Source organism: Halorubrum sp. Ea1, assembly GCF_002252965.1.
Lineage (GTDB): Archaea > Halobacteriota > Halobacteria > Halobacteriales > Haloferacaceae > Halorubrum.
Genome location: NZ_NHPG01000077.1, coordinates 1 through 49,346, shown reverse-complemented (window position 1 = coordinate 49,346; position 49,346 = coordinate 1). Strand labels below are relative to the sequence as shown.

General features: G+C 69.5%; 35 protein-coding genes and 3 pseudogenes. 17 read left to right on the top strand and 21 right to left on the bottom strand.

All coding sequences use genetic code 11. From position 1 onward, the window contains the following. The first annotated feature begins 127 nt into the window (after positions 1-127). The gene (locus DJ73_RS10095; protein WP_094557884.1) at positions 128-577 is read left to right on the top strand and encodes an acyl-CoA thioesterase; all 450 of its coding nucleotides are present in this window, start codon (positions 128-130) and stop codon (positions 575-577) included. Positions 578-620: 43 nt separating this feature from the next. On the opposite strand, the gene DJ73_RS10090 is transcribed toward DJ73_RS10095, so the two are convergent. Both DJ73_RS10090 and DJ73_RS10085 read right to left on the bottom strand, forming a co-directional pair. After that, positions 621-1,454 carry an ABC transporter permease gene (locus DJ73_RS10090; protein ID WP_094557883.1) on the bottom strand — a complete coding sequence of 278 codons (834 nt, stop codon included), beginning with the start codon at positions 1,452-1,454 and terminating at the stop codon, positions 621-623. After that, positions 1,451-2,560 (bottom strand): ABC transporter ATP-binding protein, encoded by a 1,110-nt coding sequence (locus tag DJ73_RS10085; protein ID WP_094557882.1) that lies wholly within the window; start codon positions 2,558-2,560, stop codon positions 1,451-1,453. The genes DJ73_RS10090 and DJ73_RS10085 overlap by 4 nt, the downstream gene beginning before the upstream one ends. Before the next feature lie 58 nt (positions 2,561-2,618). Between DJ73_RS10085 and DJ73_RS10080 the strand changes: the two genes are divergently transcribed. Continuing rightward, positions 2,619-3,077: a hypothetical protein gene (locus DJ73_RS10080; RefSeq protein WP_094557881.1), complete on the top strand. Its 459-nt coding sequence runs from the start codon at positions 2,619-2,621 to the stop codon at positions 3,075-3,077. Positions 3,078-3,256: 179 nt separating this feature from the next. Here the strand turns inward: DJ73_RS10080 and DJ73_RS10075 are convergent, their stop codons facing one another. The 6 genes from DJ73_RS10075 to DJ73_RS10050 form a co-directional block, all read right to left on the bottom strand. Beyond that, a complete protein-coding gene (locus DJ73_RS10075; protein ID WP_094557880.1) occupies positions 3,257-4,633 on the bottom strand; it encodes a cytochrome P450 in 1,377 nt (458 codons plus the stop codon). 727 nt (positions 4,634-5,360) lie between these two features. Further along, positions 5,361-6,302, bottom strand: coding sequence for an ABC transporter substrate-binding protein (locus DJ73_RS10070; protein ID WP_094557879.1), 942 nt, complete (start codon positions 6,300-6,302; stop codon positions 5,361-5,363). A 42-nt stretch (positions 6,303-6,344) separates the two neighbouring features. Further along, entirely contained in the window at positions 6,345-6,644 is a 300-nt protein-coding gene (locus DJ73_RS10065) for a hypothetical protein (RefSeq protein WP_094557878.1), read from the bottom strand. Positions 6,645-6,648: 4 nt separating this feature from the next. Next, on the bottom strand, positions 6,649-7,251 hold the full coding sequence (locus DJ73_RS10060; RefSeq protein ID WP_094557877.1) for a class I SAM-dependent methyltransferase: 603 nt from the start codon (positions 7,249-7,251) through the stop codon (positions 6,649-6,651). Positions 7,252-7,342: 91 nt separating this feature from the next. Continuing rightward, positions 7,343-9,127: an L-lactate permease gene (locus DJ73_RS10055; RefSeq protein ID WP_094557886.1), complete on the bottom strand. Its 1,785-nt coding sequence runs from the start codon at positions 9,125-9,127 to the stop codon at positions 7,343-7,345. Between the two features lie 403 nt (positions 9,128-9,530). Next, on the bottom strand, positions 9,531-12,632 hold the full coding sequence (locus tag DJ73_RS10050; protein ID WP_094557876.1) for an FAD-binding and (Fe-S)-binding domain-containing protein: 3,102 nt from the start codon (positions 12,630-12,632) through the stop codon (positions 9,531-9,533). A 191-nt stretch (positions 12,633-12,823) separates the two neighbouring features. Between DJ73_RS10050 and DJ73_RS10045 the strand changes: the two genes are divergently transcribed. After that, positions 12,824-13,192: a VOC family protein gene (locus tag DJ73_RS10045; RefSeq protein ID WP_094523225.1), complete on the top strand. Its 369-nt coding sequence runs from the start codon at positions 12,824-12,826 to the stop codon at positions 13,190-13,192. Positions 13,193-13,359: 167 nt separating this feature from the next. On the opposite strand, the gene DJ73_RS10040 is transcribed toward DJ73_RS10045, so the two are convergent. From DJ73_RS10040 to DJ73_RS10005, 9 genes and pseudogenes are all read right to left on the bottom strand, one after another. After that, a complete protein-coding gene (locus DJ73_RS10040; protein WP_094557875.1) occupies positions 13,360-14,271 on the bottom strand; it encodes a CoA ester lyase in 912 nt (303 codons plus the stop codon). A gap of 158 nt (positions 14,272-14,429) precedes the next feature. Beyond that, positions 14,430-15,869: a PKD domain-containing protein gene (locus tag DJ73_RS10035; protein WP_094523221.1), complete on the bottom strand. Its 1,440-nt coding sequence runs from the start codon at positions 15,867-15,869 to the stop codon at positions 14,430-14,432. Positions 15,870-15,873: 4 nt separating this feature from the next. Further along, positions 15,874-19,134, bottom strand: a complete 3,261-nt coding sequence (locus DJ73_RS10030) for a right-handed parallel beta-helix repeat-containing protein (RefSeq protein WP_094557874.1) — start codon at positions 19,132-19,134, stop codon at positions 15,874-15,876. Between the two features lie 272 nt (positions 19,135-19,406). Continuing rightward, a complete protein-coding gene (locus DJ73_RS20310; RefSeq protein WP_170938305.1) occupies positions 19,407-19,574 on the bottom strand; it encodes a hypothetical protein in 168 nt (55 codons plus the stop codon). Between the two features lie 75 nt (positions 19,575-19,649). Continuing rightward, a pseudogene (locus DJ73_RS10025) lies at positions 19,650-20,186 on the bottom strand (zinc-binding dehydrogenase); the annotation flags it as partial. Beyond that, positions 20,182-20,547: pseudogene (locus DJ73_RS20980) on the bottom strand (sulfite exporter TauE/SafE family protein); the annotation flags it as partial. The pseudogenes DJ73_RS10025 and DJ73_RS20980, both read right to left, overlap by 5 nt. A gap of 242 nt (positions 20,548-20,789) precedes the next feature. Next, positions 20,790-21,620 carry a hypothetical protein gene (locus tag DJ73_RS10015; protein ID WP_094557873.1) on the bottom strand — a complete coding sequence of 277 codons (831 nt, stop codon included), beginning with the start codon at positions 21,618-21,620 and terminating at the stop codon, positions 20,790-20,792. A 9-nt stretch (positions 21,621-21,629) separates the two neighbouring features. Further along, positions 21,630-23,657, bottom strand: a complete 2,028-nt coding sequence (locus DJ73_RS10010) for a PKD domain-containing protein (protein ID WP_094557872.1) — start codon at positions 23,655-23,657, stop codon at positions 21,630-21,632. Between the two features lie 128 nt (positions 23,658-23,785). Next, a complete protein-coding gene (locus tag DJ73_RS10005) occupies positions 23,786-29,956 on the bottom strand; it encodes a malectin domain-containing carbohydrate-binding protein (protein WP_094557871.1) in 6,171 nt (2,056 codons plus the stop codon). A 633-nt stretch (positions 29,957-30,589) separates the two neighbouring features. Here DJ73_RS10005 and DJ73_RS10000 point away from each other — a divergent pair. Further along, positions 30,590-32,971 carry a type II/IV secretion system ATPase subunit gene (locus tag DJ73_RS10000; protein ID WP_094557870.1) on the top strand — a complete coding sequence of 794 codons (2,382 nt, stop codon included), beginning with the start codon at positions 30,590-30,592 and terminating at the stop codon, positions 32,969-32,971. Further along, complete coding sequence (locus DJ73_RS09995) at positions 32,968-34,950, top strand: type II secretion system F family protein (RefSeq protein WP_094557869.1); 1,983 nt, start codon at positions 32,968-32,970, stop codon at positions 34,948-34,950. The genes DJ73_RS10000 and DJ73_RS09995 overlap by 4 nt, the downstream gene beginning before the upstream one ends. Before the next feature lie 7 nt (positions 34,951-34,957). On the opposite strand, the gene DJ73_RS09990 is transcribed toward DJ73_RS09995, so the two are convergent. Together DJ73_RS09990 and DJ73_RS09985 are read right to left on the bottom strand one after the other, a co-directional pair. Continuing rightward, a complete protein-coding gene (locus DJ73_RS09990) occupies positions 34,958-35,605 on the bottom strand; it encodes a TrkA family potassium uptake protein (RefSeq protein WP_094527043.1) in 648 nt (215 codons plus the stop codon). Position 35,606: 1 nt separating this feature from the next. Beyond that, positions 35,607-37,037, bottom strand: coding sequence for an APC family permease (locus DJ73_RS09985; protein WP_394338270.1), 1,431 nt, complete (start codon positions 37,035-37,037; stop codon positions 35,607-35,609). A 343-nt stretch (positions 37,038-37,380) separates the two neighbouring features. Between DJ73_RS09985 and DJ73_RS09980 the strand changes: the two genes are divergently transcribed. Continuing rightward, positions 37,381-38,046 (top strand): TrkA family potassium uptake protein, encoded by a 666-nt coding sequence (locus DJ73_RS09980; RefSeq protein WP_094523298.1) that lies wholly within the window; start codon positions 37,381-37,383, stop codon positions 38,044-38,046. 38 nt (positions 38,047-38,084) lie between these two features. Here DJ73_RS09980 and DJ73_RS09975 read toward each other — a convergent pair whose 3' ends face one another. Then, positions 38,085-38,534 (bottom strand): pyridoxamine 5'-phosphate oxidase family protein, encoded by a 450-nt coding sequence (locus DJ73_RS09975; RefSeq protein WP_094523296.1) that lies wholly within the window; start codon positions 38,532-38,534, stop codon positions 38,085-38,087. Positions 38,535-38,655: 121 nt separating this feature from the next. Between DJ73_RS09975 and DJ73_RS09970 the strand changes: the two genes are divergently transcribed. The 11 genes and pseudogenes from DJ73_RS09970 to DJ73_RS09920 all read left to right on the top strand — a co-directional run. Further along, on the top strand, positions 38,656-39,042 hold the full coding sequence (locus DJ73_RS09970) for a nuclear transport factor 2 family protein (protein ID WP_094523294.1): 387 nt from the start codon (positions 38,656-38,658) through the stop codon (positions 39,040-39,042). A 118-nt stretch (positions 39,043-39,160) separates the two neighbouring features. After that, positions 39,161-40,294: an ATP-binding protein gene (locus DJ73_RS09965; protein ID WP_094523292.1), complete on the top strand. Its 1,134-nt coding sequence runs from the start codon at positions 39,161-39,163 to the stop codon at positions 40,292-40,294. A gap of 137 nt (positions 40,295-40,431) precedes the next feature. Then, positions 40,432-41,535, top strand: a complete 1,104-nt coding sequence (locus DJ73_RS09960; protein ID WP_094523290.1) for a nicotinate-nucleotide--dimethylbenzimidazole phosphoribosyltransferase — start codon at positions 40,432-40,434, stop codon at positions 41,533-41,535. After that, on the top strand, positions 41,532-42,839 hold the full coding sequence (locus tag DJ73_RS09955) for a cobyrinic acid a,c-diamide synthase (protein ID WP_094557868.1): 1,308 nt from the start codon (positions 41,532-41,534) through the stop codon (positions 42,837-42,839). The genes DJ73_RS09960 and DJ73_RS09955 overlap by 4 nt, the downstream gene beginning before the upstream one ends. 5 nt (positions 42,840-42,844) lie before the next feature. Then, a complete protein-coding gene (locus DJ73_RS09950) occupies positions 42,845-43,858 on the top strand; it encodes a CobD/CbiB family cobalamin biosynthesis protein (protein WP_094523286.1) in 1,014 nt (337 codons plus the stop codon). Next, a complete protein-coding gene (gene cobS, locus DJ73_RS09945; RefSeq protein ID WP_094557867.1) occupies positions 43,855-44,625 on the top strand; it encodes an adenosylcobinamide-GDP ribazoletransferase in 771 nt (256 codons plus the stop codon). Before DJ73_RS09950 ends, cobS begins: the two co-directional genes overlap by 4 nt. Next, on the top strand, positions 44,625-45,254 hold the full coding sequence (locus DJ73_RS09940; protein WP_094557885.1) for an NTP transferase domain-containing protein: 630 nt from the start codon (positions 44,625-44,627) through the stop codon (positions 45,252-45,254). Before cobS ends, DJ73_RS09940 begins: the two co-directional genes overlap by 1 nt. Positions 45,255-45,276: 22 nt before the next feature. Further along, a complete protein-coding gene (locus DJ73_RS09935; RefSeq protein WP_094557866.1) occupies positions 45,277-46,413 on the top strand; it encodes an aminotransferase class I/II-fold pyridoxal phosphate-dependent enzyme in 1,137 nt (378 codons plus the stop codon). Continuing rightward, a complete protein-coding gene (locus tag DJ73_RS09930) occupies positions 46,406-47,179 on the top strand; it encodes an adenosylcobinamide amidohydrolase (protein ID WP_094557865.1) in 774 nt (257 codons plus the stop codon). The genes DJ73_RS09935 and DJ73_RS09930 overlap by 8 nt, the downstream gene beginning before the upstream one ends. Beyond that, a complete protein-coding gene (locus DJ73_RS09925) occupies positions 47,176-47,928 on the top strand; it encodes a cob(I)yrinic acid a,c-diamide adenosyltransferase (protein ID WP_094523278.1) in 753 nt (250 codons plus the stop codon). Before DJ73_RS09930 ends, DJ73_RS09925 begins: the two co-directional genes overlap by 4 nt. 24 nt (positions 47,929-47,952) lie before the next feature. Continuing rightward, positions 47,953-49,275, top strand: a pseudogene (locus DJ73_RS09920) (cobyric acid synthase); the annotation flags it as partial. Here the strand turns inward: DJ73_RS09920 and DJ73_RS20975 are convergent. Next, positions 49,221-49,340 carry a hypothetical protein gene (locus tag DJ73_RS20975; protein ID WP_394338324.1) on the bottom strand — a complete coding sequence of 40 codons (120 nt, stop codon included), beginning with the start codon at positions 49,338-49,340 and terminating at the stop codon, positions 49,221-49,223. The pseudogene DJ73_RS09920 and the gene DJ73_RS20975 overlap by 55 nt on opposite strands. Between the last annotated feature and the right edge of the window lie 6 nt (positions 49,341-49,346).

Sequence of the window (49,346 nt, the reverse complement as noted above, 5' to 3'; positions counted from 1 at the left end):
AGGTGGGCGAGGCTGACGAGGGGTACTAGGCGGACGAGGCGGGCGGGACGGGATTCCGGGCCGCAAGTCGCGGGAGCCCGCCGGACCGAGGACCGGTGTTTTTCCCGCGACCGCTCTACCCACGACCATGCCCAGCGTCAGCGACACGTACATCGAGAACCGCCAGCGGGTCCAGCCGACCCACACGAACAACTACGAGTCGGCCCACGGGGGCAACGTCGTCAAGTGGATGGACGAGATCGGCGCGATGTCGGCGATGCGCGCCGCCGGCGAGACGTGCGTCACGGCCAAGATCAACGGGCTCGACTTCAAGCGACCGGTGCCGCAGGGCGACACCTGCATCGTCGAGTCGTACGTGTACGCGGCCGGGCGGACGAGCCTCCGCACGCGGATCCGCGCGTTCCGCGAGTCGCCGCGCACGGGCGAGCGGGAGCTGACGACGGAGTCGTACTTCGTGTTCGTCGCCGTCGACGCCGACGGGAACCCGACGCCGGTCCCCGAACTGGAAGTCGCCGGCGAACGGTGCCGGGAGCTCCGCGACGAAGCGCTCGCGGCCGAGCCGGAGGAGGACCGGTGAGCGCGGGACGAACGATCCCGCGACCCGCTCCGGCGCTACCGAGTCAGTAGTCCCCGAGCACGCCGAGCCGTCGCGCCCGCCGCGTCGCGTAGTGGAAGACCACGTAGCCGCCGAGGAGGTAGCCGACCGCGACGGCGACGAGGAGCCCGAGGTCGCCGAGGCCGAACTCCCACAGCCGGACGCCGTCGACCATCGCGCGCTGGAGCATCGCGCTCCCGTGCGCCAGCGGGAGGAAGCGGGTCCACGGCGCGTCGAGGACCGGCGCCGAGATGAGCGCGACGAAGCCGAACTGCAGCAGGTTCAGCCAGTTGCCGATCCGCTTGTACAGCACCGTCACGCCGCCGGCCGCGAAGCCGAGCCCGAGCACCGAGGTGATCGCGAGCCCCGCGACGGGGACGACGGTGAGCGGATCGAGGCTGAGTCGGGTCCCGGTGAGCAGCAGCATGACGGCGAGGATCACCGCGCTCGTGAGGAACGTGCGGATCACCTTCGCGACCCCCTTTAAGAGTGCGACCGGAGCGAAGCCGAACGGCGTGGTGATGTGCCGCTCTAAGGTCCCCCACTGGACCTCGCTACCGATGTCGCTCGACACCGACGAGTAGGCGCCGACCGACAGCGTCCACAGGAAGTAGCCGACGATGATCCCCGACAGCGAGTCCGTCAGCGCCTGCCCGGCCAGCAGCCGTCCGCCGTAGAAGAGGACGCCGAAGAAGAACAGCGCGACGACGATCCCGCCGATCGCGTTCGCCGGGTACCGGACGAAGATCAGGTACTCGCGGTAGAGGACGGCCCGCGCGAGGTGGTAGTAGGTGGCCGGACGCGGCTCCTCGACGGGTCCGGAGTCGGGCGACGCGGGAGCGACCTCGTCCCCGCTCACGGCGACCGCCCCCGCGAGTCGGCGGTCGCGGAAACGACCTCGTCGGCGTCGCCCCCGCCGGCGTCCATTCCGGTGAGGTCGACGAACACGTCCTCCAGCTCGGGACGGACGGTCCCGATGTCCTCCACCGTGACCCCCGCCTCGCGGAGCGCGTCCATGAGGTCGTAGAGGGCGTCGCCAGCGACGGTGACCTCGACGGCCGTCGACCCCGGTCCGTCGCGGGCGACCGCGCCGAGCCCCGTCTCGACTCCCCGCACGTCGAACCGCTCTCGGAGGGTCGCGACGACCGCGTCGTCGATGTCGGCGCTGACGACGCGGACGGCGTCGCGGTCGGTCCCGGAGAGGAGCGCCCCGACGGCGTCGTCGGCGACGATCCGCCCGTTCGCCATCATCACGACGCGGTCGCAGACGTCCTCGATGACGCCCATGTCGTGGCTGCTGAGGACGATGGTGAGCCCCTCCTCGCGCGCGAGCCGACGGAGCTCCCGGCGGAGCGTCCGGGAGCTCTCGACGTCGAGCCCGAGCGTCGGCTCGTCGAGGAAGACGAGCTCCGCGCCGCCCGCGAGCACGCTCGCCAGCGACACCTTCTGTTTCATCCCCCGGGAGAGGTCCCGGACCGGGGTGTCGGCCTTCTCCGTGAGTTCGAGCCGGTCGAGCAGCCTGTCGTGCCGGGCCCGCACCGAGTCCGGGTCGACGCCGGCGATCGTCGCGAAGTACCGCAGGTTCTCCCGGACGGTGAGCCGCCAGTAGTCGTTGCGCGCGCCCTCCAGCATCGCGTCGACGTCGGCGTACGCCGCCCGACGGCCGTCGCCCACGTCCGTGCCGAACACCCGGACCGAGCCGGCGTCGGGGAGGACGATCCCGAGCGCGCACTTGATCAGGGTCGTCTTGCCGGCCCCGTTCGGACCGAGGAGGCCGACGATCGAGCCGCGTTCGACGGTCAGGCTGACGTCGTCGACCGCGAGCACCGACTCCGCGCCGCCGCCGAACCGCTTCGAGACGCCCTCGATCGCGAGCGCCGGCGGAGAGGGATCCGCCGAGTCGTCGGGGCGGGAACCGTCGCGCTCGCGGGGGGTATCGCGTTCGCTCGCCGCGCTGCGTGCCATGAGATCGGTACGTGCCGAGCGCGGATATATCCGCGTCCGGCGGCTACCGCGGAACGCGATGGACCTCGACCGATTCGCCGCCGACGCGCCGGCCGACGACGCCCCCGGCGACGCGCGGGTCTGCGTCGTCGCGACGCGACCCGACACGTTCGAGCGCTGCCGCGAGGGCTTTTACCCCGCGCCGCGGTCGTACGACCGCACCCGCGCCGACTTCGATTACATGGCCTTTTACCGGACCGCGCCGGTGTCGGCGGTCACCCACTACGCCCGCGTCGTCGACCGGGCAGAGCAGACCCGCGGCGAGCCCGGCCCGATGGACGACGAGGACTGGGCGGCGCTGATCGATCCCTTCTCCGAGGAGCGGGTCGTCGTCGTCTTCGCGTTCGACGAACTCGTCCCGCTCGATTCGCCGGTCGAGAACGACGGGAACGGGGTCCGGGGCGCGTGGTACTGCACGGTCGACGACCTCCGCGAGGCGGCGACGCTGTCCGGGCTCCGCGACCGGGCCGAGAGCTGAAGCGGGCGGTCGAGATCGCGGGTGCTGTTCGATTCTCTATGACTGAGCGGTCCGAGAGGCGACGCTGAATACAGAGCGCGTATCTTGCATACTCTGTTTCTCGTGGACGTATACGGCGACTCTCCGTTGATACTACAGACCCCGATTTTCGTTGCAAACTTAGTACGGCGAGTCACTGTTTATTCTTTATGAACACGCATCCGAACGTCCTCGGAAGGCTGTAACGTCAACTCCATGTTTATCTCGGGCCGAGGTGAACTCAACAGCTCGAATTCCACATTTCGGGCAAGCATCGGGATGATATGTTTCAACTCCATCATCGCGAAGTGCATCCCGATACACTGGTGGGGACCTCCGCCAAACGGGAAGTACGCAAAGTCCGGCCGTTTGTCACTCCGAGCATCGGTGAACCGCTCGGGCCGGAACTGCTCGGGCGCGTCAAACCATCGATCGTCCTTGTGGACAGTGAACTGTGGCAGTAGCAGTTTCGTTCCCTCGGGGATGTGATAGCCTCCAAGCGTTGTCTCCTCAACAGCCTCGCGGAACAGCATCCCCGCTGGCGGATAGAGCCGCATCGCCTCCTTGGCGACGTGCTCGGTAACGGTGAGGTCGGGGAGGTCTGCCGCTGTCGGCGGGCCGTCAAGCACAGTCGTGGCTTCCTGCGATAATCGGTCCCGTTCGTCGGGATGGGTCGCCAGCAACAACCACGTAAACGTCAGCGCCATCGCCGTCGTCTCGTGACCAGCGATGAGGAACGTGATCAAGTGGTCGTGAATTTCCGCATCGGTCATCGTATACTCGTGGTCGTCCTCTTTTTCCAGCATCATCGTCAGGAAATCGTCGTACTGGCCGGGGTTCGCTCTCCGCTCTTTAATGAGCGTATCGACCGTTTCATCGAACGCATCCATGGCTTGCTCGTACCGTCGGTTCCTGTGGGTCGGTACCCACGACGGCAAGAGCAGTTCGACGGCACTGAGGCCACTCATATCGGCCATGGCCTGTAGCTCGTCGGCGGCCTCGGTGATCACTTGCCGGTGCTCGCCGAGGTCGAACTCGAACAGCGAATTCGTGAGTATCGACAGCGTCAGCTCTGAGAATTCCTCGTTGACGACGATTTCTTCGCCGTCGTCCCACTCTTCGATCAGCTGTTCCGTGGCGGCAACCATGGACGAACTGAACCCTCGCAACCGATTCAACCCGAACATCGGCTGGAGGAAATGGCGCTGTCGTTTCCATTCCTCACCACGCGTGAATGTGAGACCTCGCGGTGCGATTTCGTAGTCAAGGAGTTCTTTCAGCTCGTCGAAATTCCACCGTTCGTATGTGCCTTGTCCCAGTAATACCTCGCCGATGTACTCGGGATGGAAGACGGCGACGGCGTCGATACGCGGAAATTCACAGTGGACGACGTCACCGTACTTAGCAAGCTCGTCGAAAAAATCCATTGGCTGCTGGACGTACTGATGGGTGTTTCCCAGCACCGGGATCCCGTCCGGGCCCGGCGGAAGCCTGTCGATGTCACCGTCCGAACCTGAGCCGGTGTCTCCACCCGTCATATGTGAGCGTATATGAATGATTGCTAATAGCCGTTTTCCCGGTAGGGCGTGTCATAGAAATATCCACACATCGTCTGTGTTACTGATTTACGGGCGAATCTGGTGATCAGTAAGTACTCTCTTTCGACAGGCTATTCGGGAAGCAGCGGCAGAGGATAGACCGGCTGTTTGTATTGATTTCCTCTCCGCCCTGAAGGGCGAAGATTCCCACGGCACCGTACCGCTGGGTTGGGGTGTTTACGGTTTGTAGCTGTCCCGGTGACGGCTACTGGCTGTGTCAATCAGCCGTTACTCCTATCCCGACTTGGGATTCAGAGGTACTTCTTACTGCATCCCGATATTGTCCGATTAGGTGGGCGGTAGACCGCCTCGGCTACCTAGTAGTATGACAATCACTCAGTTAAAACACCCGACCAGAAGTTCCTGGTTACTGTAGAGAACTGTCGGATTCATCCCCGCGCTGAAACGCGAGGCTTTCTCCTTGATTCTACGTAAATACACCCTCTGAGCCTTGTTTAGACGCGGTGGAGATCGTCCGCTACGGCCGATGTCTACACAGCGAGAGCTGGTCGAGAGGCGCTCAGGGACTGGTTCTGTTCGCCCTGCGTAGCCACTAACCGAGGCGTTCAGGAGCGTCTAAACAAGGCCCACCCTCTGTATTCGGTAACCGGTATCGATCAGTCGCTGAGGACGTCAACGGATCCAGGTCGCCGGGCCGCGGTCGGCGTCACCCTCCGTCGGCGCGCACCGAAGGCGTCGTCGCGTCGACGCGGGCGACACGGTCCCGCTCGCCGGACGGCGCCGACGCGTGCTCGGGATGCAGACACGCGAACAGCGCCTCCAGCGAGTCGACGAGCCGGTGGCTCGGGCGGTTGAACAGCGCGTTGCCGTCGGCCGCGTAGGCTCGGTCGGCGTCGACGGCGGCGAGGTCGCGCCACCCCGGTCGGTCGGCGAGGTCCGCGATCGCGTCGACGGCGCGGTCGCGCTCGAAGCCGCAGGGGGCGACGACGAGCGCCTCGGGGTCGTACGCGCGGACGTCGTCCCACGCCGCCGGCTCGGAGGCGCCGTCTGGCTGGAACGACGGGTCGCCGCCGGCGATTTCGACCATGTCGCGGACCCAGTGACCGGCCCGGATCGGCGGGTCGGTCCAGTCGAGCACCGCGGTCCGGGGACGGCCCGACTCGGCGACGGCGTCGGCCGCCCGCTCCCGGACGCGGTCGACGCGGTCGGTCAGTCCGTCGACGAGCGCCGCGGCCGCGTCGGAGCGGTCGACCGCCGCGCCGAGGCGCGTCACGTCGTCGAGGACGTCGCCGAACGAGTGGGGGTCGAGCGTCAGCACCTCGGGCGCGGGGTCGAGCGAGGCCACGGCCGCGTGAACCGCCCCCGCGTCGACGGCGCAGACGTCGCAGGTCGCCTGGGTGACGACGAGGTCCGGCTCCAGCGCGGCGAGGCGGTCGACGTCGAGGTCGTAGACGGCGCCGTCGACCGACCGCATCTGGGCGTCGATGTCGGCGGCCGAGCGGTCGTCGTGGTCGACGACGGTGCTCGTGAGCGTCGGCAGGTCACGGGCCGCGGGCGGGTGGTCGCAGCTGTGCGAGACGCCGATCGGCTCGACGCCGAGCGCGAACAGCGTCTCGGTGGCGGAGGGGAGTAGCGTGGCGACGCGCATGTCAACCGATGGGCGGGCGGAGCGAAAAGCGCTCCGGCGGACTCACCCGTCCGGGAGCCGCGCCGCGGCCGCATCGGCGTAGGCGGCCGCGAGGTCGCCGTCCGGGAGCGCCGCGCGCGCCGCCCGGCAGCCGTGCCGGAGCCGGTCGCGGCGGTCGCCTAGCGGGAGCTTGTTCGCGGCGACGGTCTCAGCCGTATCGAGGAGCGCGACCGCAGTCTCGGTGTCGCCGGTCTTGGCGGCCCACCCGGCGCGGTCGAGGAGCTGCGTGAGAGCCGCGCGGACGTCGTGAGGCATCCCGTCGGCCACGTCCGCCGCGTCGTCCGCGTCGGTGTCATCGGTCATGCGGTCACCCCCCGCCGAGCGTCGCGAGCGCGAACTCGGTGCTGCTCCCGAGCGGGTCGGTCGCGGTCTTCGTCTCCACGTCGATGAACCCGGCCTCGCGGAGCTGCGCGAGGGTGCGGTCGCGTCCGGGCGCAGAGAAGAACATGCGGCCGCCCATCCAGCCGCGGCGCACCGTTTCGAACCGCCCGCCCGGGAGGGTCATGAGGAGCCGTCCGCCCGGGCGGAGGGCGCGGGCGAACTCCGCGTACACGTCTGGGTGGCGGTCGCGCTCGACGTGAAACACCGCGTGGTACGCCGTGATCGCGTCGAAGCTATCGGCCGCGAAGGGAAGCGCGGACATCTCGCCGTGAACGAGTCGGGCCTCGGGAACGGTCTCGGCCGCGAGGTCGAGCCCGCGCCGCGAGACGTCGAGCCCCACGCTGCCGGGCGGGAGGTTCGCGAGCGTCCGAGCGCCGTCGCCGCAGCCGACGTCGAGGACGTCGGGGGCGGCCGAAAGCCCGGCGAGCAGGTCGTCGATCAGCGCCGCGTCGGAGCCGTCCGGGTCGCGTCGGTCGGCGTACGTCGCCGCCACCTCGTCCCACGCTCGCCGCACGTCGTTGCGGTCCATGGGAGACGTTGGGTTGCGACCGGCATGACTCCTCGGACGAGTCGACGACCGCGGACGGTACCGGCGGCGGGAAAATAGGGTCGCCGCTCTCTCAGAACGTCCCCGGAACCACCACGTAGGCGAGGATGAGCGTCAGGAGACCGGTCGCGACCCCGTAGTACAGTACCGGTATCAGTTCCAGCCGGATGACGCGCCCCTCCTCACCGATGAGGCCGACGACGGTGAGCGCGGCGACGACGTTGTGGATCGCGATGAGGTTCCCGATCGCCCCGCCGACCGCCTGCGCGGCGACCACGATCTGGGTCGGGGCACCGATCTGCTGGGCGGCCTCGAACTGGAAGAGGCCGAACAGGATGTCACTGACCGTGTTCGAACCGGCGATGAACGCGCCGAACGCGCCGATGAAGCCCGAGAAGAACGGGAACATCTGGCCGGTGAGGTCAGCCGTGGCGGCGGACAGCAACTGGAGCATTCCCAAGTCGACGGTTTCGACGCCGTTGATCACGATATCGGCGCCGGTCTTCTGCATGATCATCACCGTCGCGACGGCGAACCACAGCGCGATGACCGCCGGGATGATGTTGCTGATCGCTTCCGCCCACGAGTCTTTGATCCCCTCGGCGTCCATGTCGTGGATCCCGTACGTCACGACCGCGACCAGCACGAACAGCGACCCCGGGAGGTAGAGCATCTCGATGCCCTCAGAGAACGGCGTTCCGAGGATGTTGTTCCACGTGATGACGCCGGTCGACGAGAGGAACCCCTGCACGGGTCCGACGACCCGAGTCACGATCAGCAGGGCCGCGACGAGGATGTACGGAGCCCACGCCATCCCGAGGGACATGTCCTGACTGTGTGCGTCCTCGAAGCTGCTCGCGCCGCCGTCGGTCACGACTTTCTGGCCGGCGCCGGACGTGCCCATGCCCGTTCCGGGCTCGATCTTGCCGATCCAGTGGTCCGGCCACTGCTCCTGCGGCCCGAAGTCCCACTCCTCTTCGGGCAGGAAGTAGCCCGCCCGCAGCGTCGAACCGACGACGAGCAGGCCGACCATCGCGCCCAGCAGTCCCGGGAACGTCGGCCCGAGGAAGTACGCCGTCAACAGGTACGGAACCACGAAGGAGGCCCACGCGAACAGCGTGAGCGGGATCACTTCGATGGCGGGCTTGAGCGAGCGCTCCTCACCGAAGAAGCGGGTCATCATCGCCACGCCGATGAACGGGATCGCGATGCCCACGATGGCGTGGATGACGGCCGCCCAGAACCCGATCTGTGCGACGTAGGCACCGACGCTCTCGAAGCCGCCGTTCTGGACGACGGCGTACGCCGCCGTGCCCGTCTCCGTCGGGTCCTGTCCGAAGACGACGTCTTCGAACCCGATGATGAGCGGCGTCCCGACCGCGCCGAAGGTGATCGCGAGGATGTTCCCGGTCAGGGCGACCACCACCGCGGCCAGCGGCGGGAAGCCGAGTCCGACCAGCAGCGGGCCGACGATCGCGGCCGGCGTCCCGAACCCGGCCGCTCCCTCGATGAACGACCCCATGAGGAACACGAGCAGGATGACCTGCACGCGCCTGTCGTCGCTGATCGAGGAGAACCCAGCGTTGATGACTTCGAACGCGCCCGACTGCTTGAGCGTGTACAACAGTAGTATTGCGCCGAAGACGATGACGAGGATCCGTGTCGCCGTCATCGCCCCGCGTATGGAGGCCGCCGCGATCAGCGTCGGAGACATCTCCCAGCCGACGTACGCGGCCACGGCCGCGATGGCCCACGCGATGGGCATCGTGATCGTCGCCGGCTGGTAGAGGAGGACCATGATGACCGCGATCGCTGCGAGCGGTAGCAGCGCCAGCAGTATGAGCACCGGGTCAGCCACGGACACCACCACCTCCCTTCAGAGCGAGGCAGTCATTTCCGCTCGCGATACCCCGAGGGTCCACCCACCTGCGGACCCGAGTCATGAGTCTGCCACGGAGTGGCATGTCAGAGGTGTTGCGATATCATCAATTAAATCTACTGAAAACAATGATTATGGTCACTTCGCGATCATTCTCAAAAACGGGGAAACCACCGGGTTCGAATCCGGCCTTGACAGACACTGAACAGTAGAGGCAGGGGGAAGCGAGCGGTATCGTTACCGTGCTACTCGATCGGCGTCGGCCAGCCGTGTCTGCTGTTCGACCGCGCGCTGTTCCCCGAGACCGTTCTGACCCCGAGAGTCGGCGCGGCGAAGCGGTCCCTGTTCCCGGCCGGGTGAAGACCCGAGCGGTGCCCCCGGCTCAGTCGTCGGCCGGCGACGGGGCCGCGGCCTCGCCGGTAGTCGCGTCGGCGACGGCGTCGGGCGCGGGCCCGGTCACCGCGTCGGCGACCTTCTCGATCGGGTGCGGCGGGTTCTCGGCGTCGGCGTCGCGGTCGCCGAGCTGGGACCGACAGGAGGCGCCCGGCGCGGTCACCGTCTCGCCGTCGCTCTCGTCGACCTGGTCGAAGAGGATCCGGCCGATCGCCTTCGAGATGTCGTAGTGTTCGGCCTCGTAGCCGAACGAGCCCGCCATCCCGCAACAGGAGGAGTCGAGCGGGTCCACGTCGTAGCCGGCCCGGCGGAGCACGCCGACCGCGTGGTGGTCCTTGTTCGTCGCCTTCTGGTTGCAGTGGCCGTGGTAGGTGAGCGTCTCGCTCGGCGCGTCGAACGCCAGCCGCTCGTCGACCCGGGCGGCGTCGAGGTACTCCAAGACGCCGTAGGCGGCCGCGGAGACGGTCTCGACGTCATCGTCGTCGAGGAGGTCGAGGTACTCGTCCTGGAACATCACGGCGTCCGAGGGCTCGACGAAGACGACCGACTGCCCGTCGCGGACGCGGGGCGCGAGCCGCTCGACGTTGGTCTCGGCGCGCTCGCGGGCCTCGTCGAGGAAGCCCGTCGAGAACGCCGCGCGGCCCGACGGCGCGAGGTCGCCCGGCACCTCCACGCGGACGCCCGCCGCCTCCAGCACCGCGACGGCGGCCTTGCCGGCGGCCGGGTAGCTGTAGTTGGTGTAGGTGTCGGGGAAGAGGACGACCGTGTCGACCGCCTCCTCGGGGGCGACCGTCGACCCGCCGCGGGAGTCGAACCACGCCTCGAAGCTCGTCGACCGGAACGTCGGCAGCTCCCGGTCCGGGGCGATCCCCGCGACCGCGTCCATCACCTTGCGAGCGCCCGGAATCTTCGACGCCGCGTTCGAGACCGGCGCGAGCGTGCTCCCGAGCGCCGAGAACCGGTCGATGTCGCGGAAGATCCGCTCTCGGAGGCCCGCCCCCTCCTCCTCGTGGTGCTCGTGTTTCACCTCGGCCTTGAGCTTCGCGAGGTCGACCCCCGTGGGACAGTCGCTCTTACACCCCTTACAGCCGACGCAGAGCCCGAGCACCTCCTCTTGGAACCGGTCGGAGTGGATCTCCTCCTCGTCGAGCTCGCCGCTGATCGCGGCTCGGAGCATGTTCGCGCGGCCGCGGGTCGACTGGATCTCCTCCTCGGAGGCGCGGTAGGTCGGACACATCACGCCGGAGTCGGTCTCCCGGCAGGTACCGCAGCCGTTACACAGCTCGACGAGGTGCGAGAAGCCGCCCTCGTCGGAGAAGTCCAGATCGGTCTGCGGCTCGATCGACTGGTACTCCGGCCCGTACCGGAGGTTCTCCCGCATGTCCGTGTCGGCCGCGGTGTCGGGGTAGCCGCGCTCGGCGGCGGTGTCGCCGTCGACGTAGACGACCTTCCCGGGGTTCATCCGCCACTCGGGGTCGAACGTCGACTTGAGCTCCTGGAACGCCGACCAGAGCGACTCGCCGTACATCTTCGGGTTGAACTCGGTGCGCGCGAGCCCGTCGCCGTGCTCGCCCGAGAAGGCGCCGTGGTGCTCCAAGACGAGGTCGGTGACGTCCTCGGAGATGGAATGCATCTTCTCGACGCCCTCCTCCTCCTTCAGCGAGAGGATGGGCCGGATGTGGAGAGTGCCGGACCCGGCGTGCGCGAAGTACGCCGCCGAGGTGTCGTGATCGGTGAGGACGTCCTCGAACTGGCCGACGTACTCCGCGAGCTCCTCGGGCGGCACCGTCGCGTCCTCGATGAACGGGTACGGCTTCGGGTCGCCCTGCATGCCCATCAACAGCGGGATGGCCGCCTTTCGGAGCTTCCAGATGTCGGCCTGGTCTTCGGGCGTGTACGCCTCCAGTACGTCGAACGCGTCGCCCTCGTCGACGAAGTACGCGTTCGTGTCGGCGATGGCGTCCTCGAAGTCGTCGATGAGCTCGGAGTCCCACTCCAGCATGAGCGCCGCGGCCGCGCGGTCCGGGATCGGCTCGGCGTACTGCGCGAACTCCTGTGAGCCGGCGGCGAGCGAGAACACCTCGTCGTCCATCAGCTCGACCGCGCTCACCGGGAACTCCAGCGCCTCGGGCACCGCCTTCATCGCGTCGACCAGCGAGTCGAAGGTGTACAGCGCGAGCGCCGTCTCCTCGGGGCGGGTGACGAGCGACACCTCGGCCTCGACGATCGTGCCGAGCGTCCCCTCGGCGCCGACGAACAGCTTCGAGAGGTTGATGACCTCCTCGCCGTCGTCGTTCTCGTAGATCACCTTGTGGAGGTTGTACCCCGAGACGGAGCGCTTGAGGCTCGGGTACTTCTCGTCGATCTCGGCCTCGTTCTCCGCGACGAGTGCGCGGGTCGTCTCGTACAGCGCGGCCTCCCGGTCGTCCTTGCCCACGATCTCCTCGTACTCGGGGGAGTCGAGGACGATCTCGCGGGTCTCGATGAGCGAGCCGTCCGCGAGCACGACCGTCAGCTCCTCCGTGTACGCGTCGGTGATCCCGTACCGCACCGAGTGCGCGCCCGTGGAGTTGTTGCCGATGCCGCCGACGACGGTCGCCCGCGCCGACGAGGCCGGGTCCGGCGCGAACTTCAGCCCGTCCTCGGCCAGCCGGTCGTCGAGGTGGTCCTGCACGACCCCAGGCTGGACCACCGCGCGGCGGTCGTCCGGTCGGACCTCGACGATCTCGTCCATGTACTTCGAGAAGTCGAGCACGACGCAGCCCGGCCCGACGGTCTGACCGCCGAGCGAGGAGCCGGCGCCCCGCGGGATGACCGGGACCTCGTGGTCGGCCGCGACCCGCATCGTCGCCTGCACGTCGTCGACCGAGCGAGGCGTGACGACGCCGGCCGGGCGCGCCTGATAGATGCTGCCGTCGGTCGCGTACAGCACCTGCGCGTACTCGTCGAACTGGACCTCGCCGTCGACGCGCTCGCGGAGGTCCTCCGCGAGCGCCCGAAAGGCGGGGACGTCCGGTCGGTCGTGACCGAGCGCAGACGCCGACGTGTCCAAGTCGGGCGTGTCAGCTCCCCACGTGGGCTCAGTTGCCATGATACTACTCGGGGTCGAAAGGCGAATAAAACCTTTGTTAAAAATGAATATAATCACGAGCCGACTGCGGCGGTCGATAGCCGCGCTGTTTCGCTTTTTTCATTAACGTTAAGAGATAAATTTTTCGCGGCGGCGTCCCGCCCCGGCGGCGTCCCGCCGGGATTTATTGCCTCACCGAGCGAGGGCGACCCATGGAGATACTTCACACCTGTCTCAACGTGGCCGACGCCGACCGCACCGCCGACTGGTACGTCGAGCAGCTCGGCTTCGAGCGCTCCTGGGAGTTCACGACCGCCGACGGCGACACGCGAAACGTGTACGTCTCGGACGACGCCGGCGTCGAGTTCCAGCTGTCGGACACCGACGGCGCGGAGCCGAGCGACGACGGCGACCGGTACGACCACGTCGCCGTCGGCGTCGACGACGTCGACGCGACCTTCGAGGCGATCGACCACCACGGCGTCGTGAAGGAGCCCGGCGACCAGCCGGAAGCCGGCGCGCGCACCGCGTTCGTGAAGGACCCCGACGGACACGCCGTCGAGCTGATCGAGCCGCTGTAGTCCGGGCCGTCCCGAGACGGAGCGCGTCACCGCGGACCGTTTTCACGCTATTCGACGACGGGACCGATCGAACGGTCGAGCCGCCGGCGTCGCGTTTCGGAACACGGTGGCTCCGGAGCGGACGGGGATCGCCAAAAGAAGAGCGTTCTCGAAGTTCGGACGCGACCTCAGAGGATGCCGGCGGCCTCGGCGGTCTCGACGATGTCCTGCGCCATCTTGTTGGTCGCCTCGTCGACCATCTGGCCGTCGACGCTCACGGCGCCTTTGCCCTCCTCCATCGCCTCGGCGTAGGCGTCGACGATGCGCTTGGCGCGCTCGGCGGTCTCCGGGTCCGGCGCGAACACTTCGTTGCCGATCTCGATCTGCGACGGGTGGATCGCCCACTTGCCGTCGCAGCCGATCATGTTGGCGTTCTCGGCGGACTCGCGGAACCCGTCGGCGTCCTCGATGTCGGCGTACGGGCCGTCGAGACACGGCAGACCGGCGGACTTCGCCGCGGCGTTACACTCGGAGAGCGCGTGGTGCCAGTAGTGGCCCGGGTACTCCGGGAACTGACCGATGTCGAGTCCCGGCGTCCCCATCGCGGCGGAGTAGTCGCCCGGCCCGAAGATGATAGACGAGAGCCGGTCGGAGGCGTGCGCGATGTCGTGGACGTTGTGCATCCCCTCGCCGTCCTCGATCTGCGGTTCGAGGCCGATGCCGCCGACCTCCAGGTCGTTGTTCACCTCGACCTGTTCGAGGAGGTTCTCGACGGTGTGAATGTCGCTGGCGGACTTGACCTTCGGAACGATGATATCGTCGATGTGCTCGCCCGCCTCGCCGACGACCGTGATCAGGTCGTCGTACCACCACTGGGTGTCGATGCCGTTCATCCGGAAGCTGAGGACCTTGTCACTCCAGTCCTCCTCGCGGGCGGCCTCGATGAGCGGCGCGCGCGCGTCCGGCTTCGCGTTCGGGGCCACGGAGTCTTCGAGGTCGAGGAACACCTCGTCGGCGTCGCTGTCGGCCGCCGAGTGCATCATTTTCCCGTCGCTCGCGGGCGTTGCAAGCTGCGTCCGGCGAAGAGTGACGTCGGTCATATAGCGGCTCAATCACGCTCGTCCACGGAGATAAAGGTACCTTACCCGGGGGTATTTTCTCTGAGTCGGAAGCGAGTGAATACTGATTCGGACCGTCACGAATACTGATTCGGACGGTCGCGATCGGACCGCCCTCGCGGCCGCGGGTCCCCGTCGCCTCAGCGGTCCGCGCGCCGGACCGCGGCCACGACGAGCAGCGCGAGCACGAGCGCCCCGACCACCGCGCCGAGCGTCGTCAGCGAGAAGAGACCGGGCTCCTCGACCGGAGCGGCCGCCGCGGTTCCGGCCGGCTCGACCGCGACCGTCGCCGTCGTCGAGTCGGTCTCGCCGGCGTCGTTGGTGACGGTGAGCTCGACCTCGTACTCGCCCGGCTCCGAGAAAGTCGTCTCGGTGACGCTCCCGGCCGCCGTCTCGCCGTCGACGTCCCAGTCGTAGGCGACGATCTCGCCGTACCGGTCCGAGGAGCGGACTCCGGAGAGCGTGACGCTCTCGCCGGTTTCGATCCCGTCCGAATCGACCGTGATCGCCGCCTCGGGCTCGCTCACGGCCGACACCGCGAAGACGGAGAACCCGGGCGTCTCGGCCGCCAGCACGACGTCGCCGCCGTCGCGGTCGACGACGGACGTCTCCAGCGCCTGCCACTCGCCATCCGAGTGGCGCGAGAGGCGGAGGTCCTCGGCGTCGGCGCCGGCCGCTTCGAGCCGGTCGGCGCCGATCCGCGTCCGGATCGTGGCCGGCGTGTTCCGCGCGTCGTCCGGGACCGTGATCTCGACCACCGAGACCCCGGCGCCCGGCGCCCGTCCGGTCGACTCGGGCGCCGCGTCGAGCTCGACGACGCCGACGTCGCCCTCGACGGCGCCGCCGAACTCGATGCCTTCGACGCCCGTCTCGCCGGCGAACGCGACGCTGCTCGACGCGCCGTCGGCGCTCGCCTGCACGGTCGCGGCCTCGCTCGCGACCGCTGTCGCGCCCTCGGGGACCCGGACCACGTCTTCGACCGACGGCTCGTCGGTCGGCGCGTCGCCCGGCGCGTCGGGCGTGTCGGCGCCGCCGGAGCCGCCGGGTGCGTCACCACTACCTCCCCCACCGGGTGCGCCGCCATTACCTCCCCCACTAGGAGCGTCGCCACCGCCGGTAGGCGGAGAATCACCGTCGTCCGCATTATCCCCGTCGTCGGACTCGGGGACGTCCTCGAACGTCAGATCGACTCGCTGTACGTCGCCCGACTCAAACTCGACGGGCGACGGGTTTGTGCTCTCGGCTTCTGTCCGCTCGATTTCGTCACCGTCGATGAAGAACTGGACTTCCGAATCGGGGTCGATCGAGGTGTTACTCCCGACGAGGAGTTTGTCTTCGAACACACCCGAGCCGCCGTATTCCCCCGCCTCCTCGACGGTGAGTGAGTCCACGACGTCGCCGTTGACCTCGGCCTCGACGACGAGGCCCGCAGGCGCCTGCTCGCCGTCGACCGTGACGCTGCCGTGGTACGACGCCGGCGGGTCGGGGCTCTCCTGTGCCGCCACCGCTCCCGGGACTGCCATCATGGAAGTAACCATGACGGCCGCGAACAGCACCGTTGCGATGCGTTGTCTGTTCATGGATCTAGTTGTCGTCGTCTTCGACGTCGATAGTCGGTCCGTCGGTCAGGAGCAGTTCCTCGTAGTATTCGGAGGGGGACTGATCCTCGGCGTATCCGGTAGCGATTTCGCCAGATCCGTCGACGAGGAGCCAAGTGCCGTCAAACGCGCCGAAGCGCGCGTTGGGTGCGCCGGGCTGTTCGGGCTGAGCCTGCAGGACGGCCGAATCGGTGATCGAACCGGTGCCGCCGAGTGCGACGGGGATCTCGTCAACATCGTTTGCCGCGCCGGTCGCGACGAGATTCCAGCCGTTCTCGACCTCTACAGAGGTCGGTTGCGCGGCCTCGCTCTCAACCGCGGTGTCTATCGGAACGACGACGTCCTCGTCGATCCCGTTGTTCGTGATAACGACCACGTCGCCGGCGGAGAACGTGTCGTCGGCATCGACCTCCTCGTACCCCTCACCGTTCTCGTACGTGAACGCGTTGCCTTCGATGTCCAGCTCGCTGAAGATCTCGCTGGCGGTTCCGTCAGGCGCCGCGGAGAACCCGACTGCGACCGCCTCGCCGTCGCTGTCCAGTTCGATGTAGGATCCGTAGTTACGGATGGACTCTACATCCGTGTCCGCTTGCTCGTACGGGGTAGTAAGCACGGGGTCGTACAGTGCATCACCGCGAACGCTCGGAGTGCCGTCCTCGCCCCAATAGTTGAGCGGAGCGAAGACACGCTCAGCAGATCCCTCTGCGTCGATACCGACGCCGTCGGTGTCGTTGAAGTTGTTCCGGACGATGGAGACGTTGGCGACCGTTTCACTGTTAGATCCGTAAACATTGATACTGATCGCACCGGAACCGTACGTCTCGAAATCGTTATCCGCGATCACACCACTACCGATAGCCTCCAAGTCGACATTACCGTCTGCGGTGTCTTCCACCACATTATTCGTAAATACGAGCGTCTCAACATCGCGGAGCCCGGCTGGATCGCTGCGAAGGATGTTGTCAGTAATGACGACAGAACTGTGCTCAGCGCTTCCGAGCACGTTCACTGCCGCAGCGTCGTCGCTTCGGATATCGTTCCCGGCGATGACGACTCGTTCTGTCGGTCCAGGCGAGCCTTGGACCAGTATTCCGTTCGCGTTCTCGCCCTGCGCCCGGATCGTGTTATTCGCGACCGTCGCCGTGTCCATACTGCCGCCGTAATCTGCTAATACGACACCTTCGGCCTCTTGAGTGGAATTGAGCGTGAATCCCGCCACTTCGACACCACTCGCGCTCACAACAACTGGGCCGTTAATAACCGCTTCCGGCTGCCGGTCACCGTGGTACGGCGTATCCGCATTAGGTCCGCTGAGCGTGATGTTCTGTGTATCGATGTCAACGCTTTCGTTATAGACTCCGGATTCAACTTCGATTGTGTCGTTTTCATCAGCAGCGTCAATCGCTGCCTGAATCGAGGCGAACTGCCCGCCGGTGTCGTTAGTCACGGGCGCGAACGACTGAGCATCATCTTCGATACTCGCGTTCAGCCACGGCGTGAACTCCACGTTACCGGAGGCCACGGCACCCTGACTGTCATTATTGTAAGCGTTGGTGTCGACCGTGGGTCCGTTAGCGCTACCCCACCAGTTTGAGGTAGCGTTCAGTGTGGCGCTCAGGTCCTTGTTCTGCACCCCGACGGGAGCGCCTATCAGATCATTATTGACCGCTGTGACTTCGCTTGCATCGGCGGTCGGATCGTCCTCCACCTCACCGCCGGCCGTATCAAGTCCGATTCCCACACCAGGATAGGGAGCAGCGGTGGCGTCCGCAAAGACGTCGTATTCCGAGCCATTCCCGATTCCCTCCATGGTATTGCCCTCAATTACGACATTCACTGGCTGAACGGAAGATTTGCTCGAAGGTGTGGACGCGACGGCGTATGTCCAGCCGGCCGAGTGGATGTCTTGGATCGTGTTGTATTCCACGTGGACATCATCGAGCTGATTCTGAACCTTCACGCCAACTGCGCCACCGTAATTTTGCCAGCTGTCTCCCCCAGTGTTATCGATATCCTGAATGAGATTATTCGAAATGGTGATATTTGTAGCCCGCTCCGGACTTTGCTTGAATACCTGTACACCGTGAACTGAGAACGAAGATCCGGTAGGAGTTGCGTCGCCGCGAACCCCGGTTACGATATTATTCCGTATTGCAGTATTGTTACTATTAGTGAAGATGGCCGCAGCGGTTGGTGAGTCTGGCGTGAACTCTACACTAGGTGAGACAGTGAAACCGCTGAGAGTAACGCTATCAGCGCTGAGTCCAATCTGACCCTCAACAGTCGCTTCAGTTCCTCTGTTGTCGCTATCACCGGGTGTATCCGCATTCGGACCATTAATCCAGAGGTCCTCGGTGTTCACCGTGACGTTCTCATTGTAATTACCAGGCCTGACTTCAACAGTGTCTCCAGGGTTGGCGTTGTCTACGGCGGCTTGAATGCCCGCGTATATCTGATTGGTGTCAGAGTTCCCTTCTGCGGGAACAATGTCCACGAGTGCGCCCTCGTTTCCGGAAATAGTCGGGTCAGGGTCGGAGAAGACCTCGATAGCTACGTCTCTGTCTTGCGTGATCGTCACTGCTGAGAAGTTGTTATCCGTTACACGAGCCGGAGTGGCGTCAACACCGACAGCGTATCCGACGGATCCCTCAAACGCATTTCCGGTGACGCTTACGTCCGACGAGGACGAGCCAGCCGTCTCGCCGTTAACGTAGACGTGGTTGTTCGCCTCACCGTCAGGTGTTGTGAATGTATTTTCGGAGATGGTCAAGTCGGTCTGACCGTCACCTGTCAGGATACCGTACGTGTCGTCGCCGGGAGAAACTTCGATTGAGTTGTGGCTGATGTCTACGTCAGATGACCCAGCGACCACGTAAACACCCGTCTGGCCTGCGTCAATATTCAATCCCGACACGGTAACGTGATTGGCGTCGATACCTACCGTCGTCGGGTAGGACTGGACATCGGATGTGCCCGAAATGGTGGGTGTTACGCCGTCAGCGGATTTTATCGTAACGTTATCCGAATCGACTACGAAGTCATCATACGATCCGTCTTGGACGGTAATAGTCGTGTTAGCTCCTTCATCGTTGATGGCGGTTTGAATGGACTGGTAGTCACCATTCGTACCAACTACGACCGATGACGAGTCAGCGGCTGCACTCCCCGCGAACCCGGCCCCCATCGCGATCACTGACAGCACCATGATCGCGGCGAGGAAGACTGCGCGGAACCGCGCGCGTGTCATCTATTGACCACCGTTCGTTGCGTCGTCCAGCGTGAGTCGTCGATAAGCATGTGCATAATCGCAGTACTCCGTGGTGGAGATGTCTCGATGAAGTAGCGGGAGAGGGGTAGTATTTCGCCGCCAGAACCGTCGTTTCCGCGCGTTGAAACCTCTTCAGGCTCCCCCTGAAACGGCGTTTAAGACGCTGCACCGCTGGATACGGACTCAGCCCTCAACGCGAGATCTCCCACGAAAAATCGTCGGGGTTCGAGGCGAAGTCGGCCCCGGCCGCGTCAGTCGTCGGCCGGGGTCCGCGGCTCGGCCGGCGGCTCGGCGTCGTCCGCCGGGTCGTCCACGGCGTCGGCGTCGGGAGTCTCGTCGAGCCGTTCGTCCGCCTCCTCGGACCGGTGGCGCTCTCGGATCTCCTCGATCGAGCGCGCCTCGATGTTGTGATGACACATGACAACTATTGGCAAGCGCTAGGCACAAAAAAGCATTACGCCGATTCGGTCGTCGACGGGCGTGAAAACGGCGTTTCAGGGTTTGACGAGCACCTTGATCGCCTCGCGCTCGTCCGTCATCCGGTACCCCTCGGCGACCTCGTCGAGGCCGACCGTCTCGGTGAACACCGGCGCGGGGTCGAGCGTGCCTTGGAGCACGTCGGCCATCAACTCCTCGGCGTACGCGCGGACCGGGGCGACGCCGCCGGCGAGCCTGACGTTGTCGCCGAACAGGCCGAACACGTCGAGCCCCTCGTCGTCGACCCCGTAGGGGACGCCGACGTAGCCGATCGTGCCGCCGGGCCGGACCGCGTCGATCGCGGTGTTCATCGCGCTCGCGGCGCCGACGCACTCCATCACGTGGTTCGGGCCGCCGTGGGTGAGTTCGCGGATCCGCTCGGCGGCGGCCTCGCCGCGCGCCGAGACCGTCTCGGTGGCGCCGAACTCCGCCGCGAGTTCGAAGGGGTCCTCGCGGTGGCCCACCGCGACGATGCGCTCGGCGCCGAGCCGACGCGCCGCGAGGACGCCGCAGAGCCCGGCCGCGCCGTCGCCGATCACGGCCACCGTGGAGCCGGCGGTCGACGAGCCCGTACTGGATGAACGCGAGCGAGGAGCTCGACAACCCGAACGGCTCGCTGATGAACCCGATCTTCACCAGCGTCGTCGCCTCCAGCGGGTACGCGACGAGCGGGAAGATGAGGAACGGCACGAACAGCGCCGACCCGCTGATGCCGACGGTGTTGACGGTGGTCGCCCCGGTGACGAACGCGACGAACAGCCACCAGTACGCGGTCCAGTAGTCGATCCCGGCGTCGGCGGGCGTCGGTGCGAAGCCGTACACCCCGGCGACGAACGCGAGCGGGGCGAGAAACACGAGCAGGTGCTGATAGCGTAGGAAGCTACGCTGCACCTCGCTCGACAGTGAGGGGCTCATTGAATCGTGAACGACCGGTAGCCGAGATGCGTATGAATTAGTTATTATTACTAATAATTCGGATGAAATCATCGAATTCTCGACCGGAGGAGGGTACGGTGTTCGGATTCGTTTCTCGACGGTGAAATATCAGCGAAGTGGTTGAAAAATTGAGTTCACGCCGCTCGGGCGGCCGCTTCCCGCGCGAGGGAGGGGGCCGCGAGCGGCGGGCCGACGCGCCCGACCGCCGACGGCCCGGACGGTCAGCGCCGCCGCAGGTAGAGGGCCCCGCAGATCAGGGCCGCCCCGGCGAACAGCACGAAGGCGGCCGCGGCGGGCGACGGGAGCGAGCCGAACCCGCTCACCTCCACCGGGACCTCTCGCTCCGAGTCACCGTCCCCCGCGTCGGCCCCGGTTCCCGCCGACTGGCCGGCGGGCGGCGATTCCGTCCCGTTCGCCGCGGAGTCCGACGAGGAGCCGCGCTCCGTGCCGGACTCCGAGCCCGAATTCGAGTCGGAGTCGTCGGTTCCGTCGCCGTCGGAGCCGTCCGTCTGGTCGTCCGCCGCGTCGTCGTCCGACCGGTCGGTCGAGCCACCGTCGTCGGTGACCGCGACGGAGGCGCCCCGTTCGGCGGTCACCGCGTACGCCCGGCCCTCCTCGTCACCGAGCGTCTCGACGGAGACGGCGACGTCGGTGGAGCCGACTGACTCGCCCCTGACGGTGACCGTCGCGACCGTCACCGCGCCCGCGTCGTCCGTGTCCAACATCGCCGCGCGGACGGACGCGTTCGAGCCGTCCGGGGCGACCGCGACGTCACGGGCTCCGGAGTCGCCGGCGACCTCCGCGTCGACGACCGCCGCCACGTTCGGGTCGTCGACGGCGACCGTCAGGTCGTACGCGCCGACGCCGCCGTCGGCGTTCCCGACGACGACGTCGACAGTCGTCGTCTCGCCGACGACCGTCGGCTCGTCGGCCCCGGCGAGTCGCACCGGCGTGTCCGTCGCCGCGACGGCCGGGACCGCCGTCGCGGTCAGCAGCAGCACCCCCAACAGGACCGCCGTCGCGGGCGCCGTCGGAGCGTCGATACCTGACATCTGTCTGATTCACCCCGTCTCCTCGGCGAACAGCGTCTGGATGTCGAGCAGCGAGAACTCGCCGTCCCCGTTGAAGTCGAACGCGTCGGGCGAGTTCTGCACGACCGAGCCGTCGCGGTCGGCGAACAGCGTCTGGACGTCGAGGACGTCCACGCTGCCGTCGCCGTTCACGTCCTCGTAGACGCCGTCGCCGTCCGGGTCCTGCGCCGGGGCGTCGGAGTCACCGACGACGAGGGTGGACGCCTCGAGCGTGGCGCCGGACGCGGCCGTCACCTCGTACGCGTTCCCGGACTCGTCGCCGAGTTCGGAGACGTCGAGCGAGACGTCCGTGGTCCCCTCGGCGGCGGACTCGACGGTGACCGTCCCGAGCGTCACGCTCCCGTTGTCGTCGGTGTCGACGAGGACCGCTTCCATCGTCGCCGAGGAACCGTCCTCGGCGATCTCGACGTCGGTGAGGTTCTCGTCGACGTTCGAGACGCTGGCGTCCGTGATCGACGCCACGCTCGGGTCGTCGACGGTGACCGTCATCGAGTACACGCCGACGCCGCCGTCGGCGTCGTCGACCACGACGTCGTACTCGGCCGAGTCGCCGACCGCGACGAGTTCGCTCTCGGGCGAGAGACTGACCTCGGTGGATGGCCCGTCGGTCGGCGGGTCCGGGTCGGGCGCTTCGCTGACGGAGACCGTCTGTGTGGTCTCGGCGGTCGCGCCGTCGTCGTCGGTGACGGTCAGGGTGACCGCGTAGTCGTCGGCGGCGGCGAAGGCGTTCGTCACCTGCTCGCCGGACGCGTCGGTCGTCCCGTCATCGTCGAAGTCCCACTCGTAGCTCTCGATCGAGCCGTCGGAGTCGGTCGAGGCGGACGCGTCGAACGTCACGTCTTCGCCGACCGTCGGGTCAGCGGGCGTGGCGTCGAACGCGGCCGACGGGTCCTGGTTCGCCGGCTCGTCCGCCGTCACTTCGAACGTCGTCGACGCGCTGTCGTCGTCGGTCGAGACCGTCACGTCGTGATCGCCCACCGTGAGACCGGCGGTGGCGACCGCGAAGCTCACCTGCTGGCTCGCGTCGCCGTCGAGCGTGACCGACTCATTGTCGACCTCGCTTCCGTCGACGTCGAGCGCGACCGTCTGCGTGTCGGACCCGTCGCCCGCGTTCTCGACGGTCGCGGTCACGGAGGCGTCGTCGCCCTGCGTGACCGGTGACTCGGCGTTCAGGCTCGAGACCTGGAAGCTCGCCGGATCGGGCGCCTCGCTCACGGAGACCGTCTGGGTCGCCGTGTCGGTGGCGCCGTCGTCGTCGGTGACGGTCAGCGCAACCTCGTAGTCGCCCGCGGCGTCGTACGTGTGACTGGCCGACGCGCCGGTGGCGGTCGTGCCGTCATCGAACTCCCACTCGTAGCTCTCGATCGAGCCGTCCGCGTCGCTGGAGCCGGAGGCGTCGAAGCTCACCTGCTCGCCGACCTGCGCGCTCGACGGGCCGCTAACGGCGGCCGTCGGTGCCGTGTTCGGGTCCGTGACGGTCACGGTGGCGCTATCGGTCTGAGAGATGGTGTAGGGAGTACCACCCTCGTCACCGAACTCCAAGATCTGGTCTGGCCCACCAGCCTCGGCCGGCGAGACGATCGACAGTGAAGTCGTGCCGGGTGACTGGCCTTCGAGTGTGACGGTCAGTACGGTGACTGCACCGGTGTCAGTGGTGTTGTCGAACGCGTAGAGAACGTTCGCCGAGGACCCGTCGTTCGAAATCGAGGGCTGGGAATTCCCAGGCGACTCACCCGCACTGATGCCAGTGATCTCCGCGACAGCCGGATCGCTGAGTTGGATGCCGATCTGTCCGGAACCGACGCCGCCGTCGGCATCGTCGAGGACGACTTGGACGGTCGTCGTCTCGCCGGGTGTGAGGTCTGATTGAGCGGGCGATACGCTGAGTGTCGTCACCCCGGCCGCACTCGCGACGCCACCGACCATCGAGAGGACGGTGAGCGTCGCCAGTAGGACCGCGAGCGTTCTGGTATACCGGTTTGCTGTGTTATCGTTCATTATTTTTCGTCGTTGGGGTTCGGTTCGAACCAGTTCTTGCGGTCGAAACACGGGATTCGGACTGAGAATCCTCTGGAGTACCCGCGTCGCGTCGGAGTGTCGAGTCGAAAGACTGTGACATGGAGTGATCAGCTCCCTCCGACGAGTTCGGCGAACAGCGCCTGAGCGTCACTGGTGGTGACGTTTCCGTCGCTGTTGAAGTCGAACGCGTCCGCATCGTCCTGGACAGTCGGGCTATTCAAGTTGGCGAACAGTGCCTGTGCGTCGGTCGTGGTCACGTTCCCGTCGCCGTTGACGTCCTCGTAGACGCCGTCGCCGTCCGGGTCGGTCGGCGCGTCGCTGAAGTTGCCGACCGGCCCCGGGCCGTCGTCCGGTTCCCCGAGCGACTCGACCCTGACGGCGCTGATCTTCGCGTTGTCGTTGGTCGCCGCGAAGTCGACGTTCAGCGTGCCGTCGGTCACCTCGACCGTGTACGTCTTGTCCGACGCGTTCGCCGGACCGACCTCGGAGTAGATGTCGTACTCCGTGAGGACCTGCTGGCCCTCGACCGTCACGTCGAACAGCCGGTCGTTCTCGTCGGTCCCGTCGGTCGGTCCCGTGGAGTCCGGGTCGTCGCTCGAGGAGACGCCTTGGTAGATCTCGGCGAACTGGAGCGTCACCTCGTAGGTGCCGTTATCGACGGCCGCGGAGACGTTCGGCGCGCTCGGGGTGTCCTGCGCGCTGCTGCCGTACAGCTCGTTCTGATAGAGCGTCTCGTCGTCGGTACCGCCGATCGCCAGGTCCGACGGGATCCCGGCGTCGCCCGCGGTGGTCTCCGACCCGCCGGTGAAGACGCCCGCGGTGCCGCTGGAGACGTACTCCGTCCCGTCCGCGGCCGTGTAGGCCGGGCCGCCGGCGTTGACCGCGAGTTCGACCTCGCCGTCCTGATTCGGTTCGTCGACGTGGACGGCGAACTCCTCGGTCGCGGTCGCCTGGCCGTCGTCGGCGGTGACCGTGACCGTGTAGGAGCCGACCGTCCCGTCGCCGGGCGCGATCGTCAGCGTGTCGTCGGCGTCGTCGACCGTGACGAAGCCGGGGCCGCTCACCGACAGCGTCGGGTCGTCGTCGGCGTCGGCGTCGGAGACGGGCACGTCGACCGTGGCCGACTCGCCCTCGGTGACGCCCTGGTCGGTGATCGCGCCGATCGTCGGCGGGTCGTTGGGCTCGGTCGGTTCGAGCTCCAAGACGACCGCGTTCGAGGCGAGACCGGTCTCGCCCTCGCCGTCCTCCGCGGCGGCGACGAAGTAGTTCAACCCCCCGTTTTCCGCGGAGTCGGTCAGCGTGACGGGCACCGTCGCGGTGCCGTCCTGTCCGACCGTCGTCGTGTACTCCTCGACTTGGACGGCGTTGTTGGCCTCGTACTCCTCAACGTCGTAGCCGGGCGTGCCGTCGTAGTCGGGCACCTCGATCAGGTTCAGTTCGCCCTCGATCCGCAGGAGCGTGACTGTCTCGCCGGGCTGACCGTCGATCGTGACGGTCTGGTTCGCCGCCGCGACCGTCGCGGCGCTGTGCCGGGCATCGAGGGCACCCGCGTCCAGCGGGACCCCCTCGACGCCGATCGTCGGCGCCGGCGCCACGTCGGCGTCGGCGACCCCCTGCGAGCCGCCCGCACTGCCGTCGCTGAACACGCTCGTCTCCGCGGTCGCCCCGTCGGCGAACGCGGCCGTCATCGTCGATCCGGACAGCTCCAGCCCCGAAATAGGTCCGGCCTCGCCGCTCTGGGCGCTCGAGCCGCCCTTGATGCTGGTCGGGTCGTTATCGATGGCGAACGCGAACGATTCGCCGGGCTGGAAGTCGTCGAACGTGACCGTGATCACGTCGTAGCCGTCGGACCCGTTGACGCCGTTGTGCGGGACCGAGACGCTCCCGTCGACCAGGCCCACGGTGCTCGCACTGCTCCCGGGCGTGAAGCCCTTCGCACCTTGGTCACCGGCTGTGCCGTCCGGATCGGAGACAACATCGGGGAAGGCAGCCGTGCTCAGGTCGAGCGTGACTTCCTCGATGTCCTCGTCGCCGGTGTTGGTGATCTCGTACGACCCGTCGTCGTAGGTCGTCGCATCGATCCCCTCGCCGGCGTCCACCGTCAGCGTCGCCTCGCCGTCGGTCGGGCCGGTCTGGGCCTCCGTCACCTTGATCGCGGAGACCTTCGCGTTGTCGGCGCTGGCGGTGAAGTCGACGTTCAGCGTGCCGTCGGTCACTTCGACCGTGTACGTCTTGTCGGTCGCGTTCAGCGCCCCGACATCGGCGTGGATGTCGTACTCCGTGAGGAGCTCTTGGCCCTCGATCGACGCGCTGAACACGCGGTCGCCGGTCTGATCGCTGTCGCCGTCGTTCGAGGAGACGCCCTGGTAGATCTCGGCGAACTGGAGCGTCACCTCGTAGGTACCGTTGTCGACCGGGACGTCGTAGCCGAAGTTCCCGCCGTTCTCGCCGCCGAACCGCTCGCTCGTGTAGAGCGGATCGTCGTCGGTACCGTCGATCTGTATGTCCGAGGGGATACCGGCGTCGCCCGCGGTGGTCGTGTCCCCGCCGTCGAAGTAGTCGTCGGCGGCGTAGGTCGTCCCGTCGCTGGCGGTGTACTCGGTGCCGCCGGCGTTGATCGCCGCGACGACCGCTCCGGTCGACGTGTCGCCGTCGGTGTCCTCGACGGTGACGGTCACCGTGTCGGTGTCGGCGGCGTCGCCGTCGGAGACCTCGACCTCGAACGTCAGCGTCGTCTCCGCGGAGACGGCCGGCGCCGCGAACGTCGGCTGCGCGCCGTCTTGGACGCTCAAGCCGACGTCGGGGCCGCCGGTCTGGGTCCACGAGTAGCCTAGCGTGTCGTCGGCGTCGGGGTCCGACGACCCGGACGCGTCGAGGGTCACCGTCTGCCCCTCGTCGACAGTCTGATCCGCGCCCGCGTCGGCCGTCGGCGGCGTGTTCGCCCCGACGGCGGTGACGGTCAGTCGGTCCCACGAGGCCGAGAACGTCTCGTCGGCCTGGTTGGCCGTGCTGATGATCCCGACCGCGGTGCCCACTTCGACCGAGTTCCCCGAGGCGTCGGTGATGGAGTTGTTTGCGAACCAGCTCTCGGGCGCCGCGAACGTCTCGCCGAACTCGACCGTCTCGGTTCCGTTGACCGAGTAGGCGGCCGTCACGGCCGCGTCCGCGGAGCCGTCGTTCGGCGTCGGATCGGTGGTCGGGTCGACCGTCAGGTAGAGGTCGATCTCCTGGCCGCTCCCGACCACACCGGGCTCGGAGAGCACCACGGAACTGCTGTCGGCAACCGTCCCGCCCTCTTCGAGCAGGAACTGGACGCCGCCGTTCGGGTTCCCGCTGGCGTCCTGGGCCGAGGCGACCAGTTTGACGTAGTTCTTCTGGTCGCCGGTCCCGACCTGCATCCCGGCGGCCTGGTAGTTCTCGGGCGTCATGTCGTCGGGGAACGGCGCCTCGACGGTCGTCCGGACGACGAACGGCTCGTCCGGCGCGTCGACGCCGTACTGGAACGCGTACGCCTGAGAGTTCTGGTCCGTGTACGCGTCGCCGAACGGCACGGCGTCGACCGAGAATTTCTCGGTCGCGCCGCCGGCGCGGACCTGTGAACCGTCGTACAGGTCGGCGTAGTCCGTCCCGTTCGTCATCAGGCCGGAGAATCCGAGACCGAACAGCGACTGCGGGTACTGCCCCGCCGCGAACTGCCGGTCGACCGGGACAGTGGTGTCGAGCCCGTTCTGTGGGTCGATCGCGAACGGGTCCTCGGTGTCCGGGATCCCGTCGTTGTCGTCGTCGGGATCGAGCGAGTCGGGATTCCCGTCCTGATCCCTGTCCTCGGGCTGTGAGGCCTGCGAACAGGGGTCGGTCCCGACCGCGTTCTCGTCGGCGTTCGTGTAGCCGTCGCCGTCGGCGTCACCGTCCGGGTCGTACTCCGGCGAACTCGGATCGTTGGCCGTACACGTCCCACCGACCGAGCCGTCGTAGTCGTTCGGTTCGAACACCGTGACGTCGTTGCTACCGTAGGTAGCCCCCCAGACGGTGCCCGGGAACGGCCCCTCATCGTCCTGCGCGTGAACGTCGAGCGGATTGTTCCCGATGTTCTCGAAGATGTCTTCGGTGTCGGTGGCCTCGGTGCCGTCGGCGTTCAGTTCGACGCGCTTGACGTCACCGGAGTTCCACATCGCCAGCAGCAGGTCGCCCTGCATCGCGCCGCCGAAGTTCGACGCCTCGTAGACGTCCATCCCCTGCGGGGTCGGGCCGTACGTCTCCAGCGCGGCGCTGGGGTTGTCGCCGGCGGGGTCGCGGTAGTCGCAGTTCACCGCGTCGTGGAGCCCGCTCTCGACCGCGCCGCCGAACTCGCTGGTCGCGTTCCCGCGCGTCGGGTTCGGGTGCCCGCCGTAGTAGTCCTCGCCGTCGACGTGGTAGACGCCCGGCGGGGAGAACTCGTCCTGCTCGTTCTCTGCGTTCGTACACGTTCCCGCGGGGCCCTCGTTCACGACCACGCCGCCCCAGCCGGGGTTCGCGCCGTTGTCGGTCGAGTACAGCTGCCCCTCGGAGTTCAGCGCGATGTCGTACGGGTTCCGCCACCCGGGCGAGTACACGTCGACCGGGCCGTTCGAGACCCACTTCGCCATGTTATCGCCGTCCTGACCGCCGAACGGTCCGGCGGTCGACGTCGACGACGGATCCAGCGTCGGCAGGTCGTAGACGTACGACGCGTCGGTGTTGGCGGCGTTCTTCTCCGACATCGAGTCGATCTGGTCGAGGTCGACCGAGATGATCGACGCCGAGAGCGCGTACTCGGGCGTGTACGCGAAGTTGTTCGACGGGGCGCCCTTGTTCGTGTGGCCGCCCTGTGCGACGTACAGCACGTTCTCCTCCGCGTCGTACTGGACGCCGTTGCTGGCGTGGTTCTCCTCCGAGCGCGGGAGGCCGCGCACGAGCATCTCGTGGTCCCAGCTCCCGTCGCCCTGCTGGGTCAGCCGCGAGACGACGCCGGAGTTGGTGTCGAGTCCCACGTCGTTCCCGCCGCCGCCGGCGCCGATCCGCGGGTCGCTCGACGTGACGTACATCACCGGCGCCGAGGCCGTCCCCTCGACGGTGAGGCCCGTCACCTGACGGTTGGTGACGCCCGGGTTGTACTCGCCGTCGTCGTCGTGGTTCGGGAGGTCCTGAACGGCCGTGATGACCTCGGCGTCGGTCGCCTCGTAGTCGTTCGGTCCGTTCCGAGTAATCTCGAAGGCCTTGATCTCCCCGCTCTGCTGGGAGACGTACAGCCGACCGTCCGGGCCGAAGTCGAGCGACGTCGGGTTCCCGAGGTTGACGTCGAGACCGCTGACGCCGAACCCGACGGGCACGTCGCTCGCGCCCTCACCGGTCAAGTCGGCCGTCAGCGGGGAGTTACTCCCCGTATGGGTGACCTCCAGCGTCGCCGCCTTCGGCTGTGCGTCCGACGGGGTGAACGTCACCGGGAAGTCGGCGGACTCGCCGGGAGCGAGCGTCGACTGTGACGCCGATCCGGTCGAGAACTCGTCGGCGTCGGACCCCGTCACCGAGACGTCCGAGATGTCGATATCCGGATCGCCGCTTCCACCGAGGTTGGTGAGCGTCACGGTCTCGGTGCCGCTGTCACCGGTGACGACCGTGCCGAAGTCGACCTCGCTCGGCCCGCCGAGCGTGTCCGGCTCCGGCTCGGACTCAACGATCTCGATCGCGTTGATCTGGGGATTCTCGTTCACGTGCGCGAAGTCGATATCAATCGTCCCGTCGCTCGTGACGTTGAAAGACTCCATTCCGGCGGTCTGGTCGCCGTACTCGGCAATCGGGTCGAAGCCCTCGACGGTCTGGTCCTCGACGCTGACGTCGAAGACGCGGTCACCGGGGGCGCTAGTCTGGGAGTACCCGTCGTAGAAGTACAGCCGGACCTCGACCTGCTGGCCCGACTGGACGGCGAACTCGTAGTTCAACTCGCCGTCGGTCGGCGGATCGTACCGTTCGTTCGTCCAGACGCCGGAGGGAACGTAGCTCGGGACGGAGCTATCGAACCCGTCCGGTGCCGGGTTATCCGCTGTATCACTGTCTCCGTTGACGATGTACTGGCTGTCGTCCGTCCAGTCCGGTCCGCCGTCCGTTGCTGATACCACACCGCCCGCGTTCACGCGGTGAACGACGTCGCCGGGGGCCGCGGCGGCCCCGCCGGGTATCGCGGCCGTGCCCGCGATCATCGACGTCACCATTACCACCGCGAACAGAACCGCAAACGCCTGTTCTCTGCCCGCTCGGCTCATCCTCGCGGGCCTCCTGTTCGACCGATCGTGTTTGTTGAGGTATATATCATCGCTCTCGTCCCCGCCGAAGCGGCCTCGCGTCGGCGGAACGTAGGTCGCTACAGTAGACCGATAATTAAGTAGAAACTGAATAATCAGATAAATTATTTTTCAGGGACCCCTCGTTGGCGTTCCTGACACCCCTGAACGGGCGCCTGAAGGCGCCCTCAGGACGGGATCGCAACTCGCTCTCCACGGTGATCGGACCTGTCGAACGACTTTCACCGAGATCGCGTGACGACGGACAGGCGACGGTTCAATTTATATATTATTTCTCGGATACAATACCGAGACGTTCCGACCGGATCCCGTTATACAGGTGATACCGGCGGGTCGGAGGGCTGCTGCGAGGCGGTCGTCGCTTGATTCCGCTTCCCGTGGAGACGAGAGCCGATCGGGCCGTACCGCGCCCCGATCACGGTCGCCCGCGCCCGGTCGCCCGCTCAAACGTTTCCCGAGGATGAAACGACATATCAGCGATGATATAAATTCTTAAATCGGGTAGACGGCCACCCGCGAACGACTGGCGATGCCGGAGCCGCAACCAACGTCCGCGACGCCGACGAGTGCGCCGCCCCTGCGAGGAACGGTACCGTGAGCGACGCGCCGACGCTCCGGATCGTCGACGAGCCGGACGACGATCCCGACGGCGCGGTCCCCGCGCCGGTTCCGCCGGACGACCCCGAGGCGTGGTACGCGCCCGACGTGCGGGCGCAGTACGAGGCCGCGCCGGGCGTCGTCGCCACGGTCCGCGAGCGCGACGGCGGCCGGTTCGGCTACGACGTGCGCGAGCCGCCGCTGTCGCCCGCCGACGAGGAGGCGTTAGCGCGCGTCCGCGACCACTTCTCCGCGGTCCGGCACCGCCGACCGCTCACCCGCGTCGGGGTCGTCGAGCGGGCCGAGCGGGGGTTCGAGCCGAAGTACGACCGCGCCCTCGACCGCCTGCTCGACGCGAGCGCCGCCGCGCGCCGCCGGATCGACTACCGCGCGCTGCGGGACCTCCGGCTGCTCGGCGACGTGACGCCGCTCGCCTTGGACGACCGGATCGAGGTGGCCGACGTGGGCGACGAGCGCGAGCTGGTCGTCCACACCGAGACGTTCGCGCCGCTGGAGACGGGGATCGACGTCGACGCCGACTACGTCGAGCGGGTCGCCGCCGAGCGGCTCGCGCAGTACGCGGTCGGCTTCGCCGGCCTCTCCGTCGAGGTGGTCGTCTACCGCGAGCGCCTGCTCGGCTCCGACGCGTTCGAGACGAAGTACGCCGTCCTTGAGCCCGACCTCCTCCCGGGCGACGAGGCGCTGATCGAGGAGTGCAAAGAGCGGATCTGGGAGACGACAGTCAACGGCGCCGTCGACGACCGCGAGGCGTTCGTCGCCGAGCACGCCCGGCGGTTCCTCTCCCGGCGGCTCACCGCGCGCAACACCCGGGCGTGGCTCGACGCGGCCGCCCACCGCGCCCGGTCCGCGCTGGCCGACCGGGGGCTCGCCGTGCCGCCGGTCGACTCGCGGTACGCCCGCGACCGCCTCGACGACCTGGCGTACTACGTGCTGCGCGACTTCGTCGGCGAGGGGATCCTCACAGTGCCGATCCGGGACCCGAACCTGGAGGACGTCGAGGCGAACCGCGTCGGCGAGCGCGTGAAGGTGGTCCCGCGCGCCTCGGTCCTGCGGAGGGCGGACGGCGAGGACGGCGCCGGGGGAGTCGAAACCGACCGCGGCGGCCCGGCCCCGGACGCGGGCGCCCGGGTCCCCACCAACCTCGCGTTCGAGGACGAGACGACGTTCGTCAACGTCGTCACGGCGCTCGCGGCCCGGGACGGCACCGAGCTCAACGCCGCCACCCCGTCGGCGAAGGTGAACCTCGACGTCGACGGCGTCGACGAGACGGTCCGGTGCGCGGTGGCGCTGCCCGTCATCTCCGCCGACGGGCCCCACGTCTCGATCCGGAAGCAGAGCGCGGACGCGATGACGCCGGTCGACCTGATCGACCGCGGGACGCTCTCGACCGAGCTGGTCACGCTGCTGTGGCTGCTGTACGAGCACCGCGGCGTCGTCCTCTTCGCGGGGCCGACCGGCGTCGGCAAGACCACCCTGCTGAACGCCCACACCCCCTTCATCCCGTTCGACGACCGACCGGTGTCGATCGACGAGGGGTCCCGCGAGGTCCGACTCCCGCACGAGACCGGGGTGTCGCTCACGACCCGCGAGCACGAGGAGGCGTACAAGTCGGTGAGCATGTCGGAGCTGATGACGGAGGCCAACTACCTCAACCCGGACGTCGAGGTGATCGCCGAGATCAACACGCCCGCGAGCTTCGAGACGTTCGCGGAGACGCTCAACACGGGCCACGGCGTGATCGGCACGACCCACGCCGAGGACGTCGAGGCGCTCGTGAACCGCGTGGTCGAGCGGGGACTCCCGCCGTACCTCCTCCGCGAGATCGACCTCGTCGTCTTCCCCCGGCAGGTCGACGGCGAGCGGTACGTCTCGCGGGCGGTCGAACCCCTCTCCGCCGAGGAGTACGAGGCGCTCGACCCGGAGGCGAAGCGGAGCCCTACCGGAAACCCGAAACACGGCGGCGCCGGCGTCGTCGACAAGGGCGGTGAGGCGGTGTACTTCAACACGCTCGCGTGGCGCGACGCCGACGGCGCGTTCCGGTTCCCGGGCGCGCCCGAAGCCGACGCGGCGGCCGCGCCGGGCGACGAGCCGCGCCTCCGGGCGTTCGAGCGGATCGCCGACCACACCGACCGCGAGGTCGACGCCGTGCGATCGGAGTTCCTCGCCAAGCGCCGGTACGTCGAGTACCTCGTCCGAGAGGGCGTCCGCGACGTCGACGCGCTGTTCGAGTTCCTCGCCGACCTCCGGACCGACGAGGCCGCGACCGTCGAGCGCGCGGCGCGGACGATGGATCGGACGGGCGATGGGAGCGAACGGACTGATGAGAGCGAACGGACTGACGGGCGGAGGGAGCCGTGAGCGGAGGGCCGGCGACCGACGGCGACGGCGGGAGCCCGGGACTCGGAAGGGCCGTCGACGCCGCCGACGCCGACGGCTTCCTGCGGAGCGGCCGGTCGTCTGCCGTCGATCGGGCCCTCTACGCGCTGTTCGCCCGACACGCGAGCGACCGGCGGCACGACGCCGACCGGAAGCGGTACCGCGGGACGGCGCTCGACACGGGGTTCGAAACGTATCTGTCCCGGGTGTACGGGCTCTCGTGGCTCGTCTGCCTGGCCGTCGCCGGACCGACCCTGCTCGTCGCGATGGGAGCGACGCCGGCGCTGCTCGCGGCCGTCGAGGGAGAGATAGGGGATGCCGCGCCGGTCACGTCGCCCGAAGCGGTCGCCGTCGCGCTCGCCGGAGTCGTCGCGCTCCTCGCGAAGCGGGCGACGGTGCGGCTCGGCGGGCTCCACCTCCGGTGGCTCACGGCGACGCGCCGGACGGACATCGAGCGGACGCTCCCGGCCGCGGTCCGCTACCTCGAACTGCTCGCGTCCGGGAGCGACGGCCCCAGAGAGATGGTCGCGAAGACCGCCGCGAGCGACGCCTACGGCGGGACGGCCACCTCGCTGCGGAAGGCGCTCAACGCGGCGCGGCTCGCCGGGAGCCTCGACGAGGGGCTCCGGCGCGTCGCCCGCGACACGCCCTCGCGCGAGCTGCTCGCGCCGTTCCTGCTGAAGTTCCGTAAGCACGCGGCGACCGGCGACGCGGCGCTCGCGGAGTACCTCCGAACGGAGAGCCGGATGCTCGCGCACCGGCAGGACCGCGCCCGGAAGCGCGCCCGGCGGTTCTTAGAGCTCCTCACGGAGCTGTTCGTCGCCGTGCTGGTGCTGCCGGCGCTGCTCGTCATCGCCGCGACCGCGCTCACCGTGGTCGTCCCCGAACTCCTGCCGCCGGTCGAGACGCCGGTCGGGGTGGTCCCGACGCGGGCCGTCGTGCTGTACGGGGCCGTCGTCTTCCTGGTCGCCATCGGGCTCGCCGGCGCGGTCGCGGTCGGGACGCTCCGCCCGCCGAACCAGCGCGCGAGCTACGACCTCCCGGGGTCGCCGCGCGCGGTCGCCGCCTCGGTCGGCCGCAACCCGACGAGCGCCGCGGTCGTCTGCGCGCCGCCGGCCGCCCTGCTCGCGGTCGGCCTCGCGGTCGCGGAGTACACGCTCGTCAACGTGGTGCTGCTATCGTACGCGGCGTTCGCGATTCCCGTGGGGAGCGTCGCGGTCAGGCGGACCCGCATCGACGACGCGAAGGACCGCGAGCTGGCCGACTTCGTCCACGCCGTCTCCGGGCACGTCGCGCACGGGCGCCCACTCCCGGACGCGGTCGCGGCCGTGGCCCGCGACGTCGACCTCGGGGTGCTCGACGACGACGTGGCCGACCTCGCGTTCGCGCTCGGGTCGACGACGGCGACCGGAGGGGGACGGGCCGGAACCGACGGGGGCGGCGAGGTCCGCGACGCCCGCGAGGCCGCCGACGTGCGCGCGGTCGCCATCGGCCGGTTCGTCGACCGGGTGGGAACGCCGCTGGCGGAGGGGACGCTCGGGCTCGTGACGGGCGCCCTGAACGCCGGCAGCGACGCCGACGCCGTCTTCGAGACGCTCCGGATCGAGGTTGGACAGCTGTACAGCGAGCAGCGCGCGCTCCGCTCGTCGATGCACCCGTACGTCGCGGTCGGCTGGGCGGCGGCCGCGCTGGTCGCCGGCGTCGTCGCCGTCGTCAACACGCAGGTGATCGACGCCGCGCGGCTCGCGGAGCTCGCCGGCGCCACCGACCTCGTGACGGAGCCGGAGACGGTCCACCCCGACCTCGAACGCTTCCGGCTGTACGTCGTCACGCAGGCGACGATGCTCGCGTCGGGCTGGTTCGCCGGCACCGCCTCCCGGGGACGCTACGAGGCGCTGCTTCACTCCGGGCTGCTCGTGGGCATCTGCTACGCCGTCTTCACGCTGGGCGGGCTCGTATAAACCAGAGCTACCCGCGCATCAGCTGGAGCACCTCGTCGACGACGCCCGGTTCGACGGCCACGACGTACCGGTGTCCCGGCGTCAGCGTCGTGTCCGGCTGCGAGATCCGGTTCCCGTCGTCGCCGGAGATGACGAGCGTGCCCGCCGGGAAGGCAACGTCCGCGAGCGTCCGCCCCGCGGCGGGCGCACCCTCGGCGACGCTGATCTCGAGGATCTCGACCGCTCCGGTGACGTCGGTCAACGCCTGGACCTCCTTCCCGGCGGTCTTGTTGGCCGCGACCCGCGCGCCCGCCGACTCGGGGTAGACGACGGCGTCCACGAACCGGTCGTACGTCCCGTCCGTCTCCCGATCGACGCGGGCGACCGTTCTGATCCCGTCCGTGAGCCGCGTGGCGAGGAGGCAGACCGCGAGGTTCAACCCTGTCAGCTCCGTCAGCGCGGCGATGGTGTCCGCGTCCTCGATTCCGGCCTGTTCGAGGATGTCCGGGTCGGAGGCGTCGCCGCGGATCACGGTCGCGATCCACGCGTCGGCGATCTCCTCGATGCGGTCTTCGTCCTGCTCGACGATGGTCACGTTCTCGTCGCGGGCGGCGAGCACCTCGGCCGTCTGGAAGCCGACGCGGCCGCCGCCGGCGATGATGATGTCTCGTGTCATGTCAGTCCTCGCTCGCTCCCTCCGCGGCCGGTTGGTCGGCGGTCGCCGCGGCCGTCTCGTCCTCAACAGTCCCCCGCGCCCGGTACCGGTTGAGCACGACGTACATCGCGGCGCCGGCGACCAGCCACCCGACGCTGAGCAGGAGCGCGAGGAGATCGGTCTGAATGAGAAAGCCGATCAGCACCACGGCGAGAATCCCGTTGAGACCGATCGCCAGTATCGGCGGAATCGGATAGTACGGTATCTCGTACGGGCGGTTCATGTTCGGTCGCTCCCGCCGGAGCCGGATCACCGCGACGTTGACGATGATGAACGACAGCAGGAAAAACAGGCTCGACATGTTCCCCGCGCTCTGCGTGGGGAGGAAGACGGACCCGAGCATGACGACCGCGCTCAACAGCACCGCGACGAACGGGGTGCCGAACCGGTGGTGAATCCGGCCGATCGACGGCAGCAACTGGCCCTCGCGGCCCATCGAGAAGGCGACGCGCGAGGAGGCGATCACGACCGCGTTGAGCGCCGTGACCGTCGAGAACACCGCCCCGAAGACGATGAGCGCGCCGCCGTTCCGGATGACCGGTAGGCCGGTCGGCATGAACGACGTCGCCGCCGTCGCGATGCCGGCCTCGCCGGCGGCGGCGAGCTCCGAGGCGCCCAGCGTGCCGATCGCCACCGTCACGACCAACAGGTACACGACGACGGTGGCGCCGAGGCTGACGAAGATCGCCTTGGGGATGTTCTCGCGGGGGTTCTCGACCTCCTCGGTGACGGTGGTGATGAGGTCGTACCCCTCGAAGGCGATGAACGTCAGGCCCATCGCGGGGAGGATGCTGAACGCGCCGGACCCCTCCGGGAACAGCGGGTCGAAGTTCTGGAAGGTGAAGCTCGTCTCCCCGCCGCCGCCGGCAGAGAGGAACCCGAAGGCGACGAACACGACGAGGATGGACACCTTGACGATCGTGAACACCGTCTCGGCGCTGCCGCTCGCGGCGGTCGACGCCGCGTTCATCGCCACGAGCCCGGCGACCGCCGCGAACGCGAGGAGGAACTTCGCCGGAACCCCCACGCCGAGCAGCGGGAGCACCACCGCGCCGACTTGGTCCGGCGGCGCGACCACGCCGTACACGTGGAGCAGTTCGAGGAAGTTCGGCGCGAACCCCAGCGCGTACAGGGCGCCGGCGATCATGTACGCGAACCAGAGCATCCAGCCCATGATGAACGAGCCGAAGTCGTCGAATATCTCCCGCACGAACGCGTAGCCGCCTCCGCTCTTCGGGATCGCGGACGCCAGTTCCGCGTACGAGAGGCCGGTGAAGGCGGTCACGACCCCGTTCAACATGAAGACGAGCAGCGCGGCCGGACCGGATATCTCGGCCGCGAGGCCCGTGAGGACGAAGATACCCGCGCCGATCATCGCGCCCATCCCGATCATCGTCGCGTCCAGCAGGCCCAGTTCGGCCTCCGGTTCCCGCTGGTCGTGACTGCTCACGAGGTCTCCACCCGAGTTCGGCGTCCGAGACCGGTCATCGCGCGGCTGTACCAATTACCACGACTGCACGTACATTAATCTAATCCCGACAAATTCCGTACGTTCTCTCCGGGAACGACAGGACAAACGTGGCTACGATGTGGATCCCGCAATAATATTAATTAAATAATATATACGTGCAGCGGGGGACGACTCCCGCGTGGGGTCCGGCGTTCGCGGGGGAACTCGCCGCGTCGCCTATTTAAACGGCGTAACCTACAATTACCTGCGCGCGGTAGCCCGGCGAATGAGCACGGATCTACGGGTCGTGATCGTCGGCGGTCAACACGTCGGGTATCACGCCGCGCGGCGTCTCTCCGACCGCGGCCACGACGTGGTCGTCGTCGAGAAGGACCGCGAGCGGGTGGAGTTCCTGAGCGAGCAGTACGACGCGACGGTCATTCACGGCGACGGCGGCCGGCGGTCGATCCTGCGACAGGCCGGCCTCGACCGGAGCGACGTCGTCGCGGCGCTCACCGGGTACGGCGCGATGACGAACATCGGCATCTGCGCGATGGCGACGGAGATCGAACCCGATATCGGGACCGTCGCGCGGATCGACCACGGCGACAAAGAGGAGTACGCCGGGCTCGTCGACCGCGTCGTCTATCCGGAGGAGCTGGCCGCACACGCCGCGACCAACGAGATCGTCCACGTCGCGGGCGGCGGCGTCCGGACGATCGAGCAGGTGACGGGGGACCTCACGCTGCTCGAACTCACCGTGGCGGCCGACGCGCCGGTCGCGGGCCGAGAGCTCCGCGACGTCGCCTTCCCGCGGGGAGCCGTCGTCGTCGCCGGGCGAGACAGCAATCAGCTTCCGGGCCCGGAGATGGTGCTGGAGCCCGGCTTCCGGTACGTGGTCGCCGTCAAGACCGATATCAGCGACGAGGTCGTGCGACTGCTCAGGGGCTGAGGCCGAGCCGCCCGTCTCGGTCGTCCGAGGCGGCGCGATCACTGCCGTCCGACGGCTCGACCCGAACGGTCGCGGGCCTCCAGCGCCCAGACGTTGGGTTCGTCCCGAAACTCGTGTTCGGTGAGATGCGTCGCCTGATACGCGTTGTCCGCCATCGCCTCGCGCGCCGCGTCCCACTCCTCGCTCGCGATGCGATCGATCGGGCCGGCGGCGATCACGCTTCGCCACGAGCCGTCGGGGGCGACGTCGAAGACGGCGAAGCTCGCGACGTCCGACTGCGCCGCGTAGGTCTCCTTTCGGAGTTCGCTGGTCCCGCCGAGAAAGACGAAGTAGAGGGTGCCGTCCCCGTCGTACCCGAACGACAGCGGAACGCCGTACGGCACGCCGTCGGCGCTCGTCGACAGCACGCCGACACCGGCCTCTGTCAGCAGGTCGTCGATCGCGGCGTCGTCCATTTCGGTCCCCAGCAGCGCGTCGTACTGTGTCATGAGTCACCGACACACAGGGCTGTTATAAGAAGGCACACGAGGGTTCTCGGTCGATCGAAACGCGGGTCGAGAGCGACGACGTCCGAACGGGTTTTTCTCCGACGAATCCCAACCGATCGGTATGAACGCGCGCCGACGGATCGAGAGCTACTACGACGCGCTTCGCGCGGGCGAACCGCTCGGCCCGTACTTCGCGGAGTCCGGGTCCGGCGACGACGCGCTCGTGAAGTTCGGGATCTCCGAGCGCCTGGTCGGCGGCGACGAGATCCGCGCGGGGCTCCGGCGACAGACCGAGACGACGACCGACTGGACGGTGACGAGTCGCGCGCTCCGCGTCACCGAGCGCGACCGCCGCGCGTGGTTCAGCGACGACGTGTCGATGGCCTGGACCGACGCGGAGACGGGCGACCGACGCGCGTTCGAGACGCGCTGGAGCGGCGCGCTCGAACGCCGGGACGGCGAGTGGCGCTTCGTCGGGATGCACGTGAGCACGGCCGACGAGCTGTGACCGGGCCGGCGGTCCGGCGGGCCCGCGTTCGACCGCGGCGGCGCCGATGTCGGAGAGAGATATCAGCCGTGAGAACCTCGGGGGAGCGATCTTGTAGGATTCGACGATTTACCACCGTATGCATCTCTCCGAGTCGGCCAAGGCCCGCGTCAGGCTCTTTCTCATTCTTGGAATCGGCGTCGGGTTGGTCGCCCTCCACGTGGCGCACGCGGCGGGCGACCGGGAGAGCCTCCAGACGTTCCTGTCCGGGATCCTCATTCCGATGCTCTTCGGCCTCGGCGTCTTCGTCGGCGGTCTCTGGCTCCGGCGACGGGGGACGGACGGGAGACACGTGCTCCGCGTGGCGGGGTGGTGCGCGCTCGGCGCCGTCGCCCTGGCCGGCCAGACCGCCCTGATGACGGTGTACCAGCACGGGGAGGGCGTTGAGATGAGCCACCAGATCTACGTCTTCGTGAACGCCGCGTCGGGCGGCGCCGCGGTCGGGTTCGTCGTCGGCTTCTACGACAGCCGGCAGCGCGTCGCCCGGGAGACGTCGTCTCAGTTGAGCCGTCAGCTCGGCGTGCTCAACCGCGTGCTACGTCATGACATTCGAACGAACGCGAACCTGATCCACGGTCACGCCGAACTGCTCGCCGAGGACCTCGACGACGCCGAACGGGCGCGCATGGTCCAAGAGCAGTCGGCCGAGCTCGTGAAGATGGGGGACCAAGCGAGGGAGATCGAGCGTCTGTTACAGGAGGGCGACGTGGAGACCGAGCCCGTCGACGTCGCGTCGCTGGCCGAGACGAGCTGCGAGCAGGTCGCGCGGGAGCACCCGGAGGCGGACATCGACGTGTCGCTCCCCGACGAACTGGTCGTTCGGGCGCACCCGCTGGTGGAGTCAGCGCTGCGGAACGTGATCGAGAACGCCGTCGAACACAACGACAAGGAGACGCCGCGGGTCGCGATCGAGTCGCTCGACGGCGATCGACCGGGAACCGATCTCGTCGGCGTTCGAATCGCCGACAACGGCCCGGGTATCCCCGCCGGCGAGCGCGAGGTCTTCGAGCGAGGGTACGAGACGCCGCTCGAACACGCGAGCGGTCTCGGACTGTGGCTCGTCAACTGGATCGTCAGCGAGTCCGGCGGTCGGATCCGGTTCGAGGAGAACGAGCCGGAGGGGAGCGTGATCCGCCTGCGGTTCGAGCGGCCGCGGGCGGCCCGGTCGGACCGAGCGTCGAGCGCCCCGGCCGCCGGCGGGACCCCGTCCTGAGCGACGGCCGCTCGGTCGACGCCCCCGTCGGTAGCCGATCGATTAAAGTCGACTTGTGCTAACCAACCGCTAGTGGTCATCATCGACACCGCGACCGGCACAGGGGTTCGACCGGCGGGAGCCGCGGGGTGCGCCGCGTGAGCGACCCGACCCTCGTCGTCGTCGCGGGCGCGACCGAGACGGCCGCGATCGACGGTATCAGCGCCGCGGGCGCCGACCCGACGCTCCGGCGGCACACGCCCAGCGCCGACCTGGAGATCGTCGCCGACGGTCGACCCGGGCCCGACTCGCCGGTGCCGGTCAGCCCGTCCGGCTGCCCGACGCCCGCGGTCGTCACCCGGGCGGTCCGGGAGCTGGTCGGCGTCGACTTCGTCGGCGTCGACGCCGGCCTCGCCGTGCCGACCGCGCCGGCGGGGGCGGCCGTCCGCGACGCCGACGCGACGCCCGGCGGCGACGTCCGGACCGCCGAGCCCGTGCCGGACGCGGCGGCGGTCTTCGAGCGGGCGCGCGGGCTGGCGGGGACGATCGCCGGCGTGGGCGGAGACGGAAACGGAGACGGAGCTGGCGGCGCCGCCGCGGACGGCGGCGGCGATCCCGCCGAGCTCCTCGTCGCCGAGACGGTCCCCGGCGGCACGACGACCGCGCTCGGCGTCCTGACCGCGCTCGGCGAGCGCCCGGTCGTCTCCTCGTCGCTGGCGGCGAACCCGCTGGCGCGGAAGCGCGCGGTCGTCGAGGAGGGACTGGCCGCGAGCGGCCTCGACCCGGGCGACGCCGCGGGCGACCCCCTCGACGCGGTCCGGCTGATGGGCGACCCCGTGCTCGCGGCGGCGGCCGGCCTCGTCGTCGGCGCGGCCGAACGCGGGATCGACGTGACGCTGGCGGGCGGCACCCAGCTGGCGACGGTCGCCGCGCTGGCGCGGCACGCGGGGATCGAGCGGCGGCTCCCGCTGGCGACGACCGCGTTCGTCGCCGACGACCCGACGGCGGACGTCGCGGCGCTCGCCGACGACCTCGACCTGGCGCTGACCGCGACCGACCCCGGCTTCGACGCGAGCGACCGCCCGGCGATGCGGGCGTACGCCCGCGGCGAGGCGAAGGAGGGCGTCGGGATGGGCGGCGCGCTGGCGCTCGCCAAGCGCGCGGGCGTCTCGGATATCGCCCTGCGCGAGCGCGTCGCCGCCGTGACCGACCGACTGCTCGCCGAGCGCGACGGCGAATCGACCGCAGAGGGTGCGCCGTGAAGGGCGTCGTCCTCGGCGGCGTCGCCTCCGGCGTCGGCAAGACCGTCGCGACGCTCGCCGCGATCCGCGCGCTCGACGGTGCGGGGCACGCTGTCCAGCCGGCGAAGGCCGGCCCCGACTTCATCGACCCGAGCCACCACGAGCGCGTCGCGGGACGCCCCTCGCGCACGCTCGACCTGTGGCTGCAGGGCGAAGGCGGGCTCCGTCGGAACTACGCCCGCGGCGAGGGCGACGTCTGCGTCGTCGAGGGCGTGATGGGACTGTACGACGGCGACGGGTCGAGCACGGCCGCCGTCGCCGAGGCGCTCGACCTGCCGGTCGCCCTCGTCGTCGACGCGAGCGCGGGGATGGAGAGCGTCGCCGCGACCGCGCTCGGCTTCCGGGCGTACGCCGAGCGCGCCGGCCGCGACGTCGACGTCGCGGGGGTGATCGCCCAGCGCGCACACGGCGGGCGCCACGAAAACGGGATCCGCGAGGCGCTCCCGGACGAGCTGACCTACCTCGGACGGATCCCGCCGAACGACGACCTGGACGTCCCCGAGCGACACCTCGGGCTCCACATGGGCGACGAGTCGCCGGTCCCCGACGACGCGCTCGACGCGGCCGCGGAGGGGCTCCGAGTCGAGCGGCTGCTCGACGTCGCGCGGGAGCCGGCGGGAGTCGCCGAACCGAGCGAGAGGGCGGCACCGCCCGGCGACCGCCCCCGCGTCGCGGTCGCCCGCGACGAGGCCTTCCGGTTCGCGTACCCGGCGACGGTCGAGCGCCTGCGCGAGCGGGCGACCGTCGAGCCGTTCGCGCCGGTCGCGGGCGACCCACTCCCGCCCTGCGACGGCGTCTACCTCCCCGGCGGCTACCCGGAACTGCACGCCGCGGCCCTCGCGGAGGGCCCGGCGCTCGCCGATATCGCGGCCGCGGCCGCGGAGGGAGTCCCCGTGCTCGGCGAGTGCGGCGGGCTGATGGCGCTCGCCGAGTCGTTGACGACCGTCGAGGGCGAGACGCACGCGATGGCGGGCGTCCTCCCGGCCGACGTGGCGATGCGAGACCGCTATCAGGCGCTCGACCACGTCGAACTGCGGGCGCGGCGGGACGCGCCGACCGCGTCGGCGGGCGACGCCCTCCGGGGCCACGAGTTCCACTACTCCGACGCCGACGTCGCTGGCGACGCCAGGTTCGCCTTCGACGTGGAGCGCGGGACCGGGATCGACGGGGAGCACGACGGCCTGACCGAACACCGAACGCTCGGAACGTACTGTCACGTCCACCCGGAGAGCGGGGCGTTCGACGCGTTCCTCGACGGGCTCTGACCGCGATGTCGCTCTCCGCGCCCCTCGGCGTCGCCGTCGTCTTCCCGGCCCTCGCCGCGCTGGCGATCGCGGTCGCGCTCGACCTCGCGGTCGCGGAGCCGCCGGGCCGGGTCCACCCGGTCGCGCTATTCGGCTCGGTCGTCGAACCGGTCGACCGGTCGTGGTCGCGCCCGCGGCCGGTCGGCGTCGCGGCCGCGGTCGGCCTCCCGCTCCTCGCCGCGGTCGTCGGGGGCGGGGCCGTGTGGGCCGCCGCCGTCCTCCCCGTTCTCGGCGTCCCGGTCGCCGGCGCGCTCCTCTTCCCGCTCGTCAGCCTCCGGATGCTCCGCGAGGTCACCGCGGAGGTGGTCGCGCTGACCGAGAGCGATCCGGAGGCGGCCCGCGAGTCGATCCGGGCGCTCGTGGGGCGCGACGCGACCGACCTCTCGCCGGCGGCGCTCCGGAGCGCGGCGGTCGAGAGCGCGGCCGAGAACCTCGCCGACGGGTTCGTCGCGCCGCTCGCGGGGTTCGCGGGCGGCGCGACGGTCGGGCTGGCGGTCGCCCCGGCGTCGGCCCTCCCGCTCGCCGCGGGGGTCGCCGGCGCGGCGTGGGTGAAGGCCGTGAACACGCTCGACTCGATGCTCGGCTACCGGTCGAAGCCGGTCGGCCGGGCGAGCGCCCGGCTCGACGACGCCGTCATGTACCTCCCGGCCCGCGCGGCCGCGGCCTGTCTCGCTATCGCGGCCGGGTCGGTCGGGACGCTCTCGCGGGCCCGCTCGTGGGCGCGCGAGCCGGGATCGCCCAACTCCGGGTGGCCGATGGCGACCGCCGCGGCCGCGCTCGACGTGCGGCTGGCGAAGCCGGGTCACTACGCGCTCAATCCGGCCGCCGCGTCGCCGAGCGTCGCCGACGCGGAGCGGGCGGTCCGGCTCGTCGGCGTCGCCGGCGGCGTCGCCGTCGCGGGGGCGACGGGGTGGCTGCTCGCGGTCGGGTGGCTGCTGCCGAGCGACGGCCTCCTCTCCTCCGCGGGGGTGGTCGGATGACCGCGGCCGCGCTCCGGGGCGCGCTCGGCTTCCTCACGCGGGTCCCGGTCGGTCGGAGCGAGGCGGCGTGGGAGGCGTTCTCGGGGGCGCCGTGGACGCTCCCGGTCGTCGGCTACCTCGTCGGCGCGACCGTCTCGCTTCCCCTGCTCGCGCCCGCACCCGCGTCGACGGTCGCGCTGGCGTTCCCCCTCGCCGTCTACGCCGTGACCGGGATCACCCACCTCGACGGGGTCGCCGACCTCGGCGACGCGGCGGTCGTCCACGGCGGTCCCGCGGAGCGCCGAGAGGTCCTGAAAGACTCCGCGCTCGGCGTCGGCGGGACGGTCGCGCTCGTCGCCGTCGTCCTCGGGCTGGCGACCGCCGCGCTCGGGCTGGTCGGGGCGTCCGGGGCACCGGGTGCGGGCGGACCGCTCGTCGCCGCCGGAATCGTCGTCGCCGCCGAGGTGGGCGCGAAGGCCGCGACCGCGGCGCTCGTCTGCGTCGGCGACGCGGCCCACGAGGGGCTCGGGTCCGCGCTCGCGGACGGGGTCGGCCCCGGGGCGGCGCTCCCCGTCCTCGCGCTCGCCGCGCCCGCCGCGCTCCTCGCGTGGCCGCGGGTCCTCCCGGGGGTCGCCGCGCTCCTCGCCGCGCTGGCGACGGCGGCGCTGCTCCGCCGGTGGTCCCGGCGGCGGCTCGGCGGCGTCTCCGGCGACGTGCTGGGCGCGACGAACGAACTCGCGCGGGTCGCCGCGCTGCACGCGGGGGTGATCGCGTGGACGCGCTTCTGATGTGCGGCGGCCGCGGCACCCGCCTCGGCGGCGAGGCGGAGAAGCCCCTGACTCCGGTCGCGGGGCGGCCGATGGTCGACCGGGCGCTCGACGCGCTCGCCGAGAGCCGCGTCGAGGCGGTGCACGCGGTCGTCTCGCCGCACGCGCCGGCGACGCGCGCGCATCTCGCCGACGAGCGCCCGGGACTCCGCGTGATCGACGCGCCGGGCGACGGCTACGTCGCCGACCTGCAGTACGCGATGGAGTCGGTCGGGCCGGACGGAGCGCTCCTCCTGACCGTCGCCGCCGACCTCCCGCTCGTGGACGCCGCGGCCGTGAACGGCGCGATCGACGCCGCCAGAGCCGCCGGCGACGACGACGCGCCGGCGTCGCTCACCGTCTGCGTCCCGGCGTCGCGGAAGCGGGAGCTCGGCGTCAGCGCCGACGCGGCGACCGAGGTCGACGGCCGCGAGGTCGTCCCCGCGGGGATCAACGTCGTCGGGGGGAGCGGCGGGGCCGGAAGCGACGACGAGAGCGCCGACGCCGCCGTCCACGTCACCGAGGACGCGCGGCTCGCCGTCAACGTCAACTACCCGTCGGACGTGCGGGTCGCCGAGCGGCTCCTCGCTGACGGGGAGGCCGACACGTGACCGACGCACCGAGACCGAACTCATGAACCTCGACACCGCAGCCGACCTCGACCGCGCGCCCCACGGGAGCAGCGACGACCCCGACCTGCTGGACTTCTCGGCGAACACCAACCCCGAGGTGCCCGAGGGCGTCGAGGCGGTCTACCGCGAGGCGTTCGCCGACGCCCGGTCGTACCCCGCGGAGCCGCCGGCGGCGTTCCGCGAGGCCGCGGCCGGCTACGTCGGCTGCGACCCCGAGGCCGTGATCCCGGCGCCCGGCGGGCTCGCCGCGATCCGCGCGGCGGTCGCGCTCGCGGTCGACCCGGGCGACACCGCCCTCGTCCCGGCGCCGAGCTTCGGCGAGTACGCCCGCGAAGTCCGGCTGGAGGGCGGCGAACCCGCGTTCGTCTCGGCGGCCGAGGTCCTCGACGCCGACCCGAGCGACCACGCGCTCGCCGTCGTCTGTACCCCGAACAACCCGACCGGGGACGCGTACGACCGCGCGGCGCTGGAGCGGTTCGCGGCGCGGTGCCGCGAGGCCGACACGCTCCTGCTCGTCGACGAGGCGTTCCTCGGGTTCACGGACCGCCCGTCGCTCGCGGGGACGGAGGGGGTCGTCGTCGCCCGGTCGCTGACGAAGCTGTTCGGCCTCCCCGGGATCCGGACCGGGTTCGCGGTCGCGACCGGCGAGGTCGGCGCGGCGCTGTCGAACGCCCGCCGCCCGTGGAACCTGAGCGCCCCGGCGCTCGCGACCGGCGCGTACTGCATGCGGCGGGAGGAGTTTATAATCGAGACCCGCGAGCGCGTCCGCACCGAGCGGGCCCGGATGGGCGAGGCCCTCGCCGAGCGCTACGACGTCTCCCCCTCGGACGCGCCGTTCCTGCTGGTCGATGTGGGGGCGACCGGTCGGTCGGCCGAGGCGGTCGTCGTGACGGCCCGCGAGCGTGGGGTGGCGGTCCGGGACGCGACCACCTTCCGCGGCCTCGACTCGCACGTCAGGGTCGCGGTGCGCCGGCCGGCCGAGAACGACCGGCTGCTGGCGGCGCTGGGCGTCGGCGACGCGGAGACGGCCGACGCGGCGGCGACCGACGACACGGCCGAGGCGGCGGCGGCCGACGACACGGCCGAGGCGGCGGCGACCGACGACACGACGACCGATCCGGAGGGCGACGATGTTTGAGGCGACCGTGCGCGACGGCGTTCTCCGCCTGCGGCGCCCGGGGACGCGCTGGCTCTCGACCGGGTGGAACGGCGGGCGGTCGCGGACGGACGCCGCGTACAACGTCACCGTTCCCGAGGGGTTCGAGCGCACCGACCTCGGCGCGTACCGCGACGAGCGGCTGGCGCGGGCGGGGTTCGAAACCGAGGACGACGCGAGACGGGACGGCGAGAGCGACGCGGGGCGCGACGGCGACCCGCCGACCCTGTTCACCGGCGTCGCGATGGAGCACGCCCGCGCCGCGCGCCGCGGGCCGGTCGTCGCGTACGCGACCGTCGGGCTCTCGAACCCGGCGATGCTCCCGATGGACCCGGAGGGAGAGCCCGGGGACGGCGCTCGGGAGCGCGAGCCCGAGGCGGCGACCGAGGACCGCCCGCGACCCGGCACGGTCAACCTGATCGTCGGGACCACCCGGCGGCTCGCGCCCGGCGCCGCCGCGAACCTCGTCTCCGTCGCGGCCGAGGCGAAGGCGGCGACCCTGCTCGCGACCGCGGGCGTGCCGGGCACGACGAGCGACGCGGTCGCGGTCGCCGACGACCCGAACGGGGAGCCGGCGGCGTTCTCGGGCAGCGCCACGCCGGTCGGCGCGGCGGCCCGCGCCTGCGTCCGGGACGCGGTGCGCGCGAGCCTGCGGTCGCGGTACCCGGACGGCGACCTGCCCGGTCCGGCCGGCGACGCCGAACACGGCGTCGTCGCCGACGAGCGGGCGGAGGTCTTCGACCCATGACACACGACGACACAGACACCGACGGCGACGCGGACGTATCGACCGACGAGGAACCGACCGACGGCGACGAATCGGCGGCCGAGCACCCGGCGTCCCGGACTCCCGGCGGCGGCACGGCCCCCGAACCGGAGCCGATCGAGCCGGCCGCGCCCGAGGAGTTCGGGCTCGTGCAGGCCTGGTGGGGCGACGGGAAGGGGAAGACGACGGCGGCGATGGGGATGGGGTTCCGGGCCGCGGGGCACGGCTACCGCGTCCACATGCTCCAGCTCATGAAGGGGGGCGCGGACAGCGTCGAGGGCGTCAGGGGCGAGTACAACGCGATCGCCGCGATGCCGGGGTTCACATACGAGAACGCCGGCCACTACGGCTGGCACGGACTGCTCGACGGCTCCGCGGACGGCGAGCACGAGGCGAAGGCCGCGGCCGCCTTCGAGCGCGCCGAGGCGCTCGTCGCCGGCGCCGCCGACGCGGACCTGACGGCGCCGCTCCCGCTCGACGGCGACCCCGACGACGGGGTCCACATGCTGATCGTCGACGAGCTGCTGTACGCGGCCGACCGCGGCCTCGTCGACCCTGGGGACGTGGTCGCGCTCGCGGAGTCGAAGCCGGACGGGCTCGAGCTCGTCCTCACCGGGAGCCACGCGGAGCCGGCGTACCTGGACGGCGTCGCCGACCTGATCACGAACGTCCGGAAAGTGGCGCACCCCTTCGACGCGGGACACCGGGCGCGGCGGGGGACGGAGTACTGACGTGACCGCCGACTTCCGACCCGGATGACCGACCCCGACGCCGAGACGGTCCTGATCGCCGGCACGGCGAGCCACGCCGGCAAGAGCACGCTGGCGGCCGGGCTCTGCCGGCACCTCGCGCGGAACGGGGTCTCGGTGGCGCCGTACAAGGCGCAGAACATGAGCAACAACGCCCGGGTCGCCTTGGCGCCGGACGGCGAGTGGGGCGAGATCGGCGTCTCCCAGCACGTGCAGGCCCGGGCCGCCCGGGTCCCGGCGACGACCGACATGAACCCCGTGCTGCTCAAGCCGCGCGGCGACGGCGAGAGCCAGCTGATCGTCGACGGCGAGGCGGTCGGCCACTACGCGGCCGGCGAGTACTACGAGTCGCACTGGGAGGCCGCCCGCGAGGCGGCGGTCGCGGCGCACCGCCGACTGGCGGCCGACCACGACGTGGTCGTCGCGGAGGGGGCGGGCAGCATCGCCGAGATCAACCTCCACGACCGGGACCTCGCGAACGTCGAGTGCGCCCGCTTCGCCGACGCCAGAATCGTGATCGCGGTCGACATCGAGCGCGGCGGCGCCTTCGCGAGCCTCTACGGCACCCTCGAACTCCTGCCGGACGACGTCCGCGAGCGCGTCGTCGGCGCGGTCATCACGAAGTTCCGCGGCGACCCCGCCCTCTTAGAGCCCGGCATCGCCGAGATCGAGGACCGGACGGGCGTCCCGATCGTCGGCGTGGTCCCGCACGACGACCCCGGCCTCCCCGCGGAGGACAGTCTCTCCCTCCCCGATCGGACCGAGGGTCGAGACGGCGGTGAGCCCGGCGTCCTCGGGGCCGACGACGGGGTCGCCGACGGTGACGCGGTCCGGATCGCCGTCCCGCGGCTCCCGCGGATCTCGAACTTCACCGACCTGGAGCCGCTGGCGCGCGAGCCGGGGGTTCGGGTGGCGTACGTCCCGCTCGACGCCTCCCGCGGCGGGACCGGCTCCCCCCTCGACGGCGCCGACGCGGTCGTCCTCCCCGGCTCGAAGAACACCGTCGACGACCTGCTCGCGCTCCGCGACGCCGGCTTCGACGACGCGCTCCGCGGGTTCGCGGGCCCGATCGTCGGCCTCTGCGGCGGCTACCAGCTCCTCGGCGAGCGGCTGACGAACGCCGGGGTCGAGGGGACCGGGGAGCGGACCGAGGTCGAGGGGGTCGGCGTCCTCCCGGTCGAGACGCGCTTCGAGACGGAGAAGCGCGTGGAGCGCGTGACGCGGTCGGTCGAGGGTGTCGGTCCGCTCGCGGGCGCCGCGGGGACCGCGACCGGCTACGAGATCCACATGGGTCGGTCGACGCCGACCGCGTCGGTCGCCTCCCCGGTCCCCTCGACCCCGGCGTTCGTCAGCCGCTCGCCGAGGAGCTGGTAGCCGCCGCAGAGGCCGACGATCGGGCC

Bases quoted from the DNA above. Each gene is read 5' to 3' on its own strand.
- DJ73_RS10095 (WP_094557884.1), top strand. From the start codon at position 128: ATGCCCAGCGTCAGCGACACGTACATCGAGAACCGCCAGCGGGTCCAG.
- DJ73_RS10085 (WP_094557882.1), bottom strand. From the start codon at position 2,560: ATGGCACGCAGCGCGGCGAGCGAACGCGATACCCCCCGCGAGCGCGAC.
- DJ73_RS10080 (WP_094557881.1), top strand. From the start codon at position 2,619: ATGGACCTCGACCGATTCGCCGCCGACGCGCCGGCCGACGACGCCCCC.
- DJ73_RS10075 (WP_094557880.1), bottom strand. From the start codon at position 4,633: ATGACGGGTGGAGACACCGGCTCAGGTTCGGACGGTGACATCGACAGG.
- DJ73_RS10070 (WP_094557879.1), bottom strand. From the start codon at position 6,302: ATGCGCGTCGCCACGCTACTCCCCTCCGCCACCGAGACGCTGTTCGCG.
- DJ73_RS10065 (WP_094557878.1), bottom strand. From the start codon at position 6,644: ATGACCGATGACACCGACGCGGACGACGCGGCGGACGTGGCCGACGGG.
- DJ73_RS10060 (WP_094557877.1), bottom strand. From the start codon at position 7,251: ATGGACCGCAACGACGTGCGGCGAGCGTGGGACGAGGTGGCGGCGACG.
- DJ73_RS10050 (WP_094557876.1), bottom strand. From the start codon at position 12,632: ATGGCAACTGAGCCCACGTGGGGAGCTGACACGCCCGACTTGGACACG.
- DJ73_RS10045 (WP_094523225.1), top strand. From the start codon at position 12,824: ATGGAGATACTTCACACCTGTCTCAACGTGGCCGACGCCGACCGCACC.
- DJ73_RS10040 (WP_094557875.1), bottom strand. From the start codon at position 14,271: ATGACCGACGTCACTCTTCGCCGGACGCAGCTTGCAACGCCCGCGAGC.
- DJ73_RS10035 (WP_094523221.1), bottom strand. From the start codon at position 15,869: ATGAACAGACAACGCATCGCAACGGTGCTGTTCGCGGCCGTCATGGTT.
- DJ73_RS10030 (WP_094557874.1), bottom strand. From the start codon at position 19,134: ATGACACGCGCGCGGTTCCGCGCAGTCTTCCTCGCCGCGATCATGGTG.
- DJ73_RS20310 (WP_170938305.1), bottom strand. From the start codon at position 19,574: ATGTGTCATCACAACATCGAGGCGCGCTCGATCGAGGAGATCCGAGAG.
- DJ73_RS10015 (WP_094557873.1), bottom strand. From the start codon at position 21,620: ATGTCAGGTATCGACGCTCCGACGGCGCCCGCGACGGCGGTCCTGTTG.
- DJ73_RS10010 (WP_094557872.1), bottom strand. From the start codon at position 23,657: ATGAACGATAACACAGCAAACCGGTATACCAGAACGCTCGCGGTCCTA.
- DJ73_RS10005 (WP_094557871.1), bottom strand. From the start codon at position 29,956: ATGAGCCGAGCGGGCAGAGAACAGGCGTTTGCGGTTCTGTTCGCGGTG.
- DJ73_RS09990 (WP_094527043.1), bottom strand. From the start codon at position 35,605: ATGACACGAGACATCATCATCGCCGGCGGCGGCCGCGTCGGCTTCCAG.
- DJ73_RS09985 (WP_394338270.1), bottom strand. From the start codon at position 37,037: ATGATCGGGATGGGCGCGATGATCGGCGCGGGTATCTTCGTCCTCACG.
- DJ73_RS09980 (WP_094523298.1), top strand. From the start codon at position 37,381: ATGAGCACGGATCTACGGGTCGTGATCGTCGGCGGTCAACACGTCGGG.
- DJ73_RS09975 (WP_094523296.1), bottom strand. From the start codon at position 38,534: ATGACACAGTACGACGCGCTGCTGGGGACCGAAATGGACGACGCCGCG.
- DJ73_RS09970 (WP_094523294.1), top strand. From the start codon at position 38,656: ATGAACGCGCGCCGACGGATCGAGAGCTACTACGACGCGCTTCGCGCG.
- DJ73_RS09965 (WP_094523292.1), top strand. From the start codon at position 39,161: ATGCATCTCTCCGAGTCGGCCAAGGCCCGCGTCAGGCTCTTTCTCATT.
- DJ73_RS09950 (WP_094523286.1), top strand. From the start codon at position 42,845: ATGTCGCTCTCCGCGCCCCTCGGCGTCGCCGTCGTCTTCCCGGCCCTC.
- cobS (WP_094557867.1), top strand. From the start codon at position 43,855: ATGACCGCGGCCGCGCTCCGGGGCGCGCTCGGCTTCCTCACGCGGGTC.
- DJ73_RS09940 (WP_094557885.1), top strand. From the start codon at position 44,625: ATGTGCGGCGGCCGCGGCACCCGCCTCGGCGGCGAGGCGGAGAAGCCC.
- DJ73_RS09935 (WP_094557866.1), top strand. From the start codon at position 45,277: ATGAACCTCGACACCGCAGCCGACCTCGACCGCGCGCCCCACGGGAGC.
- DJ73_RS09930 (WP_094557865.1), top strand. From the start codon at position 46,406: ATGTTTGAGGCGACCGTGCGCGACGGCGTTCTCCGCCTGCGGCGCCCG.
- DJ73_RS09925 (WP_094523278.1), top strand. From the start codon at position 47,176: ATGACACACGACGACACAGACACCGACGGCGACGCGGACGTATCGACC.